The sequence below is a fragment of the Pseudomonas sp. GW456-E7 genome, assembly GCF_059424105.1.
In genome coordinates this window covers 34,795-92,105 of sequence record NZ_JBWKZB010000010.1, presented here as the reverse complement: position 1 = coordinate 92,105, position 57,311 = coordinate 34,795, and the positions used below count along the sequence as shown (strand labels likewise).

Sequence of the window (57,311 nt, the reverse complement as noted above, 5' to 3'; positions counted from 1 at the left end):
ATGATGAATCTGGTGTTCGAACAAATGGGACAGCAGGCGCAAACGGCTGTCGTGTTGCGGTGTGTCGCGGGCGATGGTCACGATTTTGCCGAGGCTGGCGTCGCGCAGCTGCTCGCAGTAAGCGATCAATCGACGGTCGACATGGGCCTGTTCACGAACCAGGTCCGCCGCGATGAGGCAGGGTTCGTCTTCCTTGAAAAACACCCGGCAATCGGGATGCGGATCGTCGCCGCGCATTTCGCGCTCCAGCGCATCCACATAAAACCAGTCGCAGGTGAGAATGTGGTTGAGGGTCGCGCGGATACTGGGGAAGAAGCTGACCCGGGCGGCGCTCAACTCCTGCGGACTCAACTGCCTCCAGGCCTTGGCCAGTCGGTGGTTGGCCCAGGCATTCTGATAAGCCATGGTCAGCAGGTGGTGCGACAGGGGCTGATTCATGTGTGCTGCTCCCGATCAGACTTCGGCAAACCGTTGCAACTGCATTTCCTGCAATCGACTGAGGGTGCGGCGGAACGGAAATTCCAGATAACCCTCGGTATAAAGCGCTGCCATCGGCACTTGTGCCTCAAGGTACAGCGGCACCTTGCGGTCGTAGCACTCGTCCACCAGCGCGATGAAACGTCTTACGCCGTCGTCATGCACCGACAATTGCGGCAGTTCGCGGTCCCCCGCTTCCACCCGCTCGGCACCGTCCTCGGTACCGCGAGCGATGCGTCCGACACGTTTTTGCGCGCTGAGGTTGGGTACGTCCCCCAACAGAATAGCGCCGTAGGTATCGCACAGGGCGATGAAATCCATGGCCGCGAAAGGTTGCTCGCACAGCGCGGCGTAGCGGGTCCAGAGCACGGTCGGGCTGGCCTTGACCACCTCCAGCGAGCGGTAACCGACCGGGACCGGCTCGCACGATGCCGACTGGCCGTCGCTCAACGCCTGGAACACCTCACCCAGCGCGTCGGGCTTGCCTGGTTCGGCCACCCAATAGCGCTGCGAAGCGGCCCCCGGATGCAGGCGATGGTCTTCCCCGCCATCCACCGCAATCACCTGCATGTGTTGCTTGATCGCGGCGATGGCGGGCATGAAACGGTCACGATTGAAGCCGTCGGCGTACAACTGGTCCGGCGGCAGGTTGGAGGTGCACACCACCACGACACCCTGCTCGAACATCACCTGGAACAGGCGCCCGAGAATGATCGCGTCGCCGATGTCATTGACGAACAACTCGTCGAAACACAGCACGCGCACTTCTTCGGACAACTCACGGGCCAACGCCTTGAGCGGGTCGGCGGTGCCGGTCAGTTGAAACGAACGCTGGTGCACCCAGCCCATGAAGTGATGAAAGTGCTGGCGCCGCGCCGGCACTCGCAGGCTTTGGTAGAACTGGTCCATCAACCAGGTCTTACCCCGCCCCACCGGCCCCCACAGGTACACGCCGGAAACGGCTGAGCGGCCTTCATGCAGCGCTTCGTGGCATTTTTGCAGCGCCCACACGGCATGCTCCTGGGCCTCGTCCTGGACGAAGCCCTTTTGCTCGATCGCGTGCTGCCAGGCGCTTAAAGGGGATTCGATAGTCATGGGCGGCAGTATGCCATTGCGCATTGATGTCGTGACCGGTGATCGGCGGTTTTGTGCAGGAAAGAAATGCACCTTGACGATTTATATGATTGGCATCATATTTAATACATGTCATTGATCATCTATAAATCCTGCCGTCATCCCTCTGGAGTTATCCCATGCATTACAAAGTTTTCGGTCGTAAAACCGGCTTGCGAGTGTCCGAACTGGCTCTGGGTGCCGGTAATTTCGGTACCGGCTGGGGCCATGGTGCCGAGCGTGACGAAGCCAGGCGCATTTTTGATGGCTACCTGGAAGCCGGCGGCAACTTCATCGATACCGCCAATGGCTACCAGGGCGGACAGTCCGAGGCCATGCTCAGCGAATTCATCCAGGCGGAACGGGATAGCCTGGTCATCGCCACCAAATACACCCTTGGGACTACACCGGCGGCCGGTATTTCCCACACCGGCAACAGCCGCAAGAACATGGTACGCGCCGTCGAAGAGAGCCTGAAACGACTGAACACCGATCACATCGACCTGTTCTGGGCCCACATGAGCGACGGCGTCACCCCCATGGAAGAGATCCTGCGCGGCTTCGACGACCTGGTCAGTGCCGGCAAGATCCACTATGCCGGGCTGTCGAACTTCCCCGCGTGGCGCATCGCCCGCGCCGACCTGCTGGCTGAAGTCCGTGGTTTTGCGCCGATCGCTGCGATCCAGGTCGAGTACAGCCTCGCCGAACGCACCGCCGAGCGCGAACAGCTGCCGATGGCCGAAGCCCTTGGCCTGGCCGCGACGCTGTGGTCGCCCCTGGGTGGCGGCTTCCTCACTGGCAAGTATCGCAACAGCGAAGGCGACAATCGCGCGAACAAGCTCGGTGTGCTGATTCATGCTGAAAAAAGCGCCCGCGAAACCGCCCTGCTCGACACCTTGATCGACGTCGCCGCAGAACTCGGCGCCAGCCCGACCCACGTGAGCATTGCCTGGCTGCGGGAAAAGGCCAGGCGCTCGACCACGGCGCTGATTCCGATCCTCGGTTCGCGGACACGTGAGCAGCTGGACGCCACGCTGGGCGCGCTGACTGTGCAGTTGAGTGCTGAGCAGGTGGCACGGCTGGACGGCGTCAGTGACGTGGCCAAAGGCGTGCCGCACGAATCCATTGCCGGTTCGTTCACGCGGTTCAGCGGTGGTCAGGTCCTCGACTTGCCAATCGTTCCCGTAGCCTGACCCATCACGACTGTGGGAGCGGGCTTGCTCGCGAAGGCGTCGTATCAGTCGACATTGGTGTTGAATGACACACCGCTTTCGCGAGCAAGCCCGCTCCCACATTTCGACCCTGTACTACTTGTCGACCTTATGCCTGGCCGCATACAGACACAGCATCTCCATCGCCAATGTCGCCGCCGCCAGTGAGGTAATCTCCGCACTGTCATAGGCCGGCGCCACTTCCACTACGTCCATGCCCACCAGATTGATCCCGCGCAGGCCACCGAGGATCTCCAGCGCCTGCACCGTGCTCAGGCCGCCGCACACCGGCGTTCCGGTACCTGGGGCGAATGCCGGATCGAGGCAGTCGATGTCGAAGGTCAGGTACACCGGGTTATCGCCGACCCGCGCGCGAATCGCCTCGACAATCGCTTCGCAGCCACGGCGATGCACCTGTCGCGCGTCCAGTACCTGAAAGCCCTGGTGATCGTCATTGGTGGTGCGCAAACCGATTTGCACCGAGCGCGATGGATCCACCAGCCCTTCCCTGGCCGCGTGCCAGAACATGGTGCCGTGGTCGATGCGCTTGCCCTCTTCGTCCGGCCAGGTGTCGCTGTGGGCATCGAAGTGGATCAGCGACAATGCCCCGTGCTTGCGGGCATGGGCCTTGAGCAGCGGATAGGTGATGAAGTGGTCGCCGCCAAAGGTGAGCATCGCCGTGCCGGCGTTGAGGATGTGCTCGGCGTGGGCCTCGATGCATTCCGGCGTCGATTGCGGCGACCCGTAATCGAATTTGCAATCGCCAAAATCGATTACCGCCAGATGGTCGAACGGATCGAAGGCCCACGGCCAGTGCCGTTCCCAGGCGATCCCGGCGGAGGCGGCGCGAATGCCCCGAGGTCCGAAGCGTGCGCCGGGGCGGTTGCTGGTGGCGGTGTCAAAGGGCACACCGCTGACCGCCACGTCGACCCCGCGCAAGTCACGGCTGTAGCGGCGACGCATGAAACTGGTGATACCGGCGTAGGTGCTTTCGGCGGCCGTGCCGTAAAGGCTGTCACGGGTAAGGGCTTGATCGTTTTGCATCGGGACGTCCATTGAAGGCTCCTTGTCTTTTTCTTACTGGCGGCTACGGAAAGTGGTCCACAGGCGGGTGCGCTGACGCAGGTCCTTGAGGTTCATGCTGCGGTCGGCATACAGCCGCTCGCGCACATCGGCCAACGGATAGATGTCCGGATCGGTGCGCACCGCTTCATCCACCAGCGGCGTCGCAGCCTGGTTCGCCGTGGCGAAGAACAGGGTGTTGGTCAGTGCCGCCACGGACTCGGGGCGCAACATGAACTCGATAAACGCACGGGCGGCTTCGGGGTGCGGCGCGTCCTTGGGAATCGCCAGGTTGTCCTGCCAGACGAGGGTGCCTTCCTTGGGAATCCGGTAGGCAATTTCATAGGGTTTGCTGGCCTTGCGCGCCTGGTCGGCAGCCATGCTCGCGTCACCGTTGTAGGTCAGCGCTAAACACACGCTGCCATTGGCCAGGTCGCTGATCTGCCGCCCGGTGGCGACGTACAGCACGTTCGGCTGCAGCTGACGCAACAACGCCTCGGCGGCTGACAGATCGTTCTTGTCGGTGCTGTAGGGATCTTTACCCAGGTAATGCAAAGCGAGTCCGATCACCTCCTGGGGTGAATCGAGAATGGCGATGCCGCAATCCTTCAACTTGCTCGCGTACTCGGGTTTGAACAGCAGATCCAGGCTGTTGAGCGGTACGTCCGGCAAGCGCTGCTTGACTGCCTCGACGTTCATGCCCAAACCCAGGGTGCCCCAGGTATAAGGCACACCGTAGCGGTTGCCGGGATCGACGGCGGCGAGCTTTTCCAGCAAATCCGGATCGAGGTTGGCGTACCCCTTGAGGCCTTCGTGGGGAATCGGTTTCAACGCCCCGGCGGCAAGGCCCCGGGCCAGCACGCTGGAGGACGGCACCACCACGTCATAACCGCTGCCGCCGGTGAGCAATTTGGTCTCCAGCACTTCCGAAGAGTCAAAGGTGTCGTAGCGCACATGGATGCCGGTTTCCTGCTCGAACCGCTGCAGGGTTTCGGGGGCGACGTAACCGGCCCAACTGTACAGATTGACCACCTTGTCCTCGGCCTGGGCCGATGCGGCCATGGCAAGGAATAACGCGGGTAAACACAGCTTGAACATGGGAGCCATGACGAACACCTGACCAGAGGAAGTGGTTGCAGGATGCTTCGTCGGATACATTGGTGAAATATCAAGTTAATTAACCTGACTTTATGACGGAGTAATGTTTGATGCTCGGCCAACTGCATGATCTGGATCTGCACCTGTTGCGTCTGTTTGTCAGCGTGGTGGAGTGCGGCGGTTTCAGCGCCGCCCAGGGCCAACTGGGGTTGAGCCAGTCGAGCATCAGCCAGCAAATGGCCAAGCTGGAAACCCGCCTCGGCTATCGGCTGTGCAGTCGCGGTAAAGGCGGGTTCAGGATCACGCCCAAGGGCGAACAACTCCTCAGCGCCACCCGTGGACTGTTCGAGTCCATCGAAGCCTTCCGCCATCAGTCCAATGGCGTCGCCGGGCGCTTGATCGGCGAAGTGCGCCTGGGCCTGTCCGAGGCGCTGGATCAATCGGTGCTGCAGCGGGTGGCCGAGGCAATCCGGCGTTTTCGTGAACGGGACGAATCGGTGCGCATCGAGCTGATCAGCGCCATGCCCGGCGAGATGGAGCGCTTGCTGCTGCAACAGCGGCTGGACCTGGCCATCGGCTATTTCTCGCAGGTGCAAAGCGCGTTTGACTACCGCGAACTGTTCATTGAAACCCAGCACCTGTATTGCGCCCCCGGCCATCCGCTGTTCACCCACTTGAACCCGGACGATCACGACTTGCAGGCCAGCGACCGGGTCGGTCACCCCTACCGTTTCCTGCGCAGTGACGAGCCCTTTCAGGGCGAGCGGTGTTCGGCACGTTCGGAACAGGTCGAAGGCACCCTCGCCTTCATCCTGTCCGGCAAGCATATCGGTTATCTGCCCAGCCACTTCGCCCGCACCTGGGAAGACAAGGGATTACTGCGGTCGGTGCGGCGCAGCGACATGAGTTTCGACGTCGCGTTTCACCTGGCCCGGCACCGGGCACAGGTGGCCGGGGATGCGCAGAAGGCCTTCGAAGAGGATCTGCTCGCGGCGTTTGCCTGAATCCGCCGTGGTCTACGCTGTAACAATGCCGGACATCTACATGCAAAAATGCACAGATAACCTGCACTTATCCGGCTTGTACAAGGCAAATTTGCACTGATACGATCCGCCATCGCTCGCGCGCGAGCATCTCGATAAAGAACAATAAAAGCAGGGAGTTAGTGATGACTGCTCAGGTTACATCGAAGGGGACGCTGTCCATGGATGCCATGCAAAACGAAGTGCTGGCCGAGGTTCGCAACCACATCGGTCACCTGACCCTCAACCGCCCCGCCGGCCTCAATGCCCTGACCCTGGACATGGTGCGCAACCTGCACCGCCAGCTCGACGCCTGGGCCCACGACCCGCACGTGCATGCGGTGGTCCTGCGCGGTGCCGGCGAAAAAGCCTTCTGCGCCGGCGGCGACATTCGTTCGCTGCATGACAGCTTCAAAAGCGGCGACACCCTGCACGAAGATTTCTTCGTCGAGGAATACGCCCTCGACCTCGCGATCCACCATTACCGCAAACCGGTGCTGGCGCTGATGGACGGTTTTGTCCTCGGCGGCGGCATGGGCCTGGTGCAAGGCGCAGACTTGCGCGTGGTCACCGAAAAAAGCCGTCTGGCGATGCCGGAAGTCGGCATCGGCTATTTCCCGGACGTCGGCGGCAGTTACTTCCTGCCACGCATTCCCGGTGAGCTGGGAATTTACCTGGGCGTCAGCGGCGTGCAGATTCGCGCCGCCGATGCGCTGTATTGCGGCCTGGCCGACTGGTACCTCGAAAGCGCCAGGCTGGGCACACTGGACGAAAAACTCGACCAGCTCGAATGGCACGACACGCCGCTCAAGGACCTGCAAGGCCTGCTGGCAACGCTCGCCGTGCAGCAACTGCCAGACGCGCCGTTGAGTGTGTTGCGTCCGGCCATCGACCACTTCTTCGCCCAACCCGACGTGCCGAGTATTGTGGAGCAACTGCGCCAGGTCACGGTCGCCGACAGCCATGAGTGGGCCGTCAGCACCGCCGACCTGCTGGAAACCCGCTCGCCGCTGGCCATGGGCGTCACCCTGGAAATGCTCCGTCGCGGACGCGAGCTGCCCCTTGAACAATGTTTCGCCCTTGAGCTGCACCTGGACCGCCAGTGGTTCGAGCGCGGCGACCTGATCGAAGGCGTGCGCGCCTTGCTGATCGACAAAGACAAGACACCACGCTGGAACCCGCCCACTCTTCAGGCGCTGGACGCCGAACACGTGGCGAGCTTCTTCAGCGGGTTTGACCGGAACGAGGGCTGAGCCATGCACGATATCGAATTGAGTGAAGAGCAAGTGATGATCCGCGACATGGCCCGGGATTTTGCCCGTGGCGAAATCGCGCCCCACGCCCAGGCCTGGGAAAAGGCCGGCTGGATCGATGACGGCCTGGTGGCGAAGATGGGTGAGCTGGGCCTGCTGGGCATGGTGGTCCCCGAGGAATGGGGCGGCACCTATGTCGACTACGTGGCCTATGCGCTGGCGGTAGAAGAGATTTCCGCCGGCGACGGTGCGACCGGCGCCTTCATGAGCATCCACAACTCCGTGGGCTGCGGGCCGGTGCTCAACTACGGCAGCGAAGAACAGAAACAGACCTGGCTGGCGGACCTGGCCAGCGGAAAGGTCATCGGCTGCTTCTGCCTGACCGAACCCCAGGCCGGTTCCGAAGCGCACAACCTGCGCACCCGCGCCGAACTGCGCGACGGCCAGTGGGTGATCAACGGCGCCAAGCAATTCGTCAGCAACGGCAAGCGCGCGAAGCTGGCGATTGTATTTGCCGTGACCGATCCGGACCTGGGCAAACGCGGCATCTCGGCGTTCCTGGTGCCGACCGATACCGCCGGCTTTATCGTTGACCGCACTGAACACAAAATGGGTATCCGCGCGTCCGACACTTGCGCCGTCACCCTGAACAACTGCACCATCCCCGAAGCCAATCTGCTGGGTGAACGCGGCAAAGGCCTGGCCATCGCCCTGTCCAACCTCGAAGGCGGCCGTATCGGCATCGCCGCCCAGGCGCTGGGCATCGCCCGCGCGGCGTTCGAGGCGGCGCTGGCCTATTCCCGTGACCGGGTGCAGTTTGGCAAGACGATCAATGAACACCAGAGCATCGCCAACCTGCTGGCCGACATGCACATGCAACTGAACGCCGCACGGTTGATGATTCTGCACGCTGCGCGCCTGCGCACGGCCGGCAAGCCCTGCCTGTCGGAGGCGTCACAGGCCAAGCTGTTTGCGTCGGAAATGGCGGAAAAGGTCTGCTCGTCCGCGATTCAGATTCATGGCGGGTACGGGTATCTGGAAGACTATCCGGTGGAGAAGTACTACCGGGATGCGCGGATCACGCAGATCTACGAAGGTTCGAGCGAGATTCAGCGGATGGTGATTGCCCGTGAACTGAAGAACTACCTGGTTTAAAAGCAAAAGATCGCAGCCTTCGGCAGCTCCTACACAAAGCCCTGTAGGAGCTGCCGAAGGCTGCGATCTTTTGGCTGTAAACTGGTTTGAAGCCTTAAAGGCATCGCTGGCAAGCCAGCTCCCACAATGTTTGCGGTTGTTCACACATGTTGTGTACACCCCGGACCCTGTGGGAGCTGGCTTGCCAGCGATAGCGTCAGCAAATACGCCGCATTACTTACCGACGAACTCCGCTTCACGCTTGGCAATGAACGCCGCCATGCCTTCCTTCTGATCCTGCGTCGCAAACGCCGCATGGAACACCCGACGCTCAAAGCGCACGCCTTCGGCCAGGCTCACTTCAAAGGCACGGTTGACGCTTTCCTTGACCATCATCGCAATCGGCAGCGACTTTTTGGCGATCAACGCCGCGACTTTCAGCGCTTCATCCAGCAGCTCATCGCTTGGCACGATCCGCGCCACGATGCCGCAACGCTCCGCTTCCACGGCATCGATCAAACGCCCGCTCAGGCACATTTCCATGGCCTTGGCCTTGCCCACGGCGCGGGTCAGGCGTTGGGTACCGCCCATGCCCGGCAACACGCCCAGGTTGATTTCCGGCTGGCCGAATCTGGCGTTGTCGCCAGCCAGGATGAAGTCGCACATCAGCGCCAGCTCACAGCCGCCGCCCAGGGCAAAACCATTGACCGCCGCGATGATCGGCTTGCGGCGGTTGGCGACGCGGTCGCTATCGCTGAACAGGTCGTCGAGGTAGATCTGCGGGTAGGTCAGCTCGGCCATTTCCTTGATGTCGGCACCCGCGGCAAACGCCTTTTTCGAACCGGTCAGGACGATACAGCCGATGTTCGCATCCGCCTCGAAACCATCGAGGGCCTGGTTCAGTTCGCTGACGATCTGCGCGTTCAACGCGTTCAACGCCTGAGGACGGTTGAGGGTGATCAGGCCAACGCGGCCGTGGGTTTCCAGCAAAATCGTTTCGTAGCTCATAAACAACTCCTGTTTCACATAAGACCAGATCCCTTGCAGGAGCTACCGCAGACTGCGATCTTTTGATCTTTAAAATCAACGTCAAAAGATCGCAGCCTGCGGCAGCTCCTACAGAGGGCCTGCTTTTTTATAGGTTGCGCGAGATGACCATGCGCTGAATGTCGCTGGTGCCTTCGTAGATCTGGCACACCCGCACGTCGCGGTAGATCCGCTCCAGCGGGAAGTCGTTGAGGTAACCATATCCGCCGAGGGTTTGCAGCGCCGAAGAGCATACCTTCTCGGCCATTTCGGAGGCGAACAACTTGGCCATCGACGCCTCGACCAGGGCCGGCTTGCCACTGTCGCGCAGGGCGGCGGCGTAGTGCACCATTTGCCGCGCCACGGCGATCTGGGTGGCCATGTCCGCCAGGCGGAACGCCACGGCCTGATGCTCGATGATCGGCTTGCCGAAGCTCTCGCGCTCACGGGCATAATCACGGGCCGCTTCAAACGCGGCGCGGGCCATGCCCACCGATTGCGAGGCGATGCCGACGCGACCACCTTCCAGGTTGGCCAGGGCAATCCTGTAGCCTTCGCCCTCCTCGCCCAAACGGTTGGCCACCGGCACTTTCACGTCTTCGAAGAGGATCTGGCAGGTGTCGGACGCGTGCTGGCCGAGTTTGTCCTCGACCCGCGCGACTTTATAGCCCGGCGAATCGGTCGGTACGATAAACGCGCTGATGCCACGCTTGCCGGCGTTCGGATCGGTCACCGCAAACACAATTACTATCCCGGCATTCTGCCCGGAGGTGATGAACTGCTTGCAGCCGTTGAGCACGTAGTGGTCGCCTTCCAGGCGCGCACGGGTTTTCAGGCCGCTGGCGTCGGAACCCGCCTGGGGCTCGGTCAGGGCGAAAGCGCCGAGCATCGCGCCGCTGGCCAACGGCTTGAGGAAGCGTTCCTTCTGCTCGTCGTTGCCGTAATGGAGAATCGGCACACACCCCACGGAGTTGTGCACGCTCATGATGGTCGAACAGGCGCCATCGCCGGCGGCGATCTCTTCCAGCGCCATGGCGTAGGCCAGGTAACCGGTGTCGCATCCGCCCCACTGCTCCGGCACCAGCATGCCGAAGAAACCCAGCCCGGCCATCTCGCCGATGGCTTCCTTGGGGAAGCGGTGTTCGCGGTCCCATTCAGCAGCGAAGGGTTTGAGCCGTTCCTGGGCAAAGTCCCGGGCCATGTCACGGATTTGTTGTTGGTCGTCATTGGGGATCATGGTGAATCCTTGAATCTGGTTACGACGCAGAACCCTGTGGGAGCGAGCTTGCTCGCGATGAGGCTGTGTCAGTCAACACTATTGCTATCTGACCCACCGCTATCGCGAGCAAGCTCGCTCCCACAGGGATTGGTGTTGGTCTTAATACAGGCATTCCACGGCCATCGCCGTTGCTTCACCGCCACCGATGCAGATCGCCGCGACGCCGCGCTTCAGGCCTTTCTGGCGCAGGGCCGACAGCAAGGTCACGAGAATCCGCGCACCGGACGCCCCGATCGGGTGACCCAAGGCGCAAGCACCGCCGTGCACGTTGAGTTTCTCGTGGGGGATTTCCAGGTGAGTCATCGCGGCCATGCCGACCACGGCGAAGGCTTCGTTGACTTCCACCAGATCGACGTCATTGAGCGACCAACCGGTTTTCTTCATCAATTTCTTGATCGCGCCAATCGGCGCCACCGGGAACAGCCCCGGGGTGTCGGCGAACGCGGCGTGGCCATGGATCACCGCCAACGGCTTCAGGCCTTGTTTCTGTGCCTGGGACTGGCGCATCAGCACCAATGCCGCCGCACCGTCGGAGATCGAACTGGAGTTGGCCGCCGTCACCGTGCCGCCTTCGCGGAACGCCGGTTTCAACGAAGCGATCTTGTCCAGTTTGGCTTTTGGCGGCTGCTCGTCGTTGCTGATCACCACTTGCTCTTTGCCGACTGTCACCGTGAGCGGGACAATTTCGGCCTTGAAGCTACCGTCCTTGATCGCCTGTTGCGCGCGGGTGGTCGAGGCGATGGCGAACGCGTCCTGGGCCTCACGGCTGAAGCGGTTGGTTTCGGCGCAGTCTTCGGCGAAGGTGCCCATCAGGCGGCCCTTGTCGTAGGCGTCTTCGAGGCCGTCCAGGAACATCGAGTCCTGCACCCGGCCATGGCCCATGCGGTAGCCGGCACGGGCGCGGTCCAGCAGGTAAGGCGCGTTGGACATGCTTTCCATGCCACCGGCGACCACCACGTCGGCACTGCCGGCTACCAGCATGTCGTGGGCCAGGATCGCCGCTTCCATACCCGAACCGCACATCTTGTTCAGGGTGGTGCAGCGGGTCGATTTATCCAGCCCGGCACCCAGTGCCGCCTGGCGCGCAGGGGCCTGGCCAAGGCCAGCCGGCAATACGCAGCCGAACAGCACTTCGTCGATGCCGTCACTGGCAACGCCGGCACGTTCAACGGCGGCTTTGATCGCGGCAGCACCCAGTTGCGGTGCGGTCAGGCTTTTCAGTTCGCCCTGGAATCCACCCATCGGGGTGCGGACGGCGCTGACGATTACAATCGGATCGTTGGACATTGTCATGACAAATCCTCCTTATTTGGCGGCCATGCGCAAGGCACCGTCGAGACGGATCACCTCGCCGTTGAGCATGCTGTTTTCAATAATATGCTTCACCAGCCCGGCATACTCGCCCGGTTTGCCCAAACGCGGCGGGAATGGCACGCCAGCGGCCAGGGAGTCGCGAACTTCCTGGGTCATGCCGGCCATCATCGGCGTCTCGAAAATGCCCGGGGCGATGGTCATCACGCGGATGCCGAAGCGCGCCAGTTCGCGGGCCGCCGGCAACGTCAGGCTGACGATGGCCCCTTTGGACGCCGAGTAGGCCGCCTGACCAATCTGACCGTCGTATGCCGCGGCAGACGCGGTGTTGATGATCACGCCGCGCTCGCCATCGGCATCCGCTTCGGTTTGCGCAATCGCCGCTGCCGCAAGGCGCAGCATGTTGAAGCTGCCGATCAGGTTGACATTGATCACCTGGCTGAAACTGGACAGCAAGTGCGGACCGTTCTTGCCGAGGATCTTCTCGCCACGCACGATGCCGGCGCAATTGACCAGGCCATTGAGGCCGCCAAAGGCTTCGACCGTCGCCTGCACGGCCGCTTCGGCCGCCGCTTCGTTGCTGATGTCCGCCACCACGCTATGCGCGCCAAGGCGCTTGGCCTGGGCTGCAACGGCTTCGGCGTTCATGTCCACCAGCATCACTTTCGCGCCCGCGGCGACCAGCACCTCGGCGGTGGCTGCACCGAGGCCGGAAGCACCGCCGGTGACGATAAAAATCTTGTTCTGGATCTGCATCATTGTTTCCCTTTCAAGCTGGAAGATACTTCGCCGCAGCCTCTTGAGCCTTGGCGATTTCCTGGTTGCGCAAGATAAAGCGCTGCAATTTGCCGCTTGGGGTTTTCGGCAACTCGCTGACAAATTCGATTTCACGGGGGTAGGAATGCGCCGCCAGGCGCTTGCGCACGTGCTGGCGCAGCTCTTCGGCCAACGCAGGTTCTGCGCGGTATTGCGGGCTGAGCACGACGAACGCCTTGACCAGTTCGGTACGCTCCGGATCGGGTTTGCCGACCACGGCGGCCTCGACCACGGCCGGGTGTTCGATCAGCGCACTTTCCACATCGAACGGACCGACCCGGTAGCCGGAGGTGGTGATCACGTCATCGCTGCGACCGACGAAGCTGATGCTGCCGTCCGGGTTCCACTCGACGGTGTCGCCACTCAAGTAGTAGTTGCCGACAAAGGCCTTGGTCGGCACGCCTTCGTAGCCGGCGAACCAGCACATCGGCGACTGGCTGCGGTCGATGGCCAGGATGCCGGGCTGGCCAACACCCAGTTCCTTGTATTCGTCATCGAGGACCACAATGCGGTGGCCCGGCGAGGTAAAACCGGCGGCGCCCATGTGAATCGGGTGTTCAAGGCCATGGTGGTTGCACAGCACCATGCCCAGCTCGGTCTGGCCGTAGTGGTCGTGGATGACCACGTCGAGGTTGTCGGCGAACCAGCGGATCACTTCCGGGTTCAGCGGCTCGCCGGCGCTGCTGACGATGCGCAGCTTGCCCTTGATCGACCTGGCGAACTCATCACCGCCGGCAATCAGCAAACGGTAGGCCGTCGGCGAACCCGTGAGGTTGGTAATTCCGTACTTGTTGATCACCCGGCAGGTGCTTTCGAGGGTGAACGGGCCATCGTAAAAGGTGATCGGATGCCCCATCGACAGGGGCCCGGTGACACCGTAGTAAATGCCGTAGGCCCAACCCGGGTCGGCGACGTTCCAGAAGGCGTCTTCCGGGCGCAGGTCAACCGCGTCGCGGATGTAGCTCTGGAATGCAACGATGGCCTTGAGCGGCACAGACAGCGCTTTCGACGGGCCGGTGGTGCCCGAGGTGAACATCAGCAGGAACGGATCTTCCCCGGTCAGCAGCACGGGTTCGCAGTCGGCGGAATAGTTGGACAGCTCGGCCCAGAAACTGCAATCGCCACCCACCAGGCCCTGCCCTTTGGGGCCGGTGACCGTAACGATGGTCGGGCAGTCGGCGACTTCGGCGAGTTTCGGCCGGTTCACCCCATCGGTCACCACCACTTTGGCGCCAGAGCAGCTCAGGCGGTGCTCGATGGCTTTGGGGCCGAACGCGGTGAACAGCGGTTGATACACCGCGCCAATGCGCCAGGCGGCAAACACGGTGATCAGCAATTCGATGTTGCGTGGCAGCAGGCCGGCGACCTTGTCGCCCTTCTTCACGCCCTGGGCCAACAGGTAATTGGCGAAACGCGCGGCCTTGTCCTGCAAATCAGTGAAGGTGTAGGTCGCACTGGCGCCGTCGCGCCCCTCCCAGAACAGCGCGATGCGCCCCGGCAAGGCATGCCGGTCACAGCATTCGACACAGGCGTTGAGTGCCGTCAGATCGCCTGCGAGTGCGGCGTCGACGGTGTGCTGATAGTTGAACTGATCAGTAGCAGACAAGTAATCGCGCATTGCCAGAATCCCTTGTGTTTCTTATTAGGTTGGGGGAACCGTAATCAACAGGGAAATACTCGCTCTGCCTGGGGTAGCGGGCAATGGTCAAAGTTATCAAGTTGTCTGACTGGTTTGGCCAAAGCCCCCGGGCATCAGGAAGTGAAGCGCACCCCCGGTTTAGCGCGCTCGTCCACGGTCAGCTCGAACACATCCGGGCGAGCGTAGTGACCGACCACGTCATAGTCGTAGCGGGCGCGCACCAGGTCGTCAGTATCGATCTGCGCGGTCAGCAGACCAGCGCCATCTCGTAACGGTCCGGCGAGGATGTCGCCCATGGGTCCTATGATCACGCTGCCGCCGGCGATCAACGGCCGGTCCGCCGGCCAGTTGGCGATATCCAGGCCCAAGGCCTGGGGAGAGTCCTGGACCTGACAGGCGCTGACCACGAAACAACGCCCTTCATGGGCGATGTGGCGCATGCTGACCTGCCACATCTCCCGTTCGTCCACGGTCGGCGCGCACCACACCTCCACGCCTTTGGCGTACATCGCCGTGCGCAGCAGCGGCATCATGTTTTCCCAGCACACCACCGCACCGATGCGCCCGACCTGGCTGTCGATCACCGGCAGCGTCGAACCATCGCCCTTGCCCCAGATCAGCCGTTCGGTACCGGTGGGCATCAGCTTGCGGTGTTTGGCCAGCAGCCCGGCCTGCGGATCAAAGTACAAGGCCGTGCAGTACAAGGTGCTGCCGGCGCGTTCGATGACGCCGATCACCAGATTCGCCCCGGTGCGTGCGGACAGCGCCGCCAGCGCCTCGGTTTCCGCGCCGGGCACGTCGATGGCGTTGGCAAAATAGCGCGCAAAGGCTTCGCGCCCTTCCGGCAGCCGATAACCAAGCTGCGTACCAAAGCCCTCGCCTTTGGGATAACCCCCCAGCAGTGCTTCCGGCATCACCACCAGCGTGGCGCCGGATTCGATGATCGTGTGTTCATAGGACAGGATCTGTTCCAGGGTGTCGGCCTTGCCACCGGGCAAGGCGCCGATCTGCAAGGCCGCAACGATTGATTTGGGCATCACGAAATCTCCATTCGCATCAGGGGTTGCTCATTCTCCGGCGCCACGTGATCATCAATAAAGACCGATTCACTGCTGAATGATATGAATCAAATGAATATCACCAACATCGACCTCAACCTGCTCAAAGTCTTCGAAGCGCTGCACGAAGAGTCCAGCGCCAGCCGTGCCGCCTTGCGTCTGGGCGTGACGCAATCGGCCGTCAGCGCGGCCTTGCGCCGGTTGCGCGAGGTGTATGGCGATCAACTGTTCGTACGCACCGGACGCGGCCTGGCGCCCTCGCTCAAGGCCAATCAGCTCAAGCCGGTGGTCAGCGAGGCCCTGAACAAATGCCGGCAGAGCCTGGCGATGGTCGATCCGGCTGCGCAGCAGTACGAAGGGCGCTCGGTCACCGTGGGAATGTCGGACGATTTCGAAATTGCCTACGGTCGACGACTGATCGAGGAAATCGCCCGGAGCGCGCCGAAGTTGCGGCTGATTTTCCGCCAGACCCACAGCCAGATCGTTGCCCAGGCATTGATGGAACGCAGCATTGACCTGGCGATCACTGCGGGCGGGTTTGCCGAGCGGCTGCTCAGCCGTCAGGTCCTGGGAGAAGGTGGTTATCTATGCCTGGCGGACCCTTCGAGCCTGGTCGAGGGCCAGCAGAGCATCAGTCTTGAGGAGTTTGTGGCCCGCGAGCACATCCTGGTGTCTTCCGGCGGTTTTATCGGGATTACCGATGAAGGACTGGCGGCGCTGGGCCTGAGTCGGCGGGTGTGCGCCTCGACCACGCATTTTGCCGCGCTGCCGCATTTGCTCAAGGGCAGCCAGGCCGTGGCGACCATTCCGGCCCATGCCGCCCGAAGCATCGCGACGCTCAGCGGCCTGGCCCTGCTGCCCTGCCCTTTGGCCTTGCCGCGCTACCCGATCGAGCTGGGCTGGCGCACCAGCACCCAGCTTGACCCGGTCGTGTTGAAAGTGCGCGAGGCGATTGTCGCGAGTTTCGCCTGACAACCGATGTTATTTGTTGGCCGCCATCAGGCGATTGACTTCGCTGCGCACCATGTTGGCGTATTCCGGGGGCGACATGCCGTCCAGTTCGGCGCGCACCCATTCGGCCCACTTGCCTTTGCGCTTGGCCCGTTCACCAAACAACCGTGCGGCCTCGCCCTTGGCTTTGCCCAGGTTGTTTTGCCAGAGTTCGAACAGACGGGATTTCTCGTCTTCAAGCGCAGCGCGCTCGGCGAGGGGTTTGTCGGCCAGATTGAAGCTCATGGGAATTTCCTGCTGCGTAAAATTGGCGACATCTTACACTGTAGGGCGAAATGTCCTGCGTCGGTTTTTCAGCGAGATGACCTTCCCGGGCAATTTAGCTGCAACTTTTCCGACGACCGCAGACTCCATTGTTCACTGTCCACTTACCCGCAAGGAGTACTTCAATGGCCCGCAAAACCGCCGCGCAAGCTGCCGAAGATCAAATCAAGGATCAAGCGTTCAGCGAACTTCAATCGTTGATCGAAGAGTCGGAAAAACTGCTGAAAAGCAGCGCCTCACTGGTCGGGGAAGAAGCGGATACCCTTCGCGGGCAAATCGCCCTGAAACTCCAGCAGGCCAGGGATTCGGTGACCAGCGTGCGCAACCGCACCCTGCCCGCGGTCGAGGCCACCGAAACCTATATCGGCGGGCATCCATGGCAAACCGTGGCGATTTCCGCCGGGTTTGGCCTGGTGGTGGGGTTATTGCTGGGGCGTCGCTGAACACTGGCAAACACTGAACCCTGTGTGGGAGCGGGCTTGCTCGCGAAGGCGGTGTGTCAGCAACTTGGATATTGGCTGACACGACGCTTTCGCGAGCAAGCCCGCTCCCACAAGTTCTATCGCACCTGCCGAGAGGATCACTCCCCCGCCAGCTCCCGCAGGTTCGCCAGCGTCCGGGCATCCAGTTCAATGCCATTGGCCAGCGACCTGGCGCGCTGATGATGACGCCGGTCACCCGGCAAACGCTTCAGGCCGACACCGTGCATTTGCCGCACCAGTTCCTGGCTGCGCTCGGCAAAACTCTGCCCCGCCGCTTTGTCCGGATCAATCACGATCAGCAATTGGCCCGTCCAGGGCGTCTTGGCGCCTGGGTGGTTGTTCCAGTCGAACTCGAAGGAAAAATTGCCGCCGGTCAGTGCCGCCGCGAGCAACTCGACCATCATCGACAACGCCGAGCCCTTGTGTCCGCCAAAAGGCAGCAATGCGCCGCCCTCAAGAATCGCTTTCGGGTCGGTCGTCGGCTGGCCGAGGCTGTCCACGCCCATCCCTTGCGGCAAGCGTTCGCCCTGGCGTGCGGCAATTTGCACGTCGCCATGGGCAATGGCACTGGTGGCGAGGTCGAAGACAATCGGTTCGCCGTCAGCCCGCGGCGCGGCGAAGGCAATCGGATTGGTACCGAACAGCGGTCGGTCGGCGCCGTGGGGCACCACGCAGGTCATGCTGTTGACCACGCTCAACGCTACCAGCCCTTCATACGCGAAGGGTTCGACATCCGGCCACAAGGCCGCGAAATGGTGCGAATTACGGATCGCCAGCACTGCAATACCGGCACTTCGGGCCTTCTGCACCAGTAACTCGCGTGCAGCTGCCAGGGCCGGTTGCGCAAAACCGTTATCGGCATCGACCCGCACAAACCCCGAAGCCACATCTTCGACCACCGGAACGGCCTGCCCATTGACCCAGCCGCTTTGCAGCGTCGAAACATAACCCGGGATCCGGAATACCCCATGACTGTGGGCGCCATCGCGCTCGGCACCGGCGCAGTTTTGCGCCAGCACCCTGGCAACCTCGGCGGAGGTGCCATGACGCAGAAAAATCTTTTCCAGCAAAGCGCTCAGCGCTTCGAGTGACAGGTGTGACGAGACGGCAGTAGAGGCGTGATCGTGTGGCGCAGACATCTGAAGCTCCAGAATGATTATTGGAGGGAACAACAGCGTACAAAGACCCGCCGATTAACAACGCGCGACGAGCGACCTGTCAACCTTTCGCTCAGGGGGCGATGAGGTATATCCGTGTCACCAATGCCCACGCCCCGTGCGTTATCTATTTACCACCGGCATCAACGCACCGGCTTTTAGTCTCGATGCTCAACCCACAGGCGCCCTTGAGTGGCCCCTTGAACGAGACTCGACGATGTCTACACCAATAACTCCGCTGTTTTTCCCCGAAGCACTGACGATGCCCGGACTCTGGCGAGAACTGGGCCAAACCCACGGGCTGGCGCAAAAGGATTTCGAATGGTTCCGCCATATCGAACTGGCCAGCCAGGCCCTGCGCGATGAGCAGACGCCGCCCATGCTGGCGAAAAAAATCCTTCTGAAGATCCCTGGCCAGGAACCCGTGGCGCTGGCTGGCAGTTTTTTGCTGACCGCGACGCCGGATGACAACGGCGTGATTCTCTACACCCCCTACGCCGGTATACAGAAGTTCACCAGCCGCTCGGTCCTGACCGAACATCTGGCGGCACGACTCAGAGCCGTCAACGAAGACGATGAACTGCTGGCCTTCATGGCGCTGTCACAACGCAAGACGGTGGTGGCTTCCGACGATATCGGGCTGGAGTATCAGACCATTGAAGGTGACGTGTTCGAGGACCAGCGCACCACCCTCTCCCGCCATCAGCAACTCAACGACCAGGCCCTGCTCGATGAACTCAAGGTGCTACCGTCCCTGACGTCGCTGCTCGATGCTTTGCTGGCTGAACAACTGACGGCGTCTTTTCCCGGCGTGGATCAGAGCCAGACCCGGGTGAATTTCTATCTGGCCGCGACTGCAGGGAACGAGGACGCAAGTCGTGCGGCGCGACCTTGGGTCAATTCCCTGTCGCTGAGTGACGCCGTGCTCCTGCACTATCGCCATCAGCGTTGGCCCTCCGGGCAGGCCCATGAATTTTCCCACCCGAAAAAGTCCCCGGCAAACGCTGACCAAGCGCTCTGGGAAACGGCGGTCACGACTGTCTCGCGCAAACTGGTCAGCCTGCTGATCGGGCAGCTCGAACGCTACTGGGACGCGGCGAGTGCCAATGGCGCTTCGCGTCGCGCACTCTTCAGCCGGGCCATCGCCGATCAGGCGCGGGTGCAATTGCTGCTCAAGCGCGAAGCCGGGATCATCACCCCGGAGCAAAGCCAGGATCTGCACGCGTTGATCTCGACGGCCAGCCGGACGAACACATCGATGACGGTCGAAACCGTGCGCCTGTGGGAGTACCAGGCCAACTATGTTGAGTTGGCCGGTTCACTGATGGTCAGCGCCAGTCATGCGTTTCTCTACACGCCCACCGAAGGTTTGCAGGTGCTCAAGGACTATCAGGACTTGCGCGATACCGTGCAGAGCAAGTTCGGCGCGGCCGGTCACGAGGATGAGCTCTATGGCCTGCTGAGCCTGGACGAACGCCAGCGATTCATTGGTTTTGACCGGCCGAATGTGACCGGGGAAGCGATCTCCGGCGCGATCTTCAGCAAGCTCTTCGACGCCATCGTCACCAAGCAACTGCAGAACGCGGAATACAGCCTGCAAGTGTTCCGCCACAGTGACGGCACCGTAGACATCCAAGCCCTGTTCGACAAGGCGCTGGATATCCGTTCGATGATCAACGAGCGGCTGCTGAAGTTGGAGACTGACGGACGCTGGAGCACGCGGCCGGTGTTGTCCGGCGACCAGCATCCGTCCATGGTGCTGGCCGATACGGCGGCAGCGTTCGTCAAGAGCTTCAGTGACATCGAAACGCTGATCAGCGCCGACGTCGCCGCACAACCGATCGCTTCACTGGCGTTGCAGCGGGTCTACCTGGAAAACCTGCGGTCGCGTCTGGCCCATGCGCTTTCCGTCGGCATCCGCGGCGAGGCAAGCCTGCGCACACTCAGTGCGACATTGACGGATGCGGACCGCGCCATCGTCGATACGGTGTTCAACCCGGATCAGGCCGAAAGAGGTAACCGTCGCTCCTTGAAGGGGTTCCGGCCCGATGCCTATTCACTGACCCTTGAGCGCTCCGGTCTGCGGGATGTCCTGCCGCTCGCCCATTGCCTGCTCCTGACCGAGCGCGGCGGACTCGATCCCTCGCATTCCGGCCGGACCATCCTGTGGACGCCCGCCGAGGGGCTGGAGGTGTTTGACAACATCAGCCGTGCCAGGCAGGAACTGAACCGGCGCCTGCTCGACCCGCAACAACGCATGGCACTACTGGAAAACCTCACCCCGAGCCAACGCGTCTTCCACCAACGCTACTCACTGGGTGCGCTGCGGCTGATCGAAGGGTCAGTACTGAAGCAGGTCGCACAATCCTCCATCGATCACTTTCTGGCTCGTTGCGAACACGTACGCCGCCAGGAACTGAACGACACGAAGCAGAAAAAGGCGCTGAAAGCGCTGGCCACCGCCGGGATCAACACCCATATGCGCAGAGCCACCTCGATCGCCCGGGCGATCATCCTGCAACAGTCACTGCCCACATGGCTTGGAATGGCCCCGCTTGAAGATCAGCGGCTGCACGTTGAACTGCTGGAGCAATACCGCAACAGCGTCGAGGAGGACAAAGACTACTTGCACGGGATCCCCCCCCTCAGGTCGTATGTGCATGGACGGCTGACGACGTTGCTCGGCAATCGCTTCCCTGCCATTACGCTGGACCCCGACAATATTCAAATCATCCCCAACCTCAACCTGACCGGTCCCGCCCGCAGCCTTACCGAGTTCGCCCTGAACCATGTCAGCGTCGCGCAAGGCTCCGGATTCCAGGTTTCCTCGACAACCACCCAGGCGCTGCCCGAGGGGCTGGACCAGGCCGCGGTCCGTCAACTGCTGCAGTCACTGAACATTGTGCAAAGCTACGCAGCGCAGGTAACGCAGACGTTGTCCGGTGCAACGGCCGACGCCGAAAACCGGATGCAGCGCTTCGTCAAACAACTGCCCTGGCAACTGCTGCAACACGCCCACCAACTGAAGCTGTTGCAGAGGCTATCCGGCAGCGCGTTCGATTTGCTGCGACAGGTGCTGGACATGCCGGATGCCACGGCCCGGGCAGCCGTGCAGGGAGCACAGGCGATTGCCCGGCCACTGGAGCTTATCAAGACCACCGGCGCCGCTGCGGTCAAAGCGTTGGGCCTGTACCTGGTGAGCCCCGGCAACGCAAAGGCCGGGCCGCAGATCCTCTATGCCCCTTACCACCCTGGCGGCTCGCCTTTTATCGAATTCGCCACGGAGGCCAGCCTTGTCTCGGCGCTGAACACCCCGGGGCCCTTGCAGGATCTATTGCTGCGACGCCTGCCGGACAGCGAGCAGTCCGCCTTCCGCAACCTGTTCAGCTCCACCGTTGGGCAATTGAGTGAGATCACCCTCGCGTCCAACCCCATCGACGGCAACTTGCTCACCCAGCTGTACCACGACAACACCCGTCTGTTGTCGCAGATGCTTGGCAGCCAGTCACACGCCGCAAGCCAAACGGACTGGGAGGCCGTCAAACACCTGTTCGGCGCCGGCATCCAGCGCATCCTCGGCCTGTTGCCGGGCAAACTCGCTTATGTGCAGTTTCTCTGGAACGCCTACAAGGACGCCCTCAATTCGGCGCAAGCCCTGCAGGATCATCACTGGAAAGTTGCGCTGGAGGAATTCATCGCCGGTGCGGCGCAACTCATCTCATTGGGCAGGCTGTCGCTCGAAGGATGGACCGACACGGCCCAGGCAACCCAGCAAACCCTTGCCACACCGGTTGCCACACCGACCATCGCTGCAAAGTGGTCCGAGATCGATTCGACGGCACCGCTGCGCACGCGGCTGCAACCGTTCGAAACCATGGTCGAACTCAAGAACCTGACGAAAAACAGCGCTGACGGCACCTACCTCGATGCGGCGAGCAAAAAAACCTACGCCCCCATCGCCGGCAAGGTGTACGGCGTAGACAAGACCGGGCCGGCCTGGCGAATGATCAAGGACCAGGAACAAGGCCCGGTATTGCTGACTGCGCCAGACAAGCGACTGGTGATCGACCCGGACATCCATACGGTGCACTTCGGCAAGGCCATGTCGAAAATGCACAACCAGTTGGCCTATGCCCATGTCGCCAGGGAGGTGCTGAACATCGAGGCTCGGGGGATGGAAGAGATTCGCGCCAGACATCCCGAAAAAGCCCGAATGATCGTGCAGGCCATCGACATGGCGCGCTATTACGCGTTCAACAGTTTGCACAACATGGCGCAACTGCGCAGATTCGTCCCCGGTACCCGGCTGGACACCTTCCTCAAAGGTTTCTTTGGTGTGGGCCAGGTCAACGCAGCGCTGCTCGACAAGATCAAGGACGCCATCCTCCCCATCTGCAACGCGCTGGTCGACCCCGATGAAGACTGGATGAACTCCCATCGTTTTATCGTGGGTTCAAACCGGGACCCGCAGGACAACCTCATTGCGTTTGTCCTGGACAAGGATCAACAGCGCCACGTGCATTTCACCGAAAGGTTCTTCGATCAACAGCTCGACTGGTACAAATCCTGTCTGACAGAGCCCTTCAACGTCGACGGCCACAGCCAGGCCGCCACGTTGATTCACGAGTTCGCTCACCTGTTTTCCGCGGCCGTGGACATTGCATCCCTTGAATACCGGCGCCCCTTCAGCGATCTGGTAGCGCCGATCACGGCCTACGGTGCCGCCATGAAACAGACCCAACTGGACTTCCAGCGAGAAGCCTTGTCGCTGGACACGCCGAAGGAGGAACTGTTTGCGCGTTGGAACAGCAACCTGCAATCGTGGATCAGCCTGGATTCAATCCCGACGGCCTATCACGTCGGCAAGGCCATTCTGAGGTTGACGGGCAGCACGACCATGGAGACGGCAAGGGATGCATTCCTGGACGGGCAAAATGCGAACTTCAGGACGGACGTCATTTTGCACAATGCCGATTCGCTCGCGTTCCTGATCTGCGAAATGGGCCGGCAACTGGACCCGGTGCCGGTCACATCGGCCACCGGAAACTGATCCGCCAATCACAGGGCGCAGGTCCTCCCGGATCTGCGCAGCACATCGGCCGCGATGGCACTGTGATGATTATTTTGATCTTTTTTTCACGCGCCTTAATGGATACTGCAAGCCGACAACAGGCTATCCAGAGGCGGAGCGTTGAAAAAAAGTTACACATTGATAGTTAAATGCCATGACTGATGTTCTCGCAGGCTGCCCCCAAGGTTAGAATGCACGAAATCAGGATGAGCCAATGACTGAACACACGCTCTCGGAAGCCGAATACGACGCCATCACCGATGCCGCTGCGCATTGGTGCATGCGTCTGCACGCCAATGACTGCACAGAGCAAGAGCGCCAGGCGTTCGAACAATGGCGTAATGCGCATCCGCTCCATGCCTTCGAGTACGAAGCGATGCTGGAAATATGGGATGTCGCCGGCGACCTGCCCCGCCCCGCGCCCGTCCTGCCGCTGGTTCGCCCCCAACCCGAAACCCCTTGGCGCCGCCTGGCCATTGCCGCGGCAGTCTGTGCCCTGGCACTGCCGCTGGCCGGTTATGGCGGCTGGCACCTGGGTTGGGTACCGAACGCGTACCAGCACTTCGAAGCCACCGACAATGTTCGTACGGTCACCTTGAAAGATGGCAGCCAGGTGGAACTGAACCTGGGCAGCGAGCTGACGTACAGCAACTACAAGGATCAGCGGCAAGTCACGCTGAAAAAAGGCGAAGCGTTCTTCCGGGTCAGCCATGACACCCGTCACCCTTTTGTGGTCAAGGCCGCCGAAGGCCAGGTTCGCGTGACCGGCACCCAATTCAACGTCTGGATGTATGAAGACCAGGTCAAGGTCAATCTGATCGAGGGTTCGGTACTGGTCAGCAGCAACACCGACCTGCCCGGCGACGGTTTGCGCCTCGACCCGGCGATGCAGGCCAGTTATCGCCGCGGCGACTTCACTCCCCGCATCAGCCAGACCTATGACAATGACAGTTCGCTGGCCTGGCGCCAGGGCAAGCTGGTGCTCGACGATCTGGCACTGAGCGATGCCCTGCCATTGATCAATCGCTACCTGGACAAACCGTTGATGGTCGCCGACAACAGCACCGGTTCGATCCATATCGGCGGCATCTACAACATCAAAGAGATCAACGGCCTGGTGAAGTCCCTGCCGCGAGTCCTGCCGGTCTACCTGACCCGCAATGACAACGGCAATCTGGTGGTCAACGCGATCCCGCAAAAGACCCCGAAAAGCTGAAAAGGCCGCCACCCTTGCGGGGTACGGCCTTCAGCGTTCCAGTAAAACCCCACTACCTCAATGCGCAGCGACCTTGGCATCCTGCTGGCGGATCGTCTGTACCTGATACTGCGGATCGGACGTGATCTGCTGCTCGGTGAAGGGCAGCACGCTCCATTGCTTCTGCGAAAAGGCCTGGGTCTGATCCCGTGAAAATTTCGAAGCAGGGTCACTCGACAACGAGAACGCCAGCAGCCCCTTGGCTTGTGGTCCGTTTTCGTCGAAGGTCACCACTTGCAGGTAACTCGTGCCGCTGACCACCTCGCGCTTGCCGTCGCTGCGCGGCACGCTCTGGATCGCGTTGTAGACCCCCAGCGTACCCGGCCCGCCATGGATCGGCGTCTGTTGCCCGCCGCTGCTGACCACCTGGATGTCGCCCCAGCGAGCGTCCGGCTTGAGGCCTGACGCCTTGACCTGCTCAGCCGAAGCCAGCATCGCTGTGCGTAGCGCCTTGGCCACTGGCGGGTGATCGACGGCGAGTCCACTCGGGGTATGTTGCGGGTCCTGCGGATCGAACGCCACGCGCCATACGTCCGCTACCGGCTCCAATGCCTCCATGACATTCTGGAAGTGCACAAAGCCCAGACCGCTGCCCAGATTGGCCTTGCGGTCCCAGGCCTTGAGGCTGGCGCACAGTGGCGCAAGGGTTTTGGCATCGGCACCGAGATCCGCCGCGCAGAATTGCAGCAGGTCCGGCATCACTTGAGCCGCCTGATAGACCTGATCATCCATGACCATGTGCTGCAAGTCCGCCACCGCGACCTTGCCGGCCTCGGTCAGCGTACTCAAACGGTCCAGGGCAAAGCGTGAACGCAGGCCCAGAGGCTGGCCATCCTGGCTGATCAGCGGCGAATAGCCGGTCAGCGGTTGCGCCGGATTGGCCATCCACGCCGAATCGTTGGAGTGCTGGACAAAATCCTTGCGCAGCAATTGCGGCAACTTGTCCGCTGCATAGATGCCCTGTTGTGGCGCCTGCGGATCGATGTCCCAGGCACAGGCGCTGTTGGAACCGTCAAGAATGATCATCTGCAGGCCGATTCGCGGATCGCTGCACTGCGCCAGCTTGTCGACGCTGACGTTGGGCACCACCGAGAGGTTCATGTACAGCGTCTGCCCCTGATCGTCCGCCGCCAGGGTGTTGACCCACGGAATGCCCTGGATCTTGTGCACCGAGGCCTGGAAATCCTTGAGGTTGTCGGCACGGTTCATCGCGTACCACTGCTGCAGGACGCGATCGTTATCCAGGTTGGCGTCGCGCAGGCTGAAGGCGTACTGATGATCCCAATCGAGTTTTCCCGGCCATTGCACCACCGGACCGAACTTCGAGCTGTAGACCACACGGGAAATCGCCTGGACCTGCCCGTCCGCCTGCCTGACGTTGACAGTCACGGTCTGCTTGTCCATCGGCAAGGACTGGCCGTCGAGCAGGTAACGGGTCGAATCCTTGGGGTCGAGTTGCAGGCGGTACAGCGTGAAATGCCTGGACGCATCCACGGTGTGGGTCCAGGCCAGATGTTGATTGAAACCGATGTTGATCAGCGGCAGGCCGGGCAACGCCGCGCCCATCACGTCCAGCTTGCCGGGAATGGTCAGGTGCATCTGATAAAAACGCATGCCGCCCACCCACGGGAAGTGCGGGTTGGCCAGCAACATGCCGCGTCCGTTAAAGGAACGTTCGCTGCCGATCGCGACCGCGTTGCTGCCACGGTCCAGGGCAAACCGTTGCATGCGCGTGGCGGCCACCTGGAACGCTGCCTGGGCGTTCGACGCCCGGGCCACGGCCTGGGGCGGCGTGGCACCGGCCAGGGCTTCGGCGAACTGGCCGACGCCCCCTTCGACCAACAGGCGCCGGGTCAGCTTGACCAGATCCGACGGGGTGATGTCCCGCACCCAATCGCCCTGGCACTGTTGCGGCAGACCCTGGGCACGACGCTCGCTCAGGGAACGGTTGAACCCCGCCACATAGCCTTCAATCAACTCACGCACCGGTGGAGTCTGGGCCTGCCAGAAACCGGCGACGGCTTGCGGGGTGTTGAGCCAGGTGAAGAACAGATCGCTGACCAGGTTCTCACGCGCCTCGACAGTAAACTGATCCGGTCCGAAATAGCGCGAACGCTCGCCGTTCACCGTAGTGATCTCGTTCGCCAGCAGGCACAGGTTGTCCTGGGCGTAGGCATAGCCGATGCCGTAGCCCAGCCCGCGCTCGCTGTCGGCGCGGATGTGCGGCACGCCGAAACTGGTTCGGCGGATGTCCGCGCTCGTGGGCGCAGACGCATCGCTTGCGCTCGCGGCAAGGCTCAGCCCCAGGCTCAACCCCAGAGTCACACCCGCCAGGCTCAACCTGGTTAACTGGCTGGAAATAATCACGCTCGCTCCTGATCGAAAAAACGATGGCCACTGTTGCGCGCACCCACGCGCGCAGTGCCTCCCTGTAGGGACGAAGCTCACATCAATAATTTAGGGTTTTTGCCGCACATTGGCGTGCGAACTGACAGGCTGATCACACGACGTCGACAAAATTTCTACATTCGAGCCTTCATGATTTGGGCAGCTCATACGTCTAAACTTTAAAGAGCGCCCAATTTTTCCTGATCAGGCTCTGAAAAGGAGTTTTGCAATGTACAACTCGCAACTGCCAACGGACGGTAGCAACGCGCCAAAGGGTACTTCCATGGGAGTCGGCGTATTCGAGCCGCGTACCGATCGCCACGGCAACGAGCGGATCCGGATCCTGCTCAAGAGCTATGGCCTGCGGACCAGTCTGATCCGCCTGAAAGTCATCGATGCCCTGCTGACGGCCGCCGAAAGCGAGCGCAGCCTTGGCGTGCGTGGCGTGCACAGCCAATTGCTGGACCTGGACATTCCCCTGTCCTTTCTCAGCGTGCGCGAAGTGCTCAAGCGCTTGTGCAGTGAAGGCGTGATTGTCCTAAACCCCGACAAAAGCTACAGCCTGCATCCACAGGCTGCCGCCATCCTGCGCAACCAGTGAACGAATGATCAGGGCTTGACCTTGCGGCGCATCACGCCATTGATGACTACCACAATCACCGCCACGCCAATGGCGATGTACTGGAACATTTTTTCGCTGATGACGCCGGTGTTCTGCAACCAGGAAAGGCCAAACATGATCCCCAGCACCACCAGGGAGATCAGAATCGAGTATTTCAAACGTTGCGACTGTGTCATTGCGGGTTCCTGAATCTGAAAATGTATCCGGTTTGTATCAAGACGCTTGCCAGGCACTTACCCTGTTTCCGGGATAAGCGGCCACAAGCGGGGTCACATGTTACAGCCGATGAAGAGTTTTAGCTTCATTGCGGCGATAACCATGAGGACTTTCAAATGTTGCGTCGAATCACATTGCTGATTCCCCTGCTGGCCATCCTGACCCTGAGCGGTTGCATTGTTTTCCCCCATGGGGGCTGGCATCACGATCACTACTATGACCATGGCGGACCGGGCTACTACCCACACCGATAACCGCTGATCAACACCCTGAATCCTTCCGGTAAAAGTCATTGCCGGGCTGGGCACAGAGTTCCACCAGCCAGTCGACAAACACACGCACCCGCCGGGACAACTGGCGGTGCGGCGGATAAAGCGCCGTCATCGGCATGCCCGGTGGCGGCATTTCTTTCAGCACTTCACACAAACACCCCTCCTGCAGTTGCCGGGCCACGTGATAGTACGGCGTCTGCACCAGTCCATAACCGGCCTCGCACGGCAGAGAAAGGCGTGACGGCGGGCCAACTGGCGCTGGCGTGGGTGCTGGCCCAGGGTGACCACCTGATTCCGATTCCGGGCACCAAGCAACGCAAATACCTGGAAGAAAACGTGGCCGCTTTGCAGGTGAGGGTCGCCGGCCCGTTCGATGAACCGGGCGGGCCGGGCAACACCGCCTCAGGCCTTGGCCGACACCCCCGTGCCCGGTCGCTCCATCGGGCCGTTGCTTTTACCGTAGGTTTCCAGGTTCTGCAGCACGTAGATCGCTTTTTTGAACTCGGGAATCAAGTAGTTGGCGTACTTGTTTCCCTTCAAACTATTGCTCTGGATGTTGTCCAGTTGAATGGCGAAATATTCCAGCGCATTGAACTTCGCGTCAGGGTCCTTGATGCCAAACCGGTCGAACTTGTCGCCGGCATTGCTCAGCGTTACTGCCGTTACATCACTGATCAGGCCACGTTCTTTCAGAAAGACACTGAGAGTGCCCAAGGACTTGACGGAAATATTGGAGGGGTCAAACCCCTTCATCTGCTTGCGCATTTCCATCTTGTCCATCTTGGCGGTATCCAGCGCAACCGGATTGCTGCCCACCAGGTTAAGCATCTGCCTGACCTTTTCATTCTGGGCAACAGGCTTTGATCTGCTGTTGGTGTCTCGAACCAATAGCCCCGACTTCGGGGTCCATGCGCCGGTATAACCGATAGTCATGAAAAACTCCTTGTATGACCAAGCTAAGTGGTCGCGAGTATCAACTGGAGCATGGGGGCCGCCTAACGTTAATTGAGTTCTTTTACAAATTTTGTACATTTCAGCCACACACCGCAAAGCGCCTTGTTTATTAGGCCATGGCGCTTTGACGAATGGTCCTGCAGGCTTTTCTTACATGACCATCAGCGGGCTTGTATCAATACCGATACCGACTCCGGGCACTCAACCTGACGATTTTGTAATGTCCCCCTCATCTGCCTGACAGCACTGATCTACCATCATCGAACAGCCGATCTTTGTAGTACTTCGTAACACTCCTTGAATGCCTGACCGGAAAAACTGGTCAGAATGCGTTTTTTTGCCCGTTAGCCGAGACGAATCCCATGCGAAACCCTCTGCGTCTGATCGCCCTGAGCGCCCTGTTCATGTCCTCCCTGGCCCAGGCCGCCGACCTCATTCCGATCGAGGTTCATCGCGACGCCAATTGTGGTTGCTGCAAAAAATGGATCAGCCATCTTGAAGCCAATGGTTTCAAGGTCGAAGACCACGTCGAAGCCAACATGAGCGAGTTCAAGCAACAGCACGGCGTGCCGCCACGCCTGGCGTCGTGCCACACCGCGTTGATCAATGGCAAGTTCGTCGAAGGTCACGTCCCGGCCGACCAGGTCCTGGCCTTGAGCAAGCGCGACGATCTGCTGGGCGTCGCGGCACCCGGCATGCCCATGGGTTCGCCCGGCATGGAAATGGACGGCATGAGCGATGCCTATCAGGTCATCGGCCTGAAAAAGGACGGCACTGACCTGGTGGTCGCGGACTACCCCGCCCATTGATGTCCGGCGCGTACTTCGGGCTGTTTTTCGCGGCATTCGGTGCCGCCACGCTGCTGCCGTTGCAATCCGAAGCCGTGCTGGTCGGCCTGTTGCTCAGTGACCGCTACTGGCTCTGGGCGCTGTTGGCGGTGGCGACGTTCGGCAACGTCCTGGGGTCGCTGCTCAACTGGTGGCTGGGGCGCGGGATCGAACGGTTCCGCGACCGGCGCTGGTTTCCGGTAAGCCCCCGGCACCTGGAAAAAGCCCGGCTGCATTACCAACGCTACGGCCATTGGTCATTGCTGCTCAGTTGGCTACCGGTGATCGGCGATCCGCTGACACTGGTCGCCGGCGTCATGCGCGAGCCATTGGGCCGCTTCCTGCTGATCGTCACCCTGGCCAAAGGCGCCCGTTACGGCGTGTTGGCCATGGCGACATTGGGCTGGATGGGTTGAACCATCGAGGGCGGCGATTGCCTGTGTTTAATGCCGCCCTAATCGAGCCGATCCAGCATCGGCGGATTTTCCATGGAGCTTCCCCATGTCGCGACTCTTCCCCCGCTGGTTGCCCAGCCTGCTGTTGACCGCCGCCCTGCCCGTCATCGCCCACGCCCAAGCACCGGAATACGGCCCTGAGCTGCAAGGGTTCGACTATCCCTACACACTCAAGCACTTCGCCTTTGAATCCCAGGGCCAGTCCCTGCAAATGGGCTATATGGACGTCGCCGCCCACGGCAAGGCCAATGGCCGCAGCGTGGTGCTGATGCACGGCAAGAATTTCTGTGGCGCCACCTGGGACAGCTCGATCAAAGCCCTCAGCGACGCCGGCTATCGGGTCATCGCCCCGGACCAGATCGGCTTCTGCAGCTCCAGCAAACCGGCGCACTATCAGTACACGTTCCAGCAACTGGCGACGAACACCCAGCAATTGCTCAAGGCATTGGGCATTCAGAAAGCCACCCTGCTGGGGCACTCCACCGGCGGCATGCTCGCCACTCGCTATGCCTTGCAATACCCCGAACAGGTCGAGCAACTGGCACTGGTCAACCCCATCGGCCTGGAGGACTGGAAAGCCCTCGGCGTGCCCTACCGCACGGTAGACCAATGGTATGAACGCGAACTCAAACTCAGCGCCGACGGTATCCGCAACTACGAACGCAGCACCTACTACGGCGGCCGCTGGAAGCCGGAATTCGATCGCTGGGTCGACATGCTCGCCGGCCTGAACAAAGGCCCTGGGCATACGCAAGTCGCGTGGAACTCGGCGCTGATCTACGACATGATCTTCACTCAACCGGTGTACTACGAATTCCAGAACCTGAAGATGCCGACCCTGCTGTTGATCGGGACGTCCGATACCACCGCCATCGGCAGTGACATCGCCCCGCCCGAGGTCAAGGCGAAGATCGGGCACTACGACGTCCTCGGCAAACAAGTGGCCAAGCTGATTCCCCGGTCCACGCTGGTTGAATTCCCTGGCATGGGCCACGCGCCACAGATGGAAGAACCGGCACAATTCCACCAGGCCCTGCTCGCCTGGCTGAACAAGACCAACCCCGTGCGTTGAAGAGGAAAGGCTGATGCCTGTGCAGATTGCAGTGCTTGATGATTGGCAGGATGTGGCGCGGGACGTGGTGGACTGGTCGGCGCTGGACAGCGTCGGCCAGGTGAGTTTTCTCCATGACTACCCCGCCGACAACCAGACGCTGGCCGAGCGCCTGGCCGGGTTCGAGGTGATCTGCGTCATGCGCGAGCGCACGCGCTTCGACGAAGAGCTGCTGCGCCGCCTGCCCAGGCTCAAACTGCTGGTGACCGGCGGCATGCGCAACGCCGCCCTGGACCTGAAAGCCGCCGCCGCGCTGGGCATCCAGGTCAGCGGCACCGACAGCTACAAACACGCCGCGCCGGAGCTGACCTGGGCGCTGATCATGGCCGCCACCCGCAACCTGGTGGCCGAAGCCAATGCCTTGCGTGCCGGCCAGTGGCAACAAGGCCTGGGCGGCGACCTGCACGGCAAGACGTTGGCGATCCTCGGCCTTGGCAGCATCGGCCAGCGCGTCGCGCAATTCGGCCAGGTGTTCGGCATGCGCGTCATCGCCTGGAGCGAAAACCTCACCGCCGAACGTGCGGCGCAAGCCGGCGTGACCCGTGTCAGCAAGCAGGAACTGTTCGAACAGGCCGACGTGCTGTCGGTGCACCTGGTGCTCAGCGACCGCAGTCGGGGCCTGGTGGACGCCCAAGCCCTGGGCTGGATGAAGCCCACGGCACTGCTGGTAAACACCGCCCGCGGGCCGATTGTCGATGAGGCGGCGCTGATCAAGGCGCTGCAGAAGCAACGACTGGCCGGTGCCGCACTGGACGTCTTCGAGCATGAGCCGCTGCCCGCCCACCATCCGCTCCGGACCCTGGACAATGTATTGGCCACGCCCCATGTCGGGTACGTGAGCCAACAGAACTACCAGCTGTTTTTCTCGCAAATGATCGAGGACATCCAGGCCTGGGCGGCGGGTGCACCGATTCGTCTGCTGGTTTGAACAAAAATCCCCTGTGGGAGCGAGCCTGCTCGCGAAAGCGGTGGGTCGATCAACATCAATGCTGCCTGAGACTCCGCCTTCGCGAGCAAGCCCGCTCCCACAGGGATCTTCAGCGCACACAAAACCATGCCCGTTCGCAATCGGCCGCCAGAACATAATGAATAATTGCGCATGCTGCGGTGTTCTCATCACATCAACCTTGCACTGCGCCTGGCCGGGCGCGACCTGATCTGAAACCCATGAACCTGTGGAGCAAAGCCCATGAATAGTCGTTTTGCAGTTCTGATGACTCCGTTGCTGCTGACCGTTGCGTTGTCCGGTTCCCTCGCCCTGGCCAACGGCGGTGGCGGCGATGACGAGCCGCCCGCCAAACCCAACTGCCCGAAAGGACAGGTGCTCGATACCCGATCGCAGCGGTGCGTCAAGCAGACCAGCAGCCTGGTGCCTGACGAAGACCGCACCCACTATGCCTATCAACTGGCCAAGGACGGACGTTATGAAGAGGCCCTGGCCCTGCTCGACACGCTGAAACAGCCAAATACCGCAAAAGCGCTGAACTATCGCGGCTACGCCACGCGTAAACTGGGACGCACCGACGAAGGCATCGGTTATTACCTGCAATCGGTAAAACTCGACCCGCACTACGCGCAAGTCCGCGAATACCTGGGCGAGGCCTATGTGGTCAAGGGCCGGCTGGACCTTGCGCAGGAGCAATTGCAGCAGATCAAATCCATTTGCGGCAATACCCAGTGCGAGGAGTACCAGGACCTGGCCGAAGCCATCAACGGATCATCGAAAACCTGACAACCCGAGCGGACGGAGGTCGCCATCGCCAGCGATCAGGCAATACGAACGGAACTGAACCAGCATCTGGCGCGTTTATGGCGCTACGGCCTGCTGTTGTCCCGGCAACGGCATATCGCCGATGACCTGGTGCAGGCCACCTGTGTGCGGGCGCTGGAGCGGGCCGGGCAATACGAGCCGGGGACGCGCATGGACCGCTGGCTGCTGAGCATCCTGCATTCGATCTGGCTCAATGAAGTCCGTGCCCAGCGGGTGCGGCAAGGTCAGGGCCAAGTGGATGCCGACCAGGTCCTGTCGTTCGATGGAGAATCCGTGGCCCAGACCCACGTGTTGGCGGCACAGGTCATCCGCCGCGTCGATGCATTGCCCGAGGCCCAGCGTGAAACGGTATTTCTCGCCTACGTCGAAGGGTTGTCCTACCGCGAAGTCGCCGATGTGCTGCAAGTGCCCATCGGCACGGTCATGAGTCGCCTGGCCGCCGCCCGGGCGAAACTGGCCGAATATCCACCGTTGCACACGGTGCCCCACCCTTACCGAGGAGAACATTGATGAACGCAAAACCCTCGGACGAACAACTGGTGGCTTATCTCGACAACCAGCTCGATGCCGAACAGCGCTCGCGCATCGACGCGGCCATCAGCGCCGACCCGATGCTGAACCTGCGCCTGCAATGGCTGGATCGCAGCAGCCTGCCGTTCAAGGACGCCTACGATGAACTGGCCCGGCAGGCGCCGGTGGATCGCCTGCAAGCCATGCTCGCCACGCTGCCCTCACCCGCCCGCCCCGGGCTCAGCCGACGCTGGTTCCTGGCCGCCGCAGCCGGGCTGCTGGCTGGCGGCGTGCTGGCGGACCGTTTGTTCCTCGGCTGGCGAGCGAGTCAGCAGACTCACAGCTGGCGCGGTCTGGTGGCCGACTACATGGCGCTCTACGTGCCGGAAACCCTGGATCACCTGCCCGCTGATGAAGCCTCTCAGCGGGCCCAACTGCGGACCATCGATGCGCGCCTGGGCCTCGACCTCGCGCCGGCAAAACTGAGCCTGCCCCGTGCCGAGTTCAAGCGGGCGCAAATCCTCGAGTACGACGGCGCCCCCATCGCCCAGATCACCTACCTCGATCCGGTGCACGGCCCCATGGCGCTGTGCGTGACCCGCTCCAACAGCGGCAGCCGCCATTTCGCCCGGGAACAGCGGCGCGAGCTGAACATCGTGTATTGGGCGGACATGGAACACGCCTGGATGCTGATCGGGCATCAGCCAATGACGGATCTGGAGGATATGGCCAAAGTGTTGCGGGGCCGGTTGAGCGCTTGATACGCAGGCACAGGTTTGCGGGGTCGTAAAAAGCCCCCGCAAGCCATCATGTTCTGCTGCCGACGCCCGACTTCTCGAGGTCCTGTACCCTTGGCGGCACACCATCGCCCGCGCTCGTCATCGTGTATCTCACCGCATCGCCGACAAGAAAACAGGCGTTACCCTCTGCGGTCATGTTCGGCCCAATCCGGATCGCCAAGGTGCAACAGCCGCCATCAGGCATGACCATCGCAAATTTTGTCGACAGGTTTTCGACCTTGACGTCCCTGATTGCACTGATCGTGCCCTGCCCGCAGGTTTTTATTATTGGCGCGCCCATTCGTCCCTCCAGCCTCGCCGCCTGTATTGACTTCGCAGGCTAATGAGACCCGTAAGCGTGGCACCTTGCTACTGTCAAACCTGACAGATGATGCGCCCGTTTGTCGAAATCAGACCGGCAATGGCAACCACAAGCGAAACCGCGCCCCGCCCAGCGGCGAGGCTTGCACCGTCAGCGTGCCGCCCTGGGCTTCCAGGGCGCGGCGGCTGATCGCCAATCCCAGTCCGAAACCACCCGTGGCGCGGTCTCGACTGCGGTCGAGACGGTAGAAGGGTTCGAAAATCCGCTCGCGCTCGTCATCCGGAATGCCGATGCCGTCATCGTCGACCCAGATTTCACAGCCGCCGGCACAGACCTGCACACCGATCTGGATACGTTTTTCGCAATAGCGCATGGCATTGCGCAGCAGGTTTTGCAAGGCGCGGGCGGTCAGGCGCGGGTCGAGGTTGAAGCGTTCGAGCTGGCCGTGCAGCAGCACGTCGATGACGATCTCCGGGGATTCGAGCTCCTCGTCGACGCTGCCAAGGATGCTGTCGATGAACTCATCCAGCGACACTTCGACCCGCTCCGGTAGCCGCGCCGGGTTTTGCAGGCGACTGTAGGACAGCAGCTCCAGCACCAGCTCATCGAGTTCCCGGATGTGTGCCACCAGGCTTTGCAGGCGCTCGCGGCTGGCCGCCGGCAAGTCGTCGGAGAGCGCCAGCGCCAGGCCGAAATCCAGGCGCGTCAGCGGCGTGCGCAACTCGTGGGACACCGCATTGAGCAGGTCGCGCTGCTGGTTGAGCAGGTTCTCGATGTCGCCGGCCATGGTGTCGAACACACTGGCCAGGCTGCCGATGTTGGAACTCGGGGAGATTTGCGTGCGCTCGCCCAGGTGGCCCTTGCCAAAGCGTTCCGCCGCACCCTTGAGGCGTTCCAGGTCACGCCAGTGCGGGCGCAGCCACAGCAACAGGCACGCAAGCATGGTGGCGCCGATCAGTACGTTGATGCTCCAGTACAACAGGTTGACGTCCAGCGGGTCCGGCGGCACCACCATTTGCACCACGGTGCGCTCATTCAGCGGCGCGACCGCCAGCGTGCGCCAGCCCCAGTCACCCACGCGCACAACGTTCTCGCCCCGCTGCAAGCGCTGCTGCTCTTCAGGCGTCAGGCTGCTGTCGTCGTTACCGCTGAGCACGATGTGCAGTGGCTCGAAGTCCTTGTCCATTTCAGCGGCCAGGGCCGGCCACTGTTCGGCCGGGGCCGCGTGAAACTGTTTGACGATCAGCGTTTGCAGGCCACGGGAGTAATCGAGGTTGTAGGTGACAAAGCGCTCGTGGAACACCTTGACCACCAGATCCGGCACCAGATAAATCGCGGCGCTGAACGAGACGATGGTCACCAAGTACAAACGAAAGAGGATTCTGAACATCGGCTCAGCATTCCCACTCGGAACGGCTGAACAGGTAGCCCTTGCCCCACACGGTCTTGATCTTGCGCGCCTCGCCGGCGTGGTCGTCGAACTTGCGCCGCAACTTGGAAATCGCCACGTCCACCGAACGATCGGTGCCGTTGAATTCGATGCCGCGCAGGCGTTGCAGGATCTGGTCGCGGCTCAGCACCTCCCCGGCATGCCGGGCCAGCACCACCAGCAGGTTGTACTCACCGCTGGACAAGTCCACCAATTGCTCGCGCCAGGTCACGGTGCGTTCGGACAGGTCGATGCACAGGTTGCCCATCAGAATCCGGTCGTTGGCGGTCTGCGGCTCGCTGAGGCTGCTGCGGCGCAACAGGGTCCGCACCCGCGCCAGCAGCACCCGTGGCTCGCAGGGTTTGGTCACGTAGTCGTCGGCCCCCATTTCCAGGCCCAGTACCTGGTCGTGGCTGTCGTCGCGGGCGGTGAGCATCAGGATCGGCAAGGTCGCCGAATCGGCGCGCAGCAGGCGACAGACTTGCAAGCCGTCGAGGCCGGGCAGCATCAGGTCGAGGATCACCAGGTCCGGCGGATTGAGCCGCGCACGTTCGCGCACATGATCACCGCGACCGATCACGCTGACGGAATAACCGTTGCGTTCCAGGTAGCTGGCAATCAGTTCGGCGAGGGCGGTGTCGTCTTCGACCAGGAGGATGTTGGGCATGGGGTGTTTCCAGAAAGAGCCGTGGCGTCTGCATTGGCCTCTTCGCGAGCAGGCTCGCTCCCACAGGGGACCGCATTTCAACTGTGGGAGCGAGCCTGCTCGCGAAGGCGGCCTGTCAGGCGCAATAAGATTCAAGAACTGAAGGATATACGCCCTCACTCGTCTCTGAGTAAAACCCTTACACAATTTCACACAGCACCAACAAAGCTTCACCGCTACCCTCGCCTGCGCCCAGTAGGATGCTGGGAGTCTTTATTGGGGTATTACATGTCGAAGAATCTGCTTGCCAGGCTCAGTCTGATTGCTCTGGCGTTGACACTGGCCGCGTGCGAAAAAGCCTCGAACGCCGAGGAACAGGCGCCGCTGGCCACGGTTCGCATCGAGACCATCGAAGCGCAACCGCTGACCATCAGCAGCGAACTGAGCGGACGGATTGCCGCACCGCGCATGGCCGAGGTGCGTGCCCGCGTGGCCGGCGTGGTCCTGCAGCGGACCTTCCGTGAAGGCAGCGACGTGAAACAGGGCGATGTCCTGTTCCGCATCGACCCGGCGCCGCTCAAGGCTGACCTGGACAGCGCCGAAGCAGCGCTGCGCAAGGCCGAGGCCAACGCCTTCCAGGCCCGGTTGCAGGAACAGCGCTATGCCCAGTTGATCGACGACAAGGCCATCAGCGGCCAGGACTACGACAACGCCCGGGCCAACGTACGACAGACCGCCGCCGACGTCGCGGCCAACAAGGCTGCAGTGGAGCGGGCGAAACTCAACCTCGGCTACGCCACCGTCACCGCGCCGATTTCCGGACGCATCGGGCGTGCGCTGGTCACCGAAGGCGCGCTGGTCGGGCAGAACGAAACCACGCCGCTGGCGCTGATCCAGCAACTCAATCCGATTCATGCCGACCTGACCCAGTCCACCCGTGAGCTCAATGAACTGCGCCGCGCCTTCCGCTCCGGCCAGTTGCAGCAGGTCGGCCAGGACCAGGCCAAGGCCACGCTGATTCAGGATGACGGCAGCCTCTACCCGCTGCCGGGCAAAATGCTGTTCAGCGACATCACCGTCGACCCGGGCACCGGCCAGATCATCCTGCGCAGCGAGTTCCCCAACCCCGACCTCGACCTGCTGCCCGGCAGTTTCGTGCGCGTGCGCCTGGAACAAGCGGTCAACCGCCAGGGCATCAGCGTGCCGCAACGGGCCATCCAGCGCGACAGCGCGGGCATCGCCCAGGTGCTGCTGCTCGACGCCGAACAGCGCGTCGGCCAGCAACCGGTCGAACTGGGCGCCGTGCAGAACGATCGCTGGATCGTCACCGGTGGCCTGAAAGCCGGCGACCGCATCGTCATCGAGGGCCTGCAGCACGCCCGCCCCGGCGAGAAAGTGCAGATCGACGACACCCCTCTTCCACTTGCCCAGGCGACTGGCCAGTAAGCAGGACGCTTTTTTATGCCGCAGTTCTTTATCGACCGCCCGGTGTTCGCCTGGGTGGTCGCGTTGTTCATCCTGCTGGCCGGTGCCCTGGCCATTCCGCAGTTGCCGGTGGCGCAGTACCCCGACGTTGCGCCGCCGCAGATCGAAATCTATGCCGTGTACCCGGGTGCTTCGGCGCAAACCGTGGACGAAAGCGTGGTCAGCCTGATCGAGGAAGAACTCAACGGCGCCGATCATCTTTTGTATTTCGAATCCCAGAGCAGCCTCGGCAGCGCGACCATCAAGGCCACTTTCCAACCGGGCACCAACCCGGAACTGGCGCAGGTGGATGTGCAGAACCGCCTCAAGGCCGTGGAGTCGCGCCTGCCGCAAGCGGTCATCCAGCAAGGATTGCAGGTGGAGAAAGTCTCCTCCGGTTTCCTGCTGTTGATCACCCTGACGTCCAGCGACGGCAAGCTCGACGACGTGGCGCTCAGCGATTACCTGGCGCGCAACGTGATGAACGAGATCAAGCGCCTGGACGGCGTCGGCAAGGCGCAGCTGTACGGCGCCGAGCGGGCGATGCGGATCTGGATCGATCCGCAGAAACTGCTCGCCTTCAACCTCACGCCAGCGGACGTCAACACCGCCATCGTCGCGCAAAACGCCCAGGTGTCGGCCGGCAGCATCGGCGATCTGCCGACCCGTACCACCCAGGAAATCACCGCGACCATTCTGGTCAAAGGGCAGTTGTCGACCCCCGAAGAATTTGCCGACATCGTCCTCAAGGCCAACCCGGACGGTTCGACCGTGCGCATCAGCGATGTGGCGCGGGTCGAGATCGGCAGCCAGGAATACCAGTTTTCCACGCGCCTGAACGGCAAGCCGTCCACCGCCGTCGCCGTGCAGTTGTCGCCGGGCGCCAACGCCCTGAACACCGCGACCCTGGTGCGGGCGAAGATGGATGAACTCAAGCGCTACTTCCCGGCAAACGTCGAATACTCGATCCCGTACGACACCTCCCCCTTCGTCAAGGTCTCGATCACCAAGGTGGTCTACACCCTCCTTGAGGCCATGCTGCTGGTGTTTGCGGTGATGTTCCTGTTCCTGCAGAACATCCGCTACACGCTGATTCCGACGCTGGTGGTGCCGGTGGCGTTGATGGGCACCTTTGCGACGATGCTGGCGCTGGGGTTCTCGATCAACGTGCTGACCATGTTCGGCATGGTGCTGGCGATCGGCATTCTGGTGGACGACGCCATCGTGGTGGTGGAGAACGTCGAGCGCATCATGGCCACCGAGGGCCTGTCGCCCAAGGATGCCACGCGCAAGGCCATGCAGCAGATTACCGGGGCCATCATCGGCATCACCCTGGTGCTGGTCGCGGTGTTCATTCCAATGGCGTTCATGCAGGGTTCGGTCGGGGTGATTTACCAGCAGTTCTCGCTGTCGATGGCCACCTCGATCCTGTTCTCGGCCTTCCTCGCCCTGACCTTGACCCCGGCCCTGTGCGCGACGCTGCTCAAGCCGATTGCCAAAGGCGAGCACCACGAAAAGAGCGGATTCTTTGGCTGGTTCAACCGCCGTTTCGAGCAACTGACCGAGCGCTATCAAGGCTGGGTCGCCTACGCGTTGAAACGCACCGGGCGCTACCTGCTGATCTACGGCGTGCTGCTGATCGGCCTGGGCCTGGCCTTCACTCGCCTGCCCTCCTCGTTCCTGCCGGTGGAAGACCAGGGTTACACCATCACCGACATCCAGTTGCCACCGGGCGCGAGCAAGAACCGCACGGTGCAGGTGGCCGAGCAGGTGGAAGCGCACAACGCCGGCGAGCCGGGCATTCGCGACAGCGTGGTGATTCTCGGGTTCAGCTTCTCCGGCAGCGGGCAGAATGCGGCGCTGGCGTTCAGCACGCTCAAAGACTGGTCGGAGCGCGACAGCGAAGATTCGGCGGCGTCGATTGCCGACCGGGCCAACGTCGCCCTCAGCCAGATCAAGGATGCGGTGACCTTTGCCGTGCTGCCGCCGCCCGTGGATGGCCTGGGTACGTCCAGCGGCTTCGAGTTCCGCCTGCAGGACCGCGGTGGCCTCGGCCATGAGAAGCTGATGCAAGCGCGCACCGACTTGCTCGCGGCCGCCGAAAAAAGCCCGATCCTGATGAACGTGCGCGAAAGCGCCCTGGCCGAGGCGCCGCAAGTGCAACTGGTGGTCGACCGCAAGCAGGCCAACGCGCTGGGGGTGTCCTTTGCCGACGTCGGCAACGTGCTGTCCACGGCCGTGGGCTCGGCGTACATCAACGACTTCCCCAACCAGGGGCGGATGCAGCGCGTCGTGGTCCAGGCCGAGGGCGACCAGCGCAGCCAGGTGCAAGACCTGCTGAAAATCCACGTGCGCAACACCCACGGGAAAATGGTGCCCTTGTCGGCCTTCGTGCAGGCCAAATGGACCCAGGGCCCGGCGCAGTTGACCCGCTACAACGGCTATCCGGCGATCAGCATTTCCGGTGAACCGACACCGGGCCACAGCACAGGCGAAGCCATGGCCGAGATCGAGCGGTTGGTGGCGCAAGGCCCGGCGGGCCTGGGCCAGGAATGGACCGGGTTGTCGTTGCAGGAACGCTTGTCCGGCAGCCAGGCACCGATCCTGCTGGGGCTGTCGCTGTTGATCGTGTTCCTGTGCCTGGCGGCGTTGTACGAAAGCTGGTCGATCCCGACCTCGGTGCTGCTGGTGGTGCCGCTGGGTGTGCTCGGCGCGGTGCTGGCCGTGACCTTGCGCGGCATGCCCAACGATGTGTTCTTCAAGGTCGGGTTGATCACCATCATCGGCCTGTCGGCGAAGAACGCGATCCTGATCATCGAGTTCGCCAAGAGCCTGTACGACGAAGGCCACGACCTGGTCGACGCCACCCTGCAAGCGGCACGCCTGCGGTTGCGGCCGATTGTCATGACTTCGCTGGCGTTCATCCTTGGCGTGGTGCCCCTGGCGATCGCGACCGGCGCCAGTTCGGCGAGCCAGCAGGCCATCGGCACCGGGGTGATCGGCGGGATGATCACGGCGACGCTGGCCGTGGTGTTCGTGCCGGTGTTTTTTGTGGTGGTGATGAAGCTGGTGCGCAAACGCCATAAACCACACTGATCAACACCACTGTCTCAATGTGGGAGCGGGCTTGCTCGCGAAGAGGCCGTCACATTCAATACCCGTGTTGATTGACAGTCCGCCTTCGCGAGCAAGCCCGCTCCCACAGGGGATCCCGGTGATTCCAAGATTGTGCTCACCTGGGCTAAGGTGATTGCATCGCCTCAACCCATCGAGCCTCCATGCCCTACCTCACCCACACCCACCCTCGCCTGTCCGCCGCCACGACGCTCGGTATCGCGGCCGGCATCCTAGTTCCGGCCGATTCGGTGATCAGCAAAATCCTCATCGGCTGGAATGCCGGTGTCTGGACTTACCTGATCCTGATGTCCTGGCTCACCGTGCGTTCAAAAGCGACCGATGTGAAACGCATCGCCGAAATTGAAGACGAAAACGCCGGGCTGGTGCTGTTGGTGGTGTGCATCGCGGCTTTGGCCAGCCTGGCGACCATCACCTTCGAACTGGCCGGTAGCAAAGACCTGGAAACCACGCGCAGACTCCTGCACTACGGCTTCACCGCGCTGACGGTGATCGGCTCGTGGCTGCTGATCGGGGTGATTTTCAGCGTGCACTACGCGCGCCTGTTTTACACCTGGGAAGGCAAAGAGCCGGCGCTGCGCTTTGCTGATGGCCTGACGACGCCCAATTACTGGGACTTCCTGTACTTCTCGTTCACCGTCGGCGTGGCGGTGCAGACCTCGGATGTCGGCGTGGCGACCCGTGATTTGCGCAAGATCGTGCTGGCGCAGTCGTTGATCGGTTTTATGTTCAACACCGCCATCCTCGGGTTCTCGATCAATATTGCGGCGGGCCTGTTCAACTGATGCCTGCACAAACGTTCTAGTCATCGCACTTCCAGCAGGCGTTAAATAGCTCGGCAATCCGTCCCGCAGGTGCAACATGAACGCTCACAACTGGATCGACCTGTCCCAGGACGCCGACACCGGCATCGAGACCCTGCGCGCGCATTTCGAAGGTCACGCCTACGACCCGCACTGGCATGACAGTTATCTGGTGGGCGTCACCGAGCAAGGGGTCCAGCAATTCAATTGCCGACGGGCCAGGCACCAGAGCACGCCGGGCAAGGTGTTTTTGCTCGAGCCAGGTGACATCCATGACGGTGACGCACCGACCGCCGACGGTTTTACCTACCGCATGCTGTACCTCGATCCGCAGTGGTTGCAGCGCGAACTCGGCACTGTGTTCGATCATGTCCCCGACAACAGCCAACTGAGTTTCGCCGCCACCTTGGCCTGCGATGCGCGCCTGGCCCAGGCCACCAGCCTGGCGTTTGAAACCCTGCATCGTGGTGAGCTGAAGATCGTCCGCCAGACCGCCCTCGACGCGTTGCTCGAGCGCCTGACCAGCCACTTGCATTGGCGCGCCCGCGATGGCCAGGACCCGCGTCTGCCGCGCGTGGCGCAGAAGGCCCGGGACTACCTGCATGCCAACGCGCAATACGACATCGGCCTCGATCAACTGGCAGTCGTCACAGGTGTCGACCGCTTTCGCCTGACCCGTGCGTTCAAAGCCGCTTACGGCATGGCGCCCCACGCGTATCTGGTGCAATTGCGCCTGGCAACCGCCCGGCGAATGCTGGCCCGAGGCGAGCAACCGGCGACGGTGGCCATGGAACTGGGCTTTGCCGACCAGAGCCATCTGGGCCGCTGGTTCGTGCGCGCCTACGGCCTGACACCGGCGCTGTACCGCAAGCGCTGCTCAAATCTTCCAGACAAGTAACGCCGGGGATTGTGAAGATCGGTTTCACTGATCTTTACCGGAGTTTGCCCGCGATGCTCTCTTCTTTCCCGACGTTACTGCCCTTCCTGCTCTTTGCCTTTGTGGCGTCCATCACACCCGGACCGACCAACATTCTGGTGCTCAGCAACAGTGCCCGATACGGCTTGGGCGCCGCCCTGCCGATTATCTTCGGCGCCTGCGCCAGTGCCGCGACGCTGGTGTTGCTGGTGGGCGCGGGCGTTGGCTCCTCACTGACGGCCTGGCCCGCGTTGCAAAACGTCATGCAATGGGTCGGGGTAGCGTGGCTGAGTTATCTGGCCTGGCAGATTATCCGTTCGCCGGCCGAAGCCATCAGCACGCAAAAAACCGGGGCTCGGCTGGGTTGGGTGGGCGCCGCCAGCCTGCAATGGATCAATCCGAAAACCTGGATGATGGCGCTGGCGGTGGTCAGTGTCTTCGCTGGAGCGGGCGAAGATCGGCTCGTCCATGTAATCAATCTTTCATGGGTGTTTTTCCTGGTTTCCTTACCCTGCCTGGGTGTCTGGGCGCTGCTCGGTGCCGGGTCGAGTCGCTGGTTGCGCTCACCCCGGGCCATGCAGCGTTTCAATCGCTGCATGGGCCTGTTGCTGCTGGGTTCAGCGTGGCTGAGCGTGCTGGCCTGAACGCCACCCGTCGGTGTTTGTTCGACAATCGACAATCCGGGGCTTGACGGCGAATTGGCTTTTGGTGTCTTCTGAAACCGGTTTCAGCGCTATCTCACGAAGCGCTCGGCCTTATAAATCCAATAAGAAGGTTTCAGACCGTGAACGATTTTTCCGCCGCCCAGCGCAGCCGCGTGACCATGCTCGACGTGGCCGAACACGCCAAGGTCTCCAAGGCCAGCGTTTCGCGGTTCATCGGCGAAGACCGCGCCCTGCTCTCCGATGCCATTGCCCAGCGCATCGAGCAGGCGATTGCGGAACTGGGCTATCGCCCGAACCAGATGGCCCGCGGCCTCAAGCGCGGGCGCACCCGCCTGATCGGCATGCTGGTGGCCGATATCCGCAACCCTTATTCAATTGCCGTGATGCACGGAGTGGAAACCGCTTGCCGTCAGCACGGCTATAGCCTGGTGGTGTGCAACACCGACCGCGACGATGAGCAAGAACGCCAGCACCTGGCCCTGCTGCGCTCGTACAACATCGAAGGCCTGATCGTGAACACCCTCGGTCATCACCGTGACGAATTGCACGAACTGCACCGGGAAATGCCCCTGGTGCTGGTGGACCGCAAGGTCGAGGACCTGGAAAGCGACATGGTCGGGCTGAACAACCCGGCCGCCGTCGAGATGGCCATCGTCCATCTTGAAGAACGCGGTTACCGCGATGTGTTGATGGTGACCGAACCCTTCGATGGCACCAGTTCGCGGATCGAACGGGTCGGCAGTTTCAAGGCGCAAATTGCCCTGCGCCCGGCCCTCCATGGCAGCCTCATCGAAACCGGCAGCGAACTGACCGTACAGTTGAAATCCTTTCTCGACACGCCTGGCCCGGGCCCGAAAGCGCTGTTTTGCGCGAACGGGATTGCGGCGCTGGCCTGCACCCATGCGTTGCGTGAACTCAAGTGCAACCTGTTCGAGGATGTGGGCTTGATCGCCCTCGATGATTTGGATTGGTATCCGTTGGTGGGTAGCGGGATAACCGCGCTGGCCCAGCCGACCACCGAGATTGGCGCCAGTGCGTTTGAGTGTTTGCTCAAGCGGCTGCGGGGGGATGACGGGGCGGTGCGGACGCTGGATTTTTCGGCGCGGTTGATTGTCAGGGGGGCGACCCTTGGAAACTCTCGGTGAATGTTCCGGCCTCTTCGCGGGCAAGCCCGCTCCCACATTTGGAATGCATTCCCCTGTGGGAGCGGGCTTGCTCGCGAAGGGGCCATCAAGAACACCCACTATTTTTTTGAACAAAAATGAAACCGGTTTCAGAGGTAAAACAACAATGAACAAACCCGCCGTTTCCATCAGCCTCTCCAGCTACGGCGCCGACCTGGTGCGCCAGCGTGGCCAAGGCAGTTTTATCGAAGTACTGGCCGCCGCCGGCGCCACGCGCATCGAGTGGCGCGAAGAATTACTGACCATTGAGGACCCCGTTCAACTGGCCAATGCCACTCAGGCAGGAGGCCTGGAAAGCGTGTATTCGTCGCCAATGGAACTCTGGTTGGCCGGACAATCCAGGCCCAATCCAGAACTGATCGCCGCCCTGCAACGCGCCCAGGCGTTTGGCGCCAAATGGTTGAAAGTGTCGCTGGGCTATTTCACCGACAACTGCGACCTGCACGCCCTCGCCCGGCTGCTGGATGCCAGCCCCGTGCAGTTGCTGGTGGAAAACGACCAGACCCTGCACGGTGGCCGCATCGAACCCTTCCAACGCTTTTTCACTGAGGTCGAGCAACACCACTTACCGATCAAAATGACCTTCGACATCGGCAACTGGCACTGGCAGGACCAGTCCGCCGCCAGCGCTGCGCGCCTTCTCGGACGCCACGTCGGCTATGTGCACTGCAAAGCGATTACACGTCGCGCCGACGACAAGCTGGTCGCCATCCCGCCGACCGCCAGCGACTTGCATCGGTGGGAACAGCTGCTGCAGCACATGGCCCAAGGTGTCATGCGGGCCGCGGAATATCCGCTGCAAGGCGATGACCTGGTGCAACTGACCCGCGAACACGTGGCGGCCCTCGCCCGCCTCGGCCAGTCGCAACGGGAGAGTGCTCATGTCTGAGATCGATATTCTGTCCTTCGGCGAGACCATGGCGATGTTCGTCGCCGAGCAGGCGGGTGATCTGGCCAGCGTTGGCGCTTTCCACAAACGCATCGCCGGGGCTGACAGCAACGTCGCCATTGGCCTTTCCCGACTGGGCTTCAACGTGGCATGGCTGAGCCGGGTCGGTGCCGACTCGTTGGGCCGGTTCGTGGTCGACACCCTGGAAAAAGAAGGCCTGGACTGCCGCCACGTCGACATCGACACCGCCCACCCGACCGGTTTTCAACTCAAGTCCCGCACCGACGATGGCAGCGATCCGCTGGTCGAGTACTTCCGCCGTGGTTCGGCGGCCAGTCACCTGTCGCCGCACTCGATCGTGCCCGAGTTGCTCAAGGCCCGGCACCTGCACGCCACCGGCATTCCCCCGGCGCTGTCGGAGTCGGCGCGGCAGATGTCGTTCGAGTTGATGACCCGTATGCGCGAGGCCGGGCGCAGCGTGTCCTTCGACCCGAACCTGCGCCCGAGCCTGTGGGCCAGCGAACGACAAATGATCACCGAGATCAACCGCCTCGCCGCCCTCGCCCATTGGGTGCTGCCGGGGTTGAGCGAAGGTCGCTTGCTGAGCGGATTCGAAGACCCGGCCGACATTGCCGCGTTCTACCTCGACCAGGGCGCTGAAGCCGTGGCGATCAAGCTTGGACCCCACGGTGCTTACTACCGCACCCATATTGATCAAGGTTTCGTCGCTGGCGTGCCGGTGGCCACGGTGGTCGATACGGTGGGTGCCGGCGATGGCTTTGCCGTCGGCATGATCAGCGCGCTGCTGGAAAACCAGAGCTTTGCCGAGGCCGTGAAACGCGCCAACTGGATTGGCAGCCGTGCGGTGCAGAGCCGGGGGGATATGGAGGGGTTGCCGACCCGGCCTGAAATGGCCAGCGAATTCGAGGCCGTCTTCGCGAGCAGGCTCGCTCCCACCTTGGATCGGATTTGTGGGAGCGAGCCTGCTCGCGAATAGGCCAGCACAGTCACTGAAGATCTAAACACCGTTACCTGCTGCGACAAAAACAACAAGCTCAGGAGCACCACTCATGAAAACCGCAACGCTCGCCACCCGCCGCTGGTGGTACATCATGCCCATCGTGTTCATCACCTATAGCCTGGCGTATCTGGATCGCGCCAACTATGGTTTCGCCGCCGCGTCCGGCATGGCGGCGGACCTGATGATCACGCCAGGCTTGTCGTCGATGCTCGGCGCGCTGTTCTTCCTCGGCTACTTTTTCTTCCCGGTACCCGGCGCGATCTACGCGCAGAAACACAGCGTGAAGAAGCTGATTTTCGTCAGCCTGATCCTCTGGGGCAGCCTGGCGACCTTGACCGGGATTGTCTCCAATGCCTACTGGCTGATCGTCATTCGCTTCATGCTCGGCGTGGTCGAAGCGGCCGTGATGCCGGCGATGCTGATCTACCTGTGCCATTGGTTCACCCGCGCCGAACGCTCGCGGGCCAATACCTTCCTGATCCTCGGCAACCCGGTGACCATGCTTTGGATGTCGGTGGTCTCGGGCTATCTGGTGCAGCACTACAGCTGGCGCTGGATGTTCATCATCGAAGGTTTGCCCGCAGTGTTGTGGGCATTCATCTGGTGGCGCCTGGCCGATGATCGTCCATCACAGGCCAAGTGGCTCAACGATCAGGAAAAGCAGGATCTGGAAAGCGCATTGGCCGCCGAACAGGTCGGCATCAAGGCCGTGAAGAACTACGCCGAAGCGTTCCGGTCACCCAAAGTGATCATCCTGGCCCTGCAGTTTTTCTGCTGGAGCATTGGCGTGTACGGTTTCGTCCTGTGGCTGCCGTCGATCCTCAAGGCCGGCGCGCAGATGGACATGGTCCAGGCCGGCTGGCTGTCGGCGCTGCCGTACCTGGCGGCGGTGATCGGCATGCTGCTGGTGTCCTGGGGTTCGGACAAGCTGCAAAAACGTAAACGTTTCGTCTGGCCGCCACTGCTGATTGCCTCGATCGCCTTCTATGGCTCCTACGCCTTGGGCGCCGAACACTTCTGGTGGTCCTACACCCTGCTGGTAATTGCCGGCGCCTGCATGTACGCGCCGTACGGCCCCTTCTTCGCGATCATTCCGGAGATCCTCCCGGCCAACGTCGCGGGCGGCGCCATGGCGCTGATCAACAGCATGGGCGCCCTTGGCTCGTTTGGCGGGTCCTATCTGGTCGGTTACCTGAACAGCTCCACCGGCTCCCCGGGTGCGTCGTACCTGTTGATGAGCGGCGCGTTGATGTTCTCGGTGGTATTGACGATTTTCCTCAAGCCCGGCGCCAGCGACCGGGAGCGGCCCTCGGCCACGTTAACGCGCGCCGCCGCGGCACACTCCTGAATTGAAATCGAGGTCTCGAAGATGAAAAAGCAGGTCGTTCTCTACAAGAAACTCTCGCCGCTATTGATGGCTCGCTTGCACGAGCAGGCTGAAGTGACGCTGATCGAAAACCTTGATGCCGAGGGCCTGGCCAAACTGCGCGATGCCCTGCCCCGCGCTCACGGTTTGCTCGGTGCCAGCCTGAAGCTGGATGCCGAACTGCTCGACCTGGCGCCCGACCTTCAAGCCATTGCCAGCGTCTCGGTGGGCGTCGACAACTACGACATCGACTACCTCACCGAACGGCGAATCCTGCTGAGCAACACGCCGGATGTGCTCACCGAAACCACCGCCGACACGGGTTTTGCGCTGATCCTGGCGACTGCCCGGCGGGTGGTGGAACTGGCGAATCTGGTTCGCGCCGGCCAATGGAACCGCAACATCGGCCCTGCGCACTTCGGCAGCGACGTGCACGGCAAAACCCTGGGCATCATCGGCATGGGCCGTATTGGCGAGGCCCTCGCGCAGCGCGGGCATTGCGGGTTTGGCATGCCGGTGATCTACCACAGCCAGTCACCGAAACCGGCCGTGGAACAGCGCTTCAATGCGCACTATCGAAGCCTGCCGGAACTGTTGCAACAGGCCGATTTCGTTTGCCTGACGTTACCGCTGACCGCTGAAACCCAAGGGCTGATCGGCGCAGAGCAGTTCGCCCAGATGCGTCCCGAGACCATCTTCATCAATATTTCACGGGGTAAAGTGGTGGACGAAGCGGCGCTGATCGACGCCTTGCGCACGGGGCGGATTCGCGCGGCGGGGCTGGACGTATTCGACCGCGAACCCTTGAATCAGGACTCGCCATTGCTGCAGTTGAACAACGTGGTGGCGACACCCCACATCGGCTCGGCCACCCATGAAACACGGGAGGCCATGGCCAGGTGCGCGGTGGACAACCTGTTGGCGGCACTGGCCGGTGAGCGGCCGGCCAATCTGGTGAATGTTGGGGCGTGGAAGGTCTGAGGTATTCGGCGCCTGTCAGGCAGCCTTCGCGAGCAAGCCCGCTCCCACAATGGATTTGCTGTGAACACAGTACTTGTGAACAATAAAGATCAAATGTGGGAGCGGGCTTGCTCGCGAAGAGGCCTGCACAGGCAACACAAATCCTTCAGGCCCGCCGCACCTCCAGCAGATCCGTCGCACACAAAGCAATGCGCCGGCAGGCATCAGCCAGCTTCAGCTGATCCACCACCAGACCGATGCGGATATGCCCCGCCGCACTCGGCCCGAAAGCTTCACCGGCCAGCACCGACACGCCATAGCCTTCCAGCAGTCGCTCGGCGAAGCGCTGGGCCGACAACCCGGTCTGGCGCACATCGACCATCACGAACATTCCGCCGTCCGGGCGTATCGGCTTGAGTCCCGGGCATTGCCCCAGGCTTGCACACACCAGGTCGCGGCGCTGGCGATACTCTTCACGCATCGAGGCCACTTCGGGCAGGTCCCGGTCCAGCGCCAACTGCGCAGCGTTCTGCACGAAATCCGGAATGCCGAACAGCATGCTCAGCGACAAATTGACCAGGTGACCCGCCATGGGTTTGGGCCCGATCACCCAGCCCACCCGCCAACCGCTCATGGCGTGGGACTTGGACAGGCTGTTGATCGTCGCGGTGCGCTCGGCCATGCCAGGCAGACTCGCCGGACTGATGTGCTGGCCTTCGAACAGCAGATCACTGTATACCTCGTCGCTGATCAGCCACAAATCGTGACGAATGCACAGCGCCGCCAGCTCTTGCCAGATGGCGAGTGACAAACTGGCGCCGGATGGATTGTTCGGACTGTTGAGCAGTATGGCGCGTGTCCTGGGCGTGATCCGCGCCGCGACATCCAGCGGGTCGACGCGAAACCCGTTCTGCGGGCGCACGGGCACCGGGACCACGGTGGCCGCACACGCGCCGATCACGCCTTCATAGGTCACGTACATCGGCTCGGCGACAATCACTTCATCGCCCGGGTCGAGCAGGCACTGCGCCACCGAATACACCGCGCACTGCGCCCCCGGAAAGACGATCACGTGTTCGCCATCCACCACCTGGCCACTGCGTTGCCGATGCCGGCGGGCAATGCTGTCGCGCAGCCCACGACTGCCGCGCACTTCAGGATAGTGCGTATCACCGGCCAACAGGCTGGCGATGGCGGCCTGGACTATGGGTTGCGGCGTATCGAAGTCGGGGTCGCCGATGGACAACAGCAGGACGTCGACGCCCTGTTCGCGCAATTGCAGCGCTCGATCGTGAATCTGCCAGGCCGCCGCTCCGTCACCGGCGATTCGTTGGGTCAAGGCTGAGTAGCGCATGTCGTTCTCCAGTCGCGCGGGTGCTCCAAGCCACAACCCTATCTCAAATCACGAATCGCGCCAGCATGGCGTTTCAAATCCAACCTCAAAATTGCCATCGGCGCATTTGTGGCGAGGGAGCTTGCTCCCGTTCGGTTGCGCAGCAACCGCCATCGAATGGGGCCGCTGCGCAGCCCAGCGGGAGCAAGCGCCCTCGCCACAGAAAAACCCTCAGTCGCAGCGAACAGCCATCCGCCAGACACGCGCGATGTCGGTTGCCCGCTCACGCAGCAAGCGCGGCGCCTCGGCGCAGGCCTGTTCCAGGGTCATCGGCCCGCTTGCCAGGGCAAACGCAGCGTCGATGCCGTGCTCATAAAGCGCCTGATACCCCTCACCCAGCGTGCCGGCGATGACGATGACCGGCACGGCGTGCTGCCGGGCCACGCGCGCCACACCGAATGGCGTCTTGCCGCGCAGGGTTTGCGCATCGAAACGCCCTTCGCCGGTGATCACCAGATCGGCGCCTGCAACCGCCTCGGCGAGGCCCACCAGTTCGCCGACCACCTCGACCCCGGCCTTGAACTGCGCGCCCAGGAACGCCTTGGCGGCAAACCCCAGGCCACCCGCCGCGCCACTCCCCGGTTCGTCGCGAACGTCGTTGCTTAAAGCGGCCGCGCAATGGTCGGCAAAGTGCCCCAGCGCCTGGTCCAGTTGTTCGACTTGAACGGGCGAGGCGCCTTTTTGCGGGCCGAAAATCACCGAGGCGCCGTGGGGGCCGCACAGCGGGTTATTGACGTCGGCGGCGATGTCGAAGCGCACCTGCGCCAGACGCGGATCGATGTCGCTCAGGTCCACGCGGGACAATTGCGCAAGGGCGAGACCGCCCGGTGACAGGGTCTGTCCCTGAGCGTCCAGCAACTTAACGCCCAAGGCCTGCATGGCACCGGCGCCGCCGTCGTTGGTCGCGCTGCCGCCAATCGCCAGGATCACCCGTTGTGCACCGGCATCCAGTGCGGCACGGATCAATTGCCCGGTGCCGAAGGTGCTGCTGATGCACGCGTCGCGCTGCGCCACCGGGACCAACTGCAAACCGCTGGCCTCGGCCATTTCGATGATTGCGGTGTGGCTCTGCGGCAACCAGCCCCAGGCGGCCTCCACCGTGGCCCCCAGCGGACCGCGAACCAGGGTGCGACGCAGTTCGCCTTCGCAGGCGGCAAGAATCGACTCGACAGTCCCTTCCCCGCCGTCGGCCATCGGGCATTTGATCAGTTGGGCATCAGGCCAGACCTGCGCCAATCCCAGGGCAATGGCGTCGGCTACGCCTTGAGCGCTGAGGCTGTCCTTGAACGAGTCGGGGGCGATCACGATTTTCATGGGAATTCTCCAGTTCCAATGCCCACATGCTGCCAGCCGCCATGAACAATAACGCCGGTCCGCTGCACAAGCGGCAAAGAGGATTATTGTTCATTTCCACAAACCGGTGTTCACACCGACCCTGTAGGAGCTGCCGCAGGCTGCGATCTTTTGATTTTAAAAATCAAGATCAAAAGATCGCAGCCTGCGGCAGCTCCTACAGGGGGCCTGCTTCGGTTTGCGGGAGGAGTTGGACGCCGAGGTACAACGCGAGCATGCCGTCCAGTCGCAGCGGGTCGACGCCGCTCAGCTCGGCAATCCGCTCCATGCGATAACGCAGGCTGTTGCGATGAATGCCCAGCGCATCGGCGCAGGCCTGGCTCTGGCCGTCGTGTTCACACCAACTGCGCAGGGTCGCCAGCAACTGACCATTGCTGTCCTTGGCAATGACCTTGCGCAGCGGGTTGAGCAATTCGTCGAGGGCGTCGTCGTTGCGGTGGCGCCAGAGCATCACCGGCAGCCGATAGCGGTTGAGCGTCAACAGCCGGGAGCGCGGCAACACTTCGCGCCCGTAGGCCAGCAAGTCACCGACCCGGCGATAGCAGCGACGCAACCCCGCCAGCCCATCGGCTTGCCCACCGACGGCAATGCGCAGGATGTTCCAGCCGAGGCCGTCAAGCTTGTCCAGCAAGCGCTCGTTCTCCACCGACTGACTCGCCGGCCGACACCAGAGCAACGAAGTTTTGGCCGAGCTGACGCACCAACTGTCCGGGTGGCGGGTGGTCAACCAGGCACTCAGTGCCTCGACGGTTTGCCCCGCAGCGTGCTCCAGGCCCAGTTCGAACAGGTACGGCACCCGGGTCATTTGCGGCTTGAGGCCCAACTGCTGCGCTTCATCGATCAGCCGCGGAGAATCCCCGGCTTCGCTGAGCAGCAGCGCCAGCAGATCGTCACAACGCTGGCGCCGCCATTGCTGTTCGGCCTGCTGGTTGCGCTGGCCCACCAGCATCTCGGCGGTCATGCGCACCAGTTCGGCATAGGTGCGCAGTTGCTCGGGTTCGCCGGTGATACCCAATACGCCGATCAGGCGCTGATCGAGCAACAGCGGCAGGTTGATGCCCGGCTGCACGCCCTTGAGATGAATCGCCGTCTGCGCATCGATCTCCACTACGCGGCCGTTGGCCAGGACCAGTTGCGCGCCTTCATGCCGGGTGTTGACCCGCTCCGGTTCGCCGCTGCCCAGGATCAGGCCCTGGCTGTCCATGACGTTGACGTTGTACGGCAGAATGGCCATCGCCCGGTCGACGATGTCCTGGGCCAGGTCGTGATCGAGTTCGAACATGCAAGTGATCCTTGAAGACGGTGATGGAACGGGTTGTTCACCCGCACAGGCCTTGGTTGCAAACCCTGTGCTCAGGCACAAAGACAGCCACCCTGAGGGTGGTCGAGACTCTCTGGGCGATCAACGTTACCCTTTGCATCGCAAAAAATCATAATAAAGAGAGAGCCGCCATGACACAGAGCGCCGTAGCGTCCGAGGCCATCGCTGACGACAAAAACGCCGTCTACAAGCGCATCACCCTGCGTTTGATCCCCTTCATTTTCATCTGCTACCTGTTCAACTACCTCGACCGGGTCAACGTTGGATTTGCCAAGCTGCAGATGCTCGACGCGCTGAAGTTCAGCGAAACCGTGTACGGCCTGGGCGCCGGCATCTTCTTTATCGGTTACGTGCTGTGCGGCGTGCCCAGCAACCTGGCCTTGACCAAATTCGGCCCACGGCGCTGGATCGCGCTGATGATGATGACCTGGGGCACGCTGTCGACCTGCCTGCTGTTCGTCACCACGCCCACCGAGTTCTATACCCTGCGCCTGTTCACCGGTGCCGCCGAAGCCGGGTTCTTCCCGGGCGTGGTGCTGTATCTCTCGCAGTGGTTCCCGACCTTCCGCCGTGGCCGCATCATGGCGCTGTTCATGTCGGCGATCCCAGTCTCCGGCCTGCTCGGCAGCCCCTTCTCCGGCTGGATTCTCAATCACTTCGCCGCCGGCCAGGGCGGCCTCGCCGGCTGGCAGTGGATGTTCCTGCTGCAAGGCATTCCGACCGTGATCCTCGGTGCACTGGCTTATTTCCTGCTCAGTGACAGTTACGCCAATGCGAAATGGCTGACCCCCTTCGAGCGTTCGGTGCTGGAAGCCGACCACGCTGAAGACCTGATCAACAAACCGAAAACCACGACGGATTCGCTGCTGGCGGTGTTCAAGAACCCGGCGATCTGGGCCTTCGGCCTGATCTACTTCTGCATCCAGAGCGGCGTGTACGCGATCAACTTCTGGCTGCCATCGATCATCAAGAACCTGGGCTTCAGCGATAACCTGGTGATCGGCTGGCTCAGTGCGATTCCGTACCTGCTGGCGGCGGTGTTCATGCTGGTCGTGGGCCGCTCGGCGGACCTGCGCAAGGAGCGTCGCTGGCATCTGGTGGTGCCGATGCTGATGGGCGCGCTGGGGCTTCTGATCGCGGTGAACTTCGCTGCCAACCCGGCCATTGCGATTCTCGGCCTGACCATCGCCACCATGGGCGCCCTCACCGGCCTGCCGATGTTCTGGCCGGTGCCGACCGCCCTGCTCAGCGCCGGCGCTGCCGCCGGTGGCCTGGCGCTGATCAACTCGATGGGCCAGATGGCTGGCTTCCTCAGCCCGTACCTGGTGGGTTGGGTCAAGGACAGCACCGGTTCGACCGATGCGGCACTGTACCTGCTGGCGGGTGTGATTGTCTGCGGCAGTCTGCTGGCGTTGCGCATGACTCGTACGTTGCGCGCCTGATCCCCACAAATCCGGTGTGGGAGCGGGCTTGCTCGCGAAGGCGGTGGGTCAGACAACAATATTGTCGACTGATCCACTGCCTTCGCGAGCAAGCCCGCTCCCACATTTGATTCGATTTGCGTTTGCTCCAGGGTGCTGTTCTGGTATCTGATTGAGCCTTTCCCACCGGTAAAAGGATTTGCTCATGAGCTATCGCACACTGGGTCATTCGGGTCTGCAGGTGTCCACCCTGACCTTGGGTACCATGATGTTCGGCGAACAGACCAGTACCGAAGACTCCCTGCGGATCATCGACAAGGCCTGGGACCAAGGCATCAATTTCATCGACACCGCCGACGTCTACACCAACGGCCGTTCCGAGGAAATCGTCGGCGAGGCCATCGCCAGCCGCCGTCATGAATGGGTGCTGGCCACCAAGGTCGGCTTCGGCCCCGTGGACGGTGTGCCCAACCGCAGCGGTCTGAGCCGCAAGCATCTGTTCAACGGTATCGACGCCAGCCTGACGCGCCTGGGCACCGACTACCTCGACATCTACTACCTGCACCGTGAAGACCACAACACGCCGCTGGACGTCACGGTATCGGCCATCGGCGACTTGATTCGCCAGGGCAAGATCCGCTATTGGGGCCTGTCCAATTATCGTGGCTGGCGCATCGCCGAAGTGATTCGCGTGGCGGACAGGCTCGGGGTTGACCGGCCGGTGATCAGCCAGCCGCTGTACAACATCGTCAACCGCCAGGCTGAAACCGAGCAGATCACGGCGGCGCAAAACTACGGTCTGGGCGTGGTGCCCTACAGCCCGCTGGCGCGCGGGGTGCTCAGCGGCAAATACGCACCGGATGTGAAACCGGACGCCAACAGCCGTGCCGGTCGCCAGGACAAACGCATCCTTGAGACTGAATGGCGCGTCGAATCCCTGCGCATCGCCCAGCAGATCCAGCAATACACCCAGGAGCGCGGCGTCGGCATCGTCGAGTTCGCGATTGCCTGGGTGCTGAACAACAACGCCGTGACCTCGGCCATTGTCGGGCCGCGTACCGAAGCGCAATGGGACGCCTACACTAAGGCGCGGGCGGTGAAGATCACGGCCGAGGACGAGGCGTTCATCGATTCGCTGGTGACACCGGGGCACGCGTCGACACCGGGGTTCAATGATGTGAGCCATTTTGTGTCCGGGCGTAAACCGCGCAATAGCTGATCTACCCTTTCCCATGTGGGAGCGAGCTTGCTCGCGATAGCAGATTCACATTCAACATCAATGTTGGCTGGTGTACCGCTATCGCGAGCAAGCTCGCTCCCACAGGTTCCGTGTTGATTGATCGGTCAATATTCGTCTGAAAAAACACGTATCCTCTGCGCCCGTTTCACTCTCACTCAAAATCACGCGAGGACAGCTTGTCTAAAGGTATCGCTCTATCGGTTTCAGCCTCGGTGCTGTTTGCCGTCATGTATTACTACACGTCGCTGCTCACCCCCTTGAGCGGCGTGGAAATCTTCGGTTGGCGCATGCTGCTGACCGTGCCGTGCATGACCGTGTTCATGGTGGTGTCCGGCGAGTGGAAGCGCGTGCTGGAGATCGTGCGGCGCGCCAAGGCCGATCCGAAGCTGATGGGCGCGCTGATCGCCTCCTCTGCCCTGCTCGGCGTGCAATTGTGGCTGTTCATGTGGGCGCCGCTCAACGGCTACAGCCTGGATGTGTCCCTCGGTTACTTCCTGCTGCCGCTGACCATGGTGTTGACCGGGCGGATCGCCTATGGCGAACGCCTGTCGTACCTGCAAAAAGTCGCCGTGGTGTTCGCCTGCCTGGGCGTGGTCAACGAGGTGTATCAGGTCGGTGGTTTTTCCTGGGCGACCTTGTTGGTCTGCATTGGTTATCCGACTTACTTCGTTCTGCGCAAACGGCTGGCAGCGGACAACCTTGGCGGCTTGTGGCTGGACATGGCGTTGACGCTGCCCGTGGCCTTCTGGTTCGTTCAGAGCGGTGCACAGGGTTTTGGCGTGTTTGACCAGCATCCATGGTTGTCGCTGTTGATCCCGCTGCTCGGCGTGATCAGCGCTTCAGCGCTGGTGGTCTACATCATTGCCAGCCGTCTGCTGCCGTTCAGCCTGTTCGGCTTGTTGAGCTACGTCGAACCGGTGTTGCTGCTGGGTGTGGCGCTGCTGTTGGGAGAGAGCATCAAGGCCGGCGAATGGCTGACCTACATCCCGATCTGGATGGCGGTGCTGGTGCTGGTGTTTGAAGGGTTCAAGCATCTGGTGCGACAGCGCAGGCCTTAACCACCGACACAAAACAATGTGGGAGCGAGCTTGCTCGCGATAGCGGTTGTACATTCAACATCAATGTTGACTGACACACCG

At 61.9% G+C, this 57,311-nt stretch carries 51 protein-coding genes and 2 pseudogenes (1 of these 53 running past the window's edge); 31 read left to right on the top strand and 22 right to left on the bottom strand.

What is annotated here, in order from left to right; genetic code table 11:
* Together AC07YV_RS09355 and zapE are read right to left on the bottom strand one after the other, a co-directional pair.
* Positions 1-438, bottom strand: the 5' portion of a protein-coding gene (locus AC07YV_RS09355; RefSeq protein ID WP_102700764.1) for a DinB family protein. Its footprint begins 144 nt before the window's first position; only the first 438 of its 582 coding nucleotides appear in the window; the start codon lies at positions 436-438; the stop codon falls past the left edge of the window.
* 15 nt (positions 439-453) lie between these two features.
* Entirely contained in the window at positions 454-1,572 is a 1,119-nt protein-coding gene (gene zapE, locus AC07YV_RS09350; protein WP_102700808.1) for a cell division protein ZapE, read from the bottom strand.
* 158 nt (positions 1,573-1,730) lie between these two features.
* Between zapE and AC07YV_RS09345 the strand changes: the two genes are divergently transcribed.
* Complete coding sequence (locus tag AC07YV_RS09345; RefSeq protein WP_102700765.1) at positions 1,731-2,783, top strand: aldo/keto reductase; 1,053 nt, start codon at positions 1,731-1,733, stop codon at positions 2,781-2,783.
* Between the two features lie 114 nt (positions 2,784-2,897).
* Here AC07YV_RS09345 and speB read toward each other — a convergent pair whose 3' ends face one another.
* Both speB and AC07YV_RS09335 read right to left on the bottom strand, forming a co-directional pair.
* Positions 2,898-3,857 carry an agmatinase gene (gene speB, locus AC07YV_RS09340; RefSeq protein ID WP_095966674.1) on the bottom strand — a complete coding sequence of 320 codons (960 nt, stop codon included), beginning with the start codon at positions 3,855-3,857 and terminating at the stop codon, positions 2,898-2,900.
* Positions 3,858-3,878: 21 nt separating this feature from the next.
* Positions 3,879-4,970: a polyamine ABC transporter substrate-binding protein gene (locus tag AC07YV_RS09335; protein WP_102700766.1), complete on the bottom strand. Its 1,092-nt coding sequence runs from the start codon at positions 4,968-4,970 to the stop codon at positions 3,879-3,881.
* Positions 4,971-5,071: 101 nt separating this feature from the next.
* On the opposite strand from AC07YV_RS09335, the gene AC07YV_RS09330 reads away from it, so the two are divergent.
* From AC07YV_RS09330 to AC07YV_RS09320, 3 genes are all read left to right on the top strand, one after another.
* Positions 5,072-5,965 carry a LysR family transcriptional regulator gene (locus tag AC07YV_RS09330; protein WP_102700767.1) on the top strand — a complete coding sequence of 298 codons (894 nt, stop codon included), beginning with the start codon at positions 5,072-5,074 and terminating at the stop codon, positions 5,963-5,965.
* Between the two features lie 164 nt (positions 5,966-6,129).
* The gene (locus AC07YV_RS09325) at positions 6,130-7,236 is read left to right on the top strand and encodes an enoyl-CoA hydratase/isomerase family protein (protein WP_102700768.1); all 1,107 of its coding nucleotides are present in this window, start codon (positions 6,130-6,132) and stop codon (positions 7,234-7,236) included.
* A gap of 3 nt (positions 7,237-7,239) precedes the next feature.
* Positions 7,240-8,391, top strand: coding sequence for an acyl-CoA dehydrogenase family protein (locus AC07YV_RS09320; RefSeq protein WP_007970104.1), 1,152 nt, complete (start codon positions 7,240-7,242; stop codon positions 8,389-8,391).
* Positions 8,392-8,604: 213 nt separating this feature from the next.
* Here AC07YV_RS09320 and AC07YV_RS09315 read toward each other — a convergent pair whose 3' ends face one another.
* The 6 genes from AC07YV_RS09315 to AC07YV_RS09290 form a co-directional block, all read right to left on the bottom strand.
* Complete coding sequence (locus AC07YV_RS09315; RefSeq protein ID WP_007970103.1) at positions 8,605-9,378, bottom strand: enoyl-CoA hydratase; 774 nt, start codon at positions 9,376-9,378, stop codon at positions 8,605-8,607.
* Positions 9,379-9,505: 127 nt separating this feature from the next.
* Positions 9,506-10,633 carry an acyl-CoA dehydrogenase gene (locus AC07YV_RS09310; protein WP_102700769.1) on the bottom strand — a complete coding sequence of 376 codons (1,128 nt, stop codon included), beginning with the start codon at positions 10,631-10,633 and terminating at the stop codon, positions 9,506-9,508.
* 141 nt (positions 10,634-10,774) lie between these two features.
* Positions 10,775-11,968 carry an acetyl-CoA C-acyltransferase gene (locus AC07YV_RS09305; RefSeq protein ID WP_102700770.1) on the bottom strand — a complete coding sequence of 398 codons (1,194 nt, stop codon included), beginning with the start codon at positions 11,966-11,968 and terminating at the stop codon, positions 10,775-10,777.
* Positions 11,969-11,980: 12 nt separating this feature from the next.
* Entirely contained in the window at positions 11,981-12,742 is a 762-nt protein-coding gene (locus AC07YV_RS09300) for an SDR family NAD(P)-dependent oxidoreductase (protein WP_102700771.1), read from the bottom strand.
* A gap of 13 nt (positions 12,743-12,755) precedes the next feature.
* Positions 12,756-14,420 (bottom strand): AMP-binding protein, encoded by a 1,665-nt coding sequence (locus AC07YV_RS09295; RefSeq protein ID WP_102700772.1) that lies wholly within the window; start codon positions 14,418-14,420, stop codon positions 12,756-12,758.
* 134 nt (positions 14,421-14,554) lie between these two features.
* Positions 14,555-15,478 carry a carbon-nitrogen hydrolase family protein gene (locus AC07YV_RS09290; protein ID WP_102700773.1) on the bottom strand — a complete coding sequence of 308 codons (924 nt, stop codon included), beginning with the start codon at positions 15,476-15,478 and terminating at the stop codon, positions 14,555-14,557.
* An 84-nt stretch (positions 15,479-15,562) separates the two neighbouring features.
* Here AC07YV_RS09290 and AC07YV_RS09285 point away from each other — a divergent pair, with 84 nt between their 5' ends.
* Positions 15,563-16,471 (top strand): LysR family transcriptional regulator, encoded by a 909-nt coding sequence (locus AC07YV_RS09285; protein ID WP_102700774.1) that lies wholly within the window; start codon positions 15,563-15,565, stop codon positions 16,469-16,471.
* Between the two features lie 9 nt (positions 16,472-16,480).
* Here the strand turns inward: AC07YV_RS09285 and AC07YV_RS09280 are convergent, their stop codons facing one another.
* On the bottom strand, positions 16,481-16,735 hold the full coding sequence (locus tag AC07YV_RS09280; RefSeq protein ID WP_007970091.1) for a hypothetical protein: 255 nt from the start codon (positions 16,733-16,735) through the stop codon (positions 16,481-16,483).
* Between the two features lie 164 nt (positions 16,736-16,899).
* On the opposite strand from AC07YV_RS09280, the gene AC07YV_RS09275 reads away from it, so the two are divergent.
* The gene (locus tag AC07YV_RS09275) at positions 16,900-17,217 is read left to right on the top strand and encodes an ElaB/YgaM/YqjD family protein (protein WP_015094973.1); all 318 of its coding nucleotides are present in this window, start codon (positions 16,900-16,902) and stop codon (positions 17,215-17,217) included.
* 137 nt (positions 17,218-17,354) lie between these two features.
* Here the strand turns inward: AC07YV_RS09275 and AC07YV_RS09270 are convergent, their stop codons facing one another.
* Entirely contained in the window at positions 17,355-18,395 is a 1,041-nt protein-coding gene (locus AC07YV_RS09270) for an Ldh family oxidoreductase (protein ID WP_102700775.1), read from the bottom strand.
* 235 nt (positions 18,396-18,630) lie between these two features.
* Between AC07YV_RS09270 and AC07YV_RS09265 the strand changes: the two genes are divergently transcribed.
* Positions 18,631-23,463 carry a DUF6543 domain-containing protein gene (locus tag AC07YV_RS09265; RefSeq protein ID WP_102700776.1) on the top strand — a complete coding sequence of 1,611 codons (4,833 nt, stop codon included), beginning with the start codon at positions 18,631-18,633 and terminating at the stop codon, positions 23,461-23,463.
* A 235-nt stretch (positions 23,464-23,698) separates the two neighbouring features.
* Positions 23,699-24,700 (top strand): FecR family protein, encoded by a 1,002-nt coding sequence (locus tag AC07YV_RS09260; protein WP_102700777.1) that lies wholly within the window; start codon positions 23,699-23,701, stop codon positions 24,698-24,700.
* A 57-nt stretch (positions 24,701-24,757) separates the two neighbouring features.
* Here AC07YV_RS09260 and pvdQ read toward each other — a convergent pair whose 3' ends face one another.
* Positions 24,758-27,106, bottom strand: coding sequence for a bifunctional acylase PvdQ (gene pvdQ / locus AC07YV_RS09255; RefSeq protein WP_102700778.1), 2,349 nt, complete (start codon positions 27,104-27,106; stop codon positions 24,758-24,760).
* Positions 27,107-27,356: 250 nt separating this feature from the next.
* On the opposite strand from pvdQ, the gene AC07YV_RS09250 reads away from it, so the two are divergent.
* Positions 27,357-27,728 (top strand): fe2+ zn2+ uptake regulation protein, encoded by a 372-nt coding sequence (locus AC07YV_RS09250; RefSeq protein ID WP_102700779.1) that lies wholly within the window; start codon positions 27,357-27,359, stop codon positions 27,726-27,728.
* Between the two features lie 8 nt (positions 27,729-27,736).
* Here the strand turns inward: AC07YV_RS09250 and AC07YV_RS09245 are convergent, their stop codons facing one another.
* Positions 27,737-27,925 (bottom strand): hypothetical protein, encoded by a 189-nt coding sequence (locus AC07YV_RS09245; protein WP_007970993.1) that lies wholly within the window; start codon positions 27,923-27,925, stop codon positions 27,737-27,739.
* Positions 27,926-28,081: 156 nt separating this feature from the next.
* On the opposite strand from AC07YV_RS09245, the gene AC07YV_RS09240 reads away from it, so the two are divergent.
* Positions 28,082-28,219, top strand: a complete 138-nt coding sequence (locus tag AC07YV_RS09240; protein ID WP_007970990.1) for a hypothetical protein — start codon at positions 28,082-28,084, stop codon at positions 28,217-28,219.
* Positions 28,220-28,226: 7 nt separating this feature from the next.
* Here the strand turns inward: AC07YV_RS09240 and AC07YV_RS09235 are convergent.
* Positions 28,227-28,460, bottom strand: a pseudogene (locus tag AC07YV_RS09235) (LysR substrate-binding domain-containing protein); the annotation flags it as partial.
* 2 nt (positions 28,461-28,462) lie between these two features.
* Here AC07YV_RS09235 and AC07YV_RS09230 point away from each other — a divergent pair.
* Positions 28,463-28,600 (top strand): annotated as a pseudogene (locus tag AC07YV_RS09230) (aldo/keto reductase); the annotation flags it as partial.
* A 39-nt stretch (positions 28,601-28,639) separates the two neighbouring features.
* Here the strand turns inward: AC07YV_RS09230 and AC07YV_RS09225 are convergent.
* The gene (locus AC07YV_RS09225) at positions 28,640-29,170 is read right to left on the bottom strand and encodes a hypothetical protein (protein WP_102700780.1); all 531 of its coding nucleotides are present in this window, start codon (positions 29,168-29,170) and stop codon (positions 28,640-28,642) included.
* A gap of 383 nt (positions 29,171-29,553) precedes the next feature.
* Between AC07YV_RS09225 and AC07YV_RS09220 the strand changes: the two genes are divergently transcribed.
* From AC07YV_RS09220 to AC07YV_RS09190, 7 genes are all read left to right on the top strand, one after another.
* Positions 29,554-30,000, top strand: coding sequence for a DUF411 domain-containing protein (locus tag AC07YV_RS09220; protein WP_085727060.1), 447 nt, complete (start codon positions 29,554-29,556; stop codon positions 29,998-30,000).
* Complete coding sequence (locus AC07YV_RS09215) at positions 30,000-30,434, top strand: YqaA family protein (protein WP_102700781.1); 435 nt, start codon at positions 30,000-30,002, stop codon at positions 30,432-30,434. Before AC07YV_RS09220 ends, AC07YV_RS09215 begins: the two co-directional genes overlap by 1 nt.
* Before the next feature lie 85 nt (positions 30,435-30,519).
* Complete coding sequence (locus tag AC07YV_RS09210; protein ID WP_102700782.1) at positions 30,520-31,545, top strand: alpha/beta fold hydrolase; 1,026 nt, start codon at positions 30,520-30,522, stop codon at positions 31,543-31,545.
* 13 nt (positions 31,546-31,558) lie between these two features.
* Positions 31,559-32,512 (top strand): D-2-hydroxyacid dehydrogenase family protein, encoded by a 954-nt coding sequence (locus AC07YV_RS09205; protein ID WP_102700783.1) that lies wholly within the window; start codon positions 31,559-31,561, stop codon positions 32,510-32,512.
* A gap of 261 nt (positions 32,513-32,773) precedes the next feature.
* Positions 32,774-33,316 (top strand): tetratricopeptide repeat protein, encoded by a 543-nt coding sequence (locus AC07YV_RS09200; RefSeq protein ID WP_102700785.1) that lies wholly within the window; start codon positions 32,774-32,776, stop codon positions 33,314-33,316.
* Between the two features lie 66 nt (positions 33,317-33,382).
* Positions 33,383-33,865 carry an RNA polymerase sigma factor gene (locus tag AC07YV_RS09195; protein WP_371317815.1) on the top strand — a complete coding sequence of 161 codons (483 nt, stop codon included), beginning with the start codon at positions 33,383-33,385 and terminating at the stop codon, positions 33,863-33,865.
* Positions 33,865-34,626, top strand: coding sequence for an anti-sigma factor family protein (locus tag AC07YV_RS09190; RefSeq protein ID WP_102700787.1), 762 nt, complete (start codon positions 33,865-33,867; stop codon positions 34,624-34,626). Before AC07YV_RS09195 ends, AC07YV_RS09190 begins: the two co-directional genes overlap by 1 nt.
* Before the next feature lie 46 nt (positions 34,627-34,672).
* On the opposite strand, the gene AC07YV_RS09185 is transcribed toward AC07YV_RS09190, so the two are convergent.
* The 3 genes from AC07YV_RS09185 to AC07YV_RS09175 form a co-directional block, all read right to left on the bottom strand.
* Positions 34,673-34,945 carry a hypothetical protein gene (locus tag AC07YV_RS09185; RefSeq protein WP_102700788.1) on the bottom strand — a complete coding sequence of 91 codons (273 nt, stop codon included), beginning with the start codon at positions 34,943-34,945 and terminating at the stop codon, positions 34,673-34,675.
* A gap of 109 nt (positions 34,946-35,054) precedes the next feature.
* On the bottom strand, positions 35,055-36,356 hold the full coding sequence (locus tag AC07YV_RS09180) for an ATP-binding protein (RefSeq protein WP_102700789.1): 1,302 nt from the start codon (positions 36,354-36,356) through the stop codon (positions 35,055-35,057).
* A gap of 4 nt (positions 36,357-36,360) precedes the next feature.
* Positions 36,361-37,062: a response regulator gene (locus AC07YV_RS09175; RefSeq protein WP_007970971.1), complete on the bottom strand. Its 702-nt coding sequence runs from the start codon at positions 37,060-37,062 to the stop codon at positions 36,361-36,363.
* A 267-nt stretch (positions 37,063-37,329) separates the two neighbouring features.
* Between AC07YV_RS09175 and AC07YV_RS09170 the strand changes: the two genes are divergently transcribed.
* The 10 genes from AC07YV_RS09170 (at position 37,330) to AC07YV_RS09125 (ending at position 49,465) form a co-directional block, all read left to right on the top strand.
* Entirely contained in the window at positions 37,330-38,487 is a 1,158-nt protein-coding gene (locus tag AC07YV_RS09170) for an efflux RND transporter periplasmic adaptor subunit (RefSeq protein WP_102700790.1), read from the top strand.
* A gap of 15 nt (positions 38,488-38,502) precedes the next feature.
* Positions 38,503-41,601 (top strand): multidrug efflux RND transporter permease subunit, encoded by a 3,099-nt coding sequence (locus AC07YV_RS09165; protein ID WP_102700791.1) that lies wholly within the window; start codon positions 38,503-38,505, stop codon positions 41,599-41,601.
* A gap of 182 nt (positions 41,602-41,783) precedes the next feature.
* Positions 41,784-42,425 (top strand): DUF1345 domain-containing protein, encoded by a 642-nt coding sequence (locus AC07YV_RS09160; protein ID WP_102700792.1) that lies wholly within the window; start codon positions 41,784-41,786, stop codon positions 42,423-42,425.
* 76 nt (positions 42,426-42,501) lie between these two features.
* Complete coding sequence (locus AC07YV_RS09155) at positions 42,502-43,341, top strand: AraC family transcriptional regulator (protein WP_102700793.1); 840 nt, start codon at positions 42,502-42,504, stop codon at positions 43,339-43,341.
* A gap of 53 nt (positions 43,342-43,394) precedes the next feature.
* Entirely contained in the window at positions 43,395-44,003 is a 609-nt protein-coding gene (locus AC07YV_RS09150; RefSeq protein WP_102700794.1) for a LysE family translocator, read from the top strand.
* 140 nt (positions 44,004-44,143) lie between these two features.
* The gene (locus AC07YV_RS09145; protein WP_102700795.1) at positions 44,144-45,169 is read left to right on the top strand and encodes a LacI family DNA-binding transcriptional regulator; all 1,026 of its coding nucleotides are present in this window, start codon (positions 44,144-44,146) and stop codon (positions 45,167-45,169) included.
* Between the two features lie 145 nt (positions 45,170-45,314).
* On the top strand, positions 45,315-46,097 hold the full coding sequence (locus AC07YV_RS09140; protein WP_102700796.1) for a sugar phosphate isomerase/epimerase family protein: 783 nt from the start codon (positions 45,315-45,317) through the stop codon (positions 46,095-46,097).
* Positions 46,090-47,094 (top strand): sugar kinase, encoded by a 1,005-nt coding sequence (locus AC07YV_RS09135; protein ID WP_102700797.1) that lies wholly within the window; start codon positions 46,090-46,092, stop codon positions 47,092-47,094. The genes AC07YV_RS09140 and AC07YV_RS09135 overlap by 8 nt, the downstream gene beginning before the upstream one ends.
* Positions 47,095-47,167: 73 nt before the next feature.
* Positions 47,168-48,466, top strand: a complete 1,299-nt coding sequence (locus AC07YV_RS09130; RefSeq protein WP_102700798.1) for an MFS transporter — start codon at positions 47,168-47,170, stop codon at positions 48,464-48,466.
* A 21-nt stretch (positions 48,467-48,487) separates the two neighbouring features.
* The gene (locus tag AC07YV_RS09125) at positions 48,488-49,465 is read left to right on the top strand and encodes a 2-hydroxyacid dehydrogenase (RefSeq protein ID WP_102700799.1); all 978 of its coding nucleotides are present in this window, start codon (positions 48,488-48,490) and stop codon (positions 49,463-49,465) included.
* 145 nt (positions 49,466-49,610) lie between these two features.
* On the opposite strand, the gene AC07YV_RS09120 is transcribed toward AC07YV_RS09125, so the two are convergent.
* The 3 genes from AC07YV_RS09120 to AC07YV_RS09110 form a co-directional block, all read right to left on the bottom strand.
* Positions 49,611-50,798, bottom strand: a complete 1,188-nt coding sequence (locus AC07YV_RS09120; RefSeq protein WP_102700800.1) for a pyridoxal phosphate-dependent aminotransferase — start codon at positions 50,796-50,798, stop codon at positions 49,611-49,613.
* A 210-nt stretch (positions 50,799-51,008) separates the two neighbouring features.
* Positions 51,009-52,151, bottom strand: a complete 1,143-nt coding sequence (locus AC07YV_RS09115) for a glycerate kinase (protein ID WP_102700801.1) — start codon at positions 52,149-52,151, stop codon at positions 51,009-51,011.
* Between the two features lie 196 nt (positions 52,152-52,347).
* Positions 52,348-53,472 (bottom strand): sugar diacid recognition domain-containing protein, encoded by a 1,125-nt coding sequence (locus AC07YV_RS09110; protein WP_102700802.1) that lies wholly within the window; start codon positions 53,470-53,472, stop codon positions 52,348-52,350.
* Between the two features lie 170 nt (positions 53,473-53,642).
* Between AC07YV_RS09110 and AC07YV_RS09105 the strand changes: the two genes are divergently transcribed.
* The 3 genes from AC07YV_RS09105 to rarD all read left to right on the top strand — a co-directional run bounded on the left by AC07YV_RS09105 (position 53,643) and on the right by rarD (position 57,230).
* On the top strand, positions 53,643-54,953 hold the full coding sequence (locus AC07YV_RS09105) for an MFS transporter (RefSeq protein ID WP_102700803.1): 1,311 nt from the start codon (positions 53,643-53,645) through the stop codon (positions 54,951-54,953).
* A gap of 184 nt (positions 54,954-55,137) precedes the next feature.
* Positions 55,138-56,151: an aldo/keto reductase gene (locus tag AC07YV_RS09100; protein ID WP_102700804.1), complete on the top strand. Its 1,014-nt coding sequence runs from the start codon at positions 55,138-55,140 to the stop codon at positions 56,149-56,151.
* A gap of 197 nt (positions 56,152-56,348) precedes the next feature.
* Entirely contained in the window at positions 56,349-57,230 is an 882-nt protein-coding gene (rarD, locus tag AC07YV_RS09095; protein WP_102700805.1) for an EamA family transporter RarD, read from the top strand.
* Positions 57,231-57,311: the final 81 nt, after the last annotated feature.

Coding starts and splice junctions, on each gene's coding strand:
- zapE (WP_102700808.1), bottom strand. CDS start 1,572: ATGACTATCGAATCCCCTTTAAGCGCCTGGCAGCACGCGATCGAGCAA.
- AC07YV_RS09345 (WP_102700765.1), top strand. CDS start 1,731: ATGCATTACAAAGTTTTCGGTCGTAAAACCGGCTTGCGAGTGTCCGAA.
- speB (WP_095966674.1), bottom strand. CDS start 3,857: ATGGACGTCCCGATGCAAAACGATCAAGCCCTTACCCGTGACAGCCTT.
- AC07YV_RS09335 (WP_102700766.1), bottom strand. CDS start 4,970: ATGGCTCCCATGTTCAAGCTGTGTTTACCCGCGTTATTCCTTGCCATG.
- AC07YV_RS09330 (WP_102700767.1), top strand. CDS start 5,072: ATGCTCGGCCAACTGCATGATCTGGATCTGCACCTGTTGCGTCTGTTT.
- AC07YV_RS09325 (WP_102700768.1), top strand. CDS start 6,130: ATGACTGCTCAGGTTACATCGAAGGGGACGCTGTCCATGGATGCCATG.
- AC07YV_RS09320 (WP_007970104.1), top strand. CDS start 7,240: ATGCACGATATCGAATTGAGTGAAGAGCAAGTGATGATCCGCGACATG.
- AC07YV_RS09315 (WP_007970103.1), bottom strand. CDS start 9,378: ATGAGCTACGAAACGATTTTGCTGGAAACCCACGGCCGCGTTGGCCTG.
- AC07YV_RS09310 (WP_102700769.1), bottom strand. CDS start 10,633: ATGATCCCCAATGACGACCAACAACAAATCCGTGACATGGCCCGGGAC.
- AC07YV_RS09305 (WP_102700770.1), bottom strand. CDS start 11,968: ATGACAATGTCCAACGATCCGATTGTAATCGTCAGCGCCGTCCGCACC.
- AC07YV_RS09300 (WP_102700771.1), bottom strand. CDS start 12,742: ATGCAGATCCAGAACAAGATTTTTATCGTCACCGGCGGTGCTTCCGGC.
- AC07YV_RS09295 (WP_102700772.1), bottom strand. CDS start 14,420: ATGCGCGATTACTTGTCTGCTACTGATCAGTTCAACTATCAGCACACC.
- AC07YV_RS09290 (WP_102700773.1), bottom strand. CDS start 15,478: ATGCCCAAATCAATCGTTGCGGCCTTGCAGATCGGCGCCTTGCCCGGT.
- AC07YV_RS09285 (WP_102700774.1), top strand. CDS start 15,563: ATGAATCAAATGAATATCACCAACATCGACCTCAACCTGCTCAAAGTC.
- AC07YV_RS09280 (WP_007970091.1), bottom strand. CDS start 16,735: ATGAGCTTCAATCTGGCCGACAAACCCCTCGCCGAGCGCGCTGCGCTT.
- AC07YV_RS09275 (WP_015094973.1), top strand. CDS start 16,900: ATGGCCCGCAAAACCGCCGCGCAAGCTGCCGAAGATCAAATCAAGGAT.
- AC07YV_RS09270 (WP_102700775.1), bottom strand. CDS start 18,395: ATGTCTGCGCCACACGATCACGCCTCTACTGCCGTCTCGTCACACCTG.
- AC07YV_RS09265 (WP_102700776.1), top strand. CDS start 18,631: ATGTCTACACCAATAACTCCGCTGTTTTTCCCCGAAGCACTGACGATG.
- AC07YV_RS09260 (WP_102700777.1), top strand. CDS start 23,699: ATGACTGAACACACGCTCTCGGAAGCCGAATACGACGCCATCACCGAT.
- AC07YV_RS09250 (WP_102700779.1), top strand. CDS start 27,357: ATGTACAACTCGCAACTGCCAACGGACGGTAGCAACGCGCCAAAGGGT.
- AC07YV_RS09245 (WP_007970993.1), bottom strand. CDS start 27,925: ATGACACAGTCGCAACGTTTGAAATACTCGATTCTGATCTCCCTGGTG.
- AC07YV_RS09240 (WP_007970990.1), top strand. CDS start 28,082: ATGTTGCGTCGAATCACATTGCTGATTCCCCTGCTGGCCATCCTGACC.
- AC07YV_RS09225 (WP_102700780.1), bottom strand. CDS start 29,170: ATGACTATCGGTTATACCGGCGCATGGACCCCGAAGTCGGGGCTATTG.
- AC07YV_RS09220 (WP_085727060.1), top strand. CDS start 29,554: ATGCGAAACCCTCTGCGTCTGATCGCCCTGAGCGCCCTGTTCATGTCC.
- AC07YV_RS09215 (WP_102700781.1), top strand. CDS start 30,000: ATGTCCGGCGCGTACTTCGGGCTGTTTTTCGCGGCATTCGGTGCCGCC.
- AC07YV_RS09210 (WP_102700782.1), top strand. CDS start 30,520: ATGTCGCGACTCTTCCCCCGCTGGTTGCCCAGCCTGCTGTTGACCGCC.
- AC07YV_RS09205 (WP_102700783.1), top strand. CDS start 31,559: ATGCCTGTGCAGATTGCAGTGCTTGATGATTGGCAGGATGTGGCGCGG.
- AC07YV_RS09200 (WP_102700785.1), top strand. CDS start 32,774: ATGAATAGTCGTTTTGCAGTTCTGATGACTCCGTTGCTGCTGACCGTT.
- AC07YV_RS09190 (WP_102700787.1), top strand. CDS start 33,865: ATGAACGCAAAACCCTCGGACGAACAACTGGTGGCTTATCTCGACAAC.
- AC07YV_RS09185 (WP_102700788.1), bottom strand. CDS start 34,945: ATGGGCGCGCCAATAATAAAAACCTGCGGGCAGGGCACGATCAGTGCA.
- AC07YV_RS09180 (WP_102700789.1), bottom strand. CDS start 36,356: ATGTTCAGAATCCTCTTTCGTTTGTACTTGGTGACCATCGTCTCGTTC.
- AC07YV_RS09175 (WP_007970971.1), bottom strand. CDS start 37,062: ATGCCCAACATCCTCCTGGTCGAAGACGACACCGCCCTCGCCGAACTG.
- AC07YV_RS09170 (WP_102700790.1), top strand. CDS start 37,330: ATGTCGAAGAATCTGCTTGCCAGGCTCAGTCTGATTGCTCTGGCGTTG.
- AC07YV_RS09165 (WP_102700791.1), top strand. CDS start 38,503: ATGCCGCAGTTCTTTATCGACCGCCCGGTGTTCGCCTGGGTGGTCGCG.
- AC07YV_RS09160 (WP_102700792.1), top strand. CDS start 41,784: ATGCCCTACCTCACCCACACCCACCCTCGCCTGTCCGCCGCCACGACG.
- AC07YV_RS09155 (WP_102700793.1), top strand. CDS start 42,502: ATGAACGCTCACAACTGGATCGACCTGTCCCAGGACGCCGACACCGGC.
- AC07YV_RS09150 (WP_102700794.1), top strand. CDS start 43,395: ATGCTCTCTTCTTTCCCGACGTTACTGCCCTTCCTGCTCTTTGCCTTT.
- AC07YV_RS09140 (WP_102700796.1), top strand. CDS start 45,315: ATGAACAAACCCGCCGTTTCCATCAGCCTCTCCAGCTACGGCGCCGAC.
- AC07YV_RS09135 (WP_102700797.1), top strand. CDS start 46,090: ATGTCTGAGATCGATATTCTGTCCTTCGGCGAGACCATGGCGATGTTC.
- AC07YV_RS09130 (WP_102700798.1), top strand. CDS start 47,168: ATGAAAACCGCAACGCTCGCCACCCGCCGCTGGTGGTACATCATGCCC.
- AC07YV_RS09125 (WP_102700799.1), top strand. CDS start 48,488: ATGAAAAAGCAGGTCGTTCTCTACAAGAAACTCTCGCCGCTATTGATG.
- AC07YV_RS09120 (WP_102700800.1), bottom strand. CDS start 50,798: ATGCGCTACTCAGCCTTGACCCAACGAATCGCCGGTGACGGAGCGGCG.
- AC07YV_RS09115 (WP_102700801.1), bottom strand. CDS start 52,151: ATGAAAATCGTGATCGCCCCCGACTCGTTCAAGGACAGCCTCAGCGCT.
- AC07YV_RS09110 (WP_102700802.1), bottom strand. CDS start 53,472: ATGTTCGAACTCGATCACGACCTGGCCCAGGACATCGTCGACCGGGCG.
- AC07YV_RS09105 (WP_102700803.1), top strand. CDS start 53,643: ATGACACAGAGCGCCGTAGCGTCCGAGGCCATCGCTGACGACAAAAAC.
- AC07YV_RS09100 (WP_102700804.1), top strand. CDS start 55,138: ATGAGCTATCGCACACTGGGTCATTCGGGTCTGCAGGTGTCCACCCTG.